General features: G+C 64.1%; 54 protein-coding genes and 1 pseudogene (2 of these 55 only partly in view). 53 read left to right on the plus strand and 2 right to left on the minus strand.

Annotated features, from left to right (window positions below):
* The 14 genes from flgE to M0D43_RS00535 form a co-directional block, all read left to right on the plus strand.
* Positions 1-1,189, plus strand: the 3' portion of a protein-coding gene (flgE, locus tag M0D43_RS00470) for a flagellar hook protein FlgE (protein WP_101364101.1). 35 nt of this gene lie to the left of the window's left edge; only the last 1,189 of its 1,224 coding nucleotides appear in the window; the start codon falls outside the window, past its left edge; the stop codon is at positions 1,187-1,189.
* A 143-nt stretch (positions 1,190-1,332) separates the two neighbouring features.
* Entirely contained in the window at positions 1,333-2,088 is a 756-nt protein-coding gene (gene flgF / locus M0D43_RS00475) for a flagellar basal-body rod protein FlgF (protein WP_005921307.1), read from the plus strand.
* Positions 2,089-2,918: 830 nt separating this feature from the next.
* Positions 2,919-3,704, plus strand: a complete 786-nt coding sequence (gene flgG / locus M0D43_RS00480) for a flagellar basal-body rod protein FlgG (RefSeq protein ID WP_042822359.1) — start codon at positions 2,919-2,921, stop codon at positions 3,702-3,704.
* Positions 3,705-3,742: 38 nt separating this feature from the next.
* Positions 3,743-4,435, plus strand: a complete 693-nt coding sequence (flgH, locus tag M0D43_RS00485; RefSeq protein WP_019300291.1) for a flagellar basal body L-ring protein FlgH — start codon at positions 3,743-3,745, stop codon at positions 4,433-4,435.
* A 10-nt stretch (positions 4,436-4,445) separates the two neighbouring features.
* Positions 4,446-5,564, plus strand: coding sequence for a flagellar basal body P-ring protein FlgI (locus tag M0D43_RS00490; RefSeq protein ID WP_252163118.1), 1,119 nt, complete (start codon positions 4,446-4,448; stop codon positions 5,562-5,564).
* 1 nt (position 5,565) lies between these two features.
* The gene (locus M0D43_RS00495; RefSeq protein ID WP_252163119.1) at positions 5,566-6,744 is read left to right on the plus strand and encodes a flagellar assembly peptidoglycan hydrolase FlgJ; all 1,179 of its coding nucleotides are present in this window, start codon (positions 5,566-5,568) and stop codon (positions 6,742-6,744) included.
* Positions 6,745-6,755: 11 nt separating this feature from the next.
* Complete coding sequence (gene flgK / locus M0D43_RS00500; protein ID WP_252163120.1) at positions 6,756-8,630, plus strand: flagellar hook-associated protein FlgK; 1,875 nt, start codon at positions 6,756-6,758, stop codon at positions 8,628-8,630.
* On the plus strand, positions 8,630-9,835 hold the full coding sequence (gene flgL / locus M0D43_RS00505) for a flagellar hook-associated protein FlgL (RefSeq protein WP_252163121.1): 1,206 nt from the start codon (positions 8,630-8,632) through the stop codon (positions 9,833-9,835). Before flgK ends, flgL begins: the two co-directional genes overlap by 1 nt.
* 162 nt (positions 9,836-9,997) lie before the next feature.
* Entirely contained in the window at positions 9,998-10,204 is a 207-nt protein-coding gene (locus tag M0D43_RS00510; protein WP_162096839.1) for a hypothetical protein, read from the plus strand.
* Positions 10,155-11,354 (plus strand): flagellin, encoded by a 1,200-nt coding sequence (locus M0D43_RS00515; RefSeq protein WP_101364107.1) that lies wholly within the window; start codon positions 10,155-10,157, stop codon positions 11,352-11,354. The genes M0D43_RS00510 and M0D43_RS00515 overlap by 50 nt, the downstream gene beginning before the upstream one ends.
* A 235-nt stretch (positions 11,355-11,589) precedes the next feature.
* A complete protein-coding gene (fliD, locus tag M0D43_RS00520) occupies positions 11,590-12,915 on the plus strand; it encodes a flagellar filament capping protein FliD (protein ID WP_252163122.1) in 1,326 nt (441 codons plus the stop codon).
* A gap of 150 nt (positions 12,916-13,065) precedes the next feature.
* Positions 13,066-13,479, plus strand: a complete 414-nt coding sequence (gene fliS / locus M0D43_RS00525; RefSeq protein WP_010380875.1) for a flagellar export chaperone FliS — start codon at positions 13,066-13,068, stop codon at positions 13,477-13,479.
* An 8-nt stretch (positions 13,480-13,487) separates the two neighbouring features.
* Complete coding sequence (locus M0D43_RS00530; RefSeq protein ID WP_252163123.1) at positions 13,488-13,781, plus strand: hypothetical protein; 294 nt, start codon at positions 13,488-13,490, stop codon at positions 13,779-13,781.
* Positions 13,781-14,347 (plus strand): PilZ domain-containing protein, encoded by a 567-nt coding sequence (locus M0D43_RS00535; protein WP_252163124.1) that lies wholly within the window; start codon positions 13,781-13,783, stop codon positions 14,345-14,347. The genes M0D43_RS00530 and M0D43_RS00535 overlap by 1 nt, the downstream gene beginning before the upstream one ends.
* A gap of 43 nt (positions 14,348-14,390) precedes the next feature.
* On the opposite strand, the gene M0D43_RS00540 is transcribed toward M0D43_RS00535, so the two are convergent.
* Entirely contained in the window at positions 14,391-14,528 is a 138-nt protein-coding gene (locus tag M0D43_RS00540) for a hypothetical protein (protein WP_228329767.1), read from the minus strand.
* Between M0D43_RS00540 and M0D43_RS00545 the strand changes: the two genes are divergently transcribed.
* The 18 genes and pseudogenes from M0D43_RS00545 (at position 14,475) to M0D43_RS00630 (ending at position 30,248) form a co-directional block, all read left to right on the plus strand.
* A complete protein-coding gene (locus M0D43_RS00545) occupies positions 14,475-15,050 on the plus strand; it encodes a response regulator (RefSeq protein WP_224229897.1) in 576 nt (191 codons plus the stop codon). The two genes, M0D43_RS00540 and M0D43_RS00545, sit on opposite strands and share 54 nt — an antisense overlap.
* A 222-nt stretch (positions 15,051-15,272) precedes the next feature.
* Complete coding sequence (gene rpoN / locus M0D43_RS00550; RefSeq protein ID WP_252163125.1) at positions 15,273-16,676, plus strand: RNA polymerase factor sigma-54; 1,404 nt, start codon at positions 15,273-15,275, stop codon at positions 16,674-16,676.
* A gap of 8 nt (positions 16,677-16,684) precedes the next feature.
* Positions 16,685-17,065, plus strand: a complete 381-nt coding sequence (locus M0D43_RS00555) for a response regulator (RefSeq protein ID WP_104582687.1) — start codon at positions 16,685-16,687, stop codon at positions 17,063-17,065.
* The gene (locus M0D43_RS00560) at positions 17,062-18,546 is read left to right on the plus strand and encodes a sigma-54 dependent transcriptional regulator (RefSeq protein ID WP_252163126.1); all 1,485 of its coding nucleotides are present in this window, start codon (positions 17,062-17,064) and stop codon (positions 18,544-18,546) included. The genes M0D43_RS00555 and M0D43_RS00560 overlap by 4 nt, the downstream gene beginning before the upstream one ends.
* A 119-nt stretch (positions 18,547-18,665) precedes the next feature.
* On the plus strand, positions 18,666-19,775 hold the full coding sequence (locus tag M0D43_RS00565; protein ID WP_252163127.1) for a DegT/DnrJ/EryC1/StrS family aminotransferase: 1,110 nt from the start codon (positions 18,666-18,668) through the stop codon (positions 19,773-19,775).
* Positions 19,776-19,839: 64 nt separating this feature from the next.
* Positions 19,840-20,064: an acyl carrier protein gene (locus M0D43_RS00570; protein WP_252163128.1), complete on the plus strand. Its 225-nt coding sequence runs from the start codon at positions 19,840-19,842 to the stop codon at positions 20,062-20,064.
* A 2-nt stretch (positions 20,065-20,066) separates the two neighbouring features.
* Positions 20,067-21,107, plus strand: coding sequence for a ketoacyl-ACP synthase III (locus tag M0D43_RS00575; RefSeq protein WP_252163129.1), 1,041 nt, complete (start codon positions 20,067-20,069; stop codon positions 21,105-21,107).
* The gene (locus M0D43_RS00580; RefSeq protein ID WP_252165161.1) at positions 21,104-21,868 is read left to right on the plus strand and encodes an SDR family NAD(P)-dependent oxidoreductase; all 765 of its coding nucleotides are present in this window, start codon (positions 21,104-21,106) and stop codon (positions 21,866-21,868) included. The genes M0D43_RS00575 and M0D43_RS00580 overlap by 4 nt, the downstream gene beginning before the upstream one ends.
* Positions 21,865-22,602: an SDR family NAD(P)-dependent oxidoreductase gene (locus M0D43_RS00585; protein WP_252163130.1), complete on the plus strand. Its 738-nt coding sequence runs from the start codon at positions 21,865-21,867 to the stop codon at positions 22,600-22,602. Before M0D43_RS00580 ends, M0D43_RS00585 begins: the two co-directional genes overlap by 4 nt.
* A complete protein-coding gene (locus tag M0D43_RS00590) occupies positions 22,599-23,243 on the plus strand; it encodes a NeuD/PglB/VioB family sugar acetyltransferase (protein WP_101364116.1) in 645 nt (214 codons plus the stop codon). Before M0D43_RS00585 ends, M0D43_RS00590 begins: the two co-directional genes overlap by 4 nt.
* Positions 23,244-23,255: 12 nt before the next feature.
* On the plus strand, positions 23,256-24,401 hold the full coding sequence (locus tag M0D43_RS00595; RefSeq protein WP_252163131.1) for an aromatic ring-hydroxylating oxygenase subunit alpha: 1,146 nt from the start codon (positions 23,256-23,258) through the stop codon (positions 24,399-24,401).
* A complete protein-coding gene (locus M0D43_RS00600) occupies positions 24,391-25,014 on the plus strand; it encodes an LbetaH domain-containing protein (protein WP_252163132.1) in 624 nt (207 codons plus the stop codon). The genes M0D43_RS00595 and M0D43_RS00600 overlap by 11 nt, the downstream gene beginning before the upstream one ends.
* Complete coding sequence (locus tag M0D43_RS00605) at positions 25,011-26,534, plus strand: FkbM family methyltransferase (RefSeq protein WP_252163133.1); 1,524 nt, start codon at positions 25,011-25,013, stop codon at positions 26,532-26,534. The genes M0D43_RS00600 and M0D43_RS00605 overlap by 4 nt, the downstream gene beginning before the upstream one ends.
* A gap of 64 nt (positions 26,535-26,598) precedes the next feature.
* A pseudogene (locus tag M0D43_RS22095) lies at positions 26,599-26,802 on the plus strand (IS701 family transposase); the annotation flags it as partial.
* Positions 26,803-27,032: 230 nt separating this feature from the next.
* On the plus strand, positions 27,033-28,307 hold the full coding sequence (locus tag M0D43_RS00615; protein ID WP_252163134.1) for a WavE lipopolysaccharide synthesis family protein: 1,275 nt from the start codon (positions 27,033-27,035) through the stop codon (positions 28,305-28,307).
* 43 nt (positions 28,308-28,350) lie between these two features.
* A complete protein-coding gene (locus tag M0D43_RS00620) occupies positions 28,351-29,100 on the plus strand; it encodes a 3-deoxy-manno-octulosonate cytidylyltransferase (RefSeq protein ID WP_252163135.1) in 750 nt (249 codons plus the stop codon).
* A 20-nt stretch (positions 29,101-29,120) separates the two neighbouring features.
* Positions 29,121-29,852 carry an FkbM family methyltransferase gene (locus M0D43_RS00625; RefSeq protein WP_252163136.1) on the plus strand — a complete coding sequence of 244 codons (732 nt, stop codon included), beginning with the start codon at positions 29,121-29,123 and terminating at the stop codon, positions 29,850-29,852.
* 177 nt (positions 29,853-30,029) lie between these two features.
* Positions 30,030-30,248, plus strand: coding sequence for a hypothetical protein (locus tag M0D43_RS00630; protein ID WP_252163137.1), 219 nt, complete (start codon positions 30,030-30,032; stop codon positions 30,246-30,248).
* Between the two features lie 120 nt (positions 30,249-30,368).
* Here M0D43_RS00630 and M0D43_RS00635 read toward each other — a convergent pair whose 3' ends face one another.
* Positions 30,369-31,286, minus strand: a complete 918-nt coding sequence (locus M0D43_RS00635) for a hypothetical protein (RefSeq protein ID WP_260807673.1) — start codon at positions 31,284-31,286, stop codon at positions 30,369-30,371.
* A 109-nt stretch (positions 31,287-31,395) separates the two neighbouring features.
* Here M0D43_RS00635 and M0D43_RS00640 point away from each other — a divergent pair, with 109 nt between their 5' ends.
* From M0D43_RS00640 to flhA, 21 genes are all read left to right on the plus strand, one after another.
* Positions 31,396-31,545, plus strand: a complete 150-nt coding sequence (locus M0D43_RS00640) for a hypothetical protein (RefSeq protein ID WP_260807674.1) — start codon at positions 31,396-31,398, stop codon at positions 31,543-31,545.
* Positions 31,546-31,723: 178 nt separating this feature from the next.
* Entirely contained in the window at positions 31,724-35,221 is a 3,498-nt protein-coding gene (locus M0D43_RS00645) for a glycosyltransferase (RefSeq protein WP_260808228.1), read from the plus strand.
* Positions 35,222-35,769: 548 nt separating this feature from the next.
* Positions 35,770-36,141, plus strand: a complete 372-nt coding sequence (fliE, locus tag M0D43_RS00650; RefSeq protein ID WP_065467883.1) for a flagellar hook-basal body complex protein FliE — start codon at positions 35,770-35,772, stop codon at positions 36,139-36,141.
* 13 nt (positions 36,142-36,154) lie between these two features.
* Complete coding sequence (gene fliF, locus M0D43_RS00655) at positions 36,155-37,879, plus strand: flagellar basal-body MS-ring/collar protein FliF (RefSeq protein WP_252163140.1); 1,725 nt, start codon at positions 36,155-36,157, stop codon at positions 37,877-37,879.
* A 10-nt stretch (positions 37,880-37,889) separates the two neighbouring features.
* Complete coding sequence (gene fliG / locus M0D43_RS00660; RefSeq protein ID WP_005918162.1) at positions 37,890-38,879, plus strand: flagellar motor switch protein FliG; 990 nt, start codon at positions 37,890-37,892, stop codon at positions 38,877-38,879.
* Positions 38,876-39,496, plus strand: coding sequence for a FliH/SctL family protein (locus M0D43_RS00665; protein ID WP_101364124.1), 621 nt, complete (start codon positions 38,876-38,878; stop codon positions 39,494-39,496). The genes fliG and M0D43_RS00665 overlap by 4 nt, the downstream gene beginning before the upstream one ends.
* Entirely contained in the window at positions 39,493-40,869 is a 1,377-nt protein-coding gene (gene fliI, locus M0D43_RS00670) for a flagellar protein export ATPase FliI (RefSeq protein WP_101364125.1), read from the plus strand. The genes M0D43_RS00665 and fliI overlap by 4 nt, the downstream gene beginning before the upstream one ends.
* Before the next feature lie 3 nt (positions 40,870-40,872).
* Positions 40,873-41,328, plus strand: coding sequence for a flagellar export protein FliJ (fliJ, locus tag M0D43_RS00675; protein ID WP_101364126.1), 456 nt, complete (start codon positions 40,873-40,875; stop codon positions 41,326-41,328).
* On the plus strand, positions 41,325-42,629 hold the full coding sequence (locus M0D43_RS00680) for a flagellar hook-length control protein FliK (RefSeq protein WP_260807678.1): 1,305 nt from the start codon (positions 41,325-41,327) through the stop codon (positions 42,627-42,629). Before fliJ ends, M0D43_RS00680 begins: the two co-directional genes overlap by 4 nt.
* A 166-nt stretch (positions 42,630-42,795) precedes the next feature.
* Positions 42,796-43,344 carry a flagellar basal body-associated FliL family protein gene (locus M0D43_RS00685; protein WP_207759660.1) on the plus strand — a complete coding sequence of 183 codons (549 nt, stop codon included), beginning with the start codon at positions 42,796-42,798 and terminating at the stop codon, positions 43,342-43,344.
* 10 nt (positions 43,345-43,354) lie between these two features.
* Positions 43,355-44,368, plus strand: coding sequence for a flagellar motor switch protein FliM (gene fliM, locus M0D43_RS00690; RefSeq protein WP_101364129.1), 1,014 nt, complete (start codon positions 43,355-43,357; stop codon positions 44,366-44,368).
* The gene (fliN, locus tag M0D43_RS00695; protein ID WP_046965541.1) at positions 44,365-44,703 is read left to right on the plus strand and encodes a flagellar motor switch protein FliN; all 339 of its coding nucleotides are present in this window, start codon (positions 44,365-44,367) and stop codon (positions 44,701-44,703) included. The genes fliM and fliN overlap by 4 nt, the downstream gene beginning before the upstream one ends.
* Positions 44,700-45,107, plus strand: coding sequence for a flagellar biosynthetic protein FliO (gene fliO, locus M0D43_RS00700; RefSeq protein WP_252163143.1), 408 nt, complete (start codon positions 44,700-44,702; stop codon positions 45,105-45,107). The genes fliN and fliO overlap by 4 nt, the downstream gene beginning before the upstream one ends.
* A gap of 1 nt (position 45,108) precedes the next feature.
* Positions 45,109-45,954, plus strand: coding sequence for a flagellar type III secretion system pore protein FliP (fliP, locus tag M0D43_RS00705; protein ID WP_101364131.1), 846 nt, complete (start codon positions 45,109-45,111; stop codon positions 45,952-45,954).
* A gap of 401 nt (positions 45,955-46,355) precedes the next feature.
* Positions 46,356-46,625: a flagellar biosynthetic protein FliQ gene (locus M0D43_RS00710; protein WP_005917968.1), complete on the plus strand. Its 270-nt coding sequence runs from the start codon at positions 46,356-46,358 to the stop codon at positions 46,623-46,625.
* A gap of 13 nt (positions 46,626-46,638) precedes the next feature.
* Positions 46,639-47,430, plus strand: a complete 792-nt coding sequence (gene fliR, locus M0D43_RS00715) for a flagellar biosynthetic protein FliR (RefSeq protein WP_039432418.1) — start codon at positions 46,639-46,641, stop codon at positions 47,428-47,430.
* Positions 47,431-47,524: 94 nt separating this feature from the next.
* Positions 47,525-50,479, plus strand: coding sequence for a ligand-binding sensor domain-containing diguanylate cyclase (locus tag M0D43_RS00720; protein WP_252163144.1), 2,955 nt, complete (start codon positions 47,525-47,527; stop codon positions 50,477-50,479).
* A gap of 273 nt (positions 50,480-50,752) precedes the next feature.
* Complete coding sequence (locus M0D43_RS00725; RefSeq protein WP_260807683.1) at positions 50,753-53,674, plus strand: ligand-binding sensor domain-containing diguanylate cyclase; 2,922 nt, start codon at positions 50,753-50,755, stop codon at positions 53,672-53,674.
* Between the two features lie 246 nt (positions 53,675-53,920).
* Complete coding sequence (locus tag M0D43_RS00730; protein ID WP_260807684.1) at positions 53,921-56,005, plus strand: putative bifunctional diguanylate cyclase/phosphodiesterase; 2,085 nt, start codon at positions 53,921-53,923, stop codon at positions 56,003-56,005.
* 146 nt (positions 56,006-56,151) lie between these two features.
* Positions 56,152-57,282, plus strand: coding sequence for a flagellar biosynthesis protein FlhB (gene flhB, locus M0D43_RS00735; protein WP_252163147.1), 1,131 nt, complete (start codon positions 56,152-56,154; stop codon positions 57,280-57,282).
* Positions 57,283-57,299: 17 nt separating this feature from the next.
* Positions 57,300-57,426 carry the beginning of a flagellar biosynthesis protein FlhA gene (gene flhA, locus M0D43_RS00740; RefSeq protein WP_252165163.1) on the plus strand. 1,946 nt of this gene lie beyond the right edge of the window, so the window shows 127 of its 2,073 coding nt (coding positions 1-127); its start codon is at positions 57,300-57,302; its stop codon lies off the right edge, out of view.

A 57,426-nucleotide genomic window follows, 5' to 3' on the forward strand; every position in this document is an offset into this window, starting at 1 on the left:
AGCCAATGCCGATCTGAACGTTACGTCCAACAACATCGCCAACGTCAACACGACCGGGTTCAAGGAATCGCGCGCCGAGTTCGCCGACATGTTCCAGAGCACCAGCTACGGCCTGTCGCGCAATGCGGTGGGTTCGGGCGTGCGGGTCAGTAACGTGGCGCAGCAGTTCTCGCAGGGCAATATCGACCCGACCGGACGCAGCCTGGACCTGGCGGTCTCCGGCGAGGGCTTCTTCACCGTGACCTCCAACGGCGCCAAGATGTACACCCGCGCAGGCAACTTCCAGACCGATGCCAACGGCTACGTGGTCAATCCGCAGGGTGCGCGCCTGCAGGTGTTCGCTCCCAACCCGAGCGGCAATGGCTTCGACGTGGGCCGCCTGTCGGACCTGCAGTTGCTGACCACCGACAGCCCGCCCAAGTCGACCTCCACGGTCAACCTGGCCTTCACCCTGCCCGGCAATGCCACCGCGCCGACGGTGACCCCGTTCAGCCCGGCCGACGACAAGACCTACAGCCATTCCACCGGCGGCATCAACGTCTATGACTCGCTGGGCGTCAGCCACGTGCAGACCTCGTATTTCGTCAAGACCGCCAATCCGAACGAATGGCAGGTGCACAACTACGTGGACGGTGCGGCGGTCGGTGCGCCGACCACGCTGCAGTTCTCCAACACCGGCTCGCTGACCACCCCGGCCAACGGCATCATCACGATGGACCCGTTCACCCCGAGCACCGGCGCGGGCGTGCTGAACATGCAGCTCAATGTCAGCGGCTCGACCCAGTACGGCGAAGCCTTCGCGCTGCGCGACACCCGCCAGGACGGTTATGCCAGCGGCAAGCTCAACGAGATCAGCATCGACACCGGCGGCGTGGTGTTCGCGCGCTACTCCAACGGTGCCGACAAGCCGCTGGGCCAGGTCGCGCTGAGCAGCTTCGTCAACCCGCAGGGCCTGCAGTCGCAGGGCAACAACATGTGGGCCGAAAGCTACACCTCCGGCGCCGCGCGCACCGGTGCGCCAGACACGTCGGATCTGGGCCAGATCGAATCCGGCTCGCTGGAATCGTCCACGGTCGACCTGACCGAGCAGCTGGTGAACATGATCGTGGCCCAGCGCAACTTCCAGGCCAACTCGCAGATGATCTCGACCCAGGATCAGGTCACCCAGACGATCATCAATATTCGTTAACGGCTGGGAAGCGGGAGTGGGGAATCGGGAGTCGTAGGAGCTGGCATTGCGTGTATCGGATGCCGGCCTTGCCCCCTTCTTCCAGTCTCCAGCAATCCCGCCTTTGCGATTCCCCATTCTCCATTCCCGATTCCCGGTGCCTCATGGACAAAGCTCTCTACGTTGCGATGACCGGCGCCCGCGCCTCCCTGCAGGCGCAGGGCACCGTGTCGCACAATCTCGCCAACGTCGATACGGTGGGGTTCAAGGCTGCGTTGGCCAATACCGAGGCGTTCAAGATCCAGGGCAAGGGCTATCCGTCGCGGATCGACGCGCTGCATGTGGACCAGGGTTTCGACCGCAGCCAGGGCCACCAGAAGGTCACCGGCAACCCGCTGGACGTATCGCTGCAGCAGGACCGCTGGCTGGCGGTGCAGTCGCCCGACGGCAGCGAGGCCTACACCCGCAACGGCGAGCTGGCACTCACCGCCAACGGCCAGCTGGTCACCGCCAATGGGCATGCGGTGCTCGATGAAGGCGGCAACCCGATGACAATCCCGCCGCACCAGGCGATGGAGATCGGCAGCGATGGCAGCATCTCGATCATTCCGCAGGGCGAAGGCCCGCAGACCATGGCCATCGTCGGCAAGATGAAGGTGGTGGACGCGCCCGCCGACCGTTTGACGCGGCGCCCGGACGGACTGATGCGCAACACCAGTACCGACCCGGCGCAGGCATTTGCGGTGGCCACCGGCAAGACCATCAACAGCGGCATGCTGGAAGGCAGCAACGTGGATGCGGCCGGCGCGCTGGTGGAGATGATCCAGCTGCAGCGGCAGTTCGAAATGCAGGTCAAGATCATCAAGAACGGCGACGACAACGCGCAGTCGGCCAATTCGCTGTTGCGGGTCAGCGGTTAAGCGCGACTGACGCCCATCGCCCCACCGCCGGTTGGCCTGCGGCTCTGGCGAGCACCTCGATGGCGACCGCAAGCGGACATGGCTCGCGGGCGCAGTGGCATGTCGTTTGACTCCTGCGGTCTCGCAGCGGGTTCGTACGCGGCTGACGATGACTACCGATGGTTGTCGGCCAGGTTTGTGCGGCTGGCAACGCTGCCGATCTGGGCCCTTGCTGAAGAGCGGCTGGTGTGTGACCTGGCTGCAGCGCCCTTGCCCCGCCCACCCTCGCGGGACACGCCGCAAGCACGTCCTTGTGGGCGCTTGTGCAGCATCCATGACGCATGAGCGCCCGCGACCTCGCACGGACGAGGACCTGTCGATAGAGTCCTTGTCCGCAGGTTTAAATAAAGCAGGCGGCAACCGTCTGGTGCGGTGTCCTCGCCGATGGCGGGACCGTTGGCGGCATGGATACGGCCATCGAGCCCACCAGGCAAGAGTTCACGGCATGTCCCGCGAGCGGTGAGGGCATCACGCCCTCGACCAGCCAGGTGTTTGCCCGCGTGGCAGCGCCAGCGGGCAAAGCGTCGAGCGCGTGCACATGCAGCAGCACGGATTCGCATGTCGCCGAACACCTCGCTCACCGGTAACCGATCGGACAGTGTCTGGTCTGCAGCGCAGGCCTTCACCGCTTCGGCCTGGCTGCCATCAGCCCTGCCCCGCGCGGGCCGCCGCACCCTGCTCCGCGTGATCCCGCGCACAGCTGGCAGAAATCCGACGCGACTTTGGCACGGCACGTGCATCTACCCAGCCGTGCCCGGAACACATCCCCGGGTCTAACGAGGAATCGGGTCATGAATCAGGCTTTGTGGGTCGCCAAAACCGGACTGGATGCGCAGCAGACGCGCATGTCGGTCATTTCCAACAACCTGGCCAATACCAATACCACCGGCTTCAAGCGCGACCGTGCCGCGTTCGAAGACCTGTTGTACCAACAAGTGCGTGCGCCCGGCGGCTCGACCTCCGCGCAGACACAGCTGCCGACCGGCCTGCAACTGGGTACCGGCGTGCGCGTGGTGTCCACGTTCAAGGGCTTCGACCAGGGCAGCCAGCAGCAGACTGGCCGCGCGCTCGACGTGATGGTCAACGGTCGCGGCTTCTTCGAAGTGCAGATGCCCGACGGCACTTCTGCTTATACCCGCGACGGCACCTTCCAGATCAACGCCCAGGGCGAACTGGTTACCAACAGCGGCTACCCGCTGCAACCGGGCATCCAGGTGCCGGAAGGCGCGCAGTCGCTGACCATCGGCAACGACGGCACCATCAGCGTCACCCTCGCCGGCCAGGCTGCCGCACAGGAAATCGGCGCGCTCACGCTCACCGACTTCATCAATCCCTCGGGCCTGCAGGCCAAGGGCGAAAACCTCTTCGTCGAAACCACCGCTTCCGGCCCCGCGCAGAACGGCACCCCCGGCCTCAACGGCCTGGGCAACACCGTGCAGGGCGCGCTGGAGGGCAGCAACGTCAATACGGTGGAAGAGCTGGTGAGCATGATCGAGACGCAGCGCGCTTACGAAATGAACGCCAAGGCCATCTCCACCACCGACTCGATGCTCGGTTACTTGAACAACAACGTCTGATCGGTTCGCCGCTCGTCGCCCTCTCAGGAATCAACGCCATGTCACGCCTGCCTTCCCTCTCCTCCCTGTGCCTCGCCATTGCCTGCAGCGCGCTGCTGGGTGGCTGCGTGGCCGCCGGCGATGTACGCCCGTTCGCCGAACTGGCGCCGATCGTGCCGGTGGTTGCACCGGTGGCGCAGCCGACGGCCGGCGCGATCTACGCCGCAGGCCCGGGTTTGAACCTGTACGGCGACCGCCGTGCGCGCGATGTCGGCGATCTGCTGACGGTGAACCTGGTCGAAAGCACCACCGCCTCGTCCACCGCCAACACCAGCATCAGCAAGAAAGACGCCACCACCATGGGCGCGCCGACGTTGCTGGGTGCGCCGCTCACCGTCGGTGGCTTGAACGTGCTGGAAAACAGCACCAGCGGCGACCGAAGCTTTGCCGGCAAGGGCAACACCGCGCAGAGCAACCGCATGCAGGGCAGCGTGACCGTCACCGTGATGCAGCGCCTGCCCAACGGCAATCTGGTGATCCAGGGGCAGAAGAACCTGCGCCTGACCCAGGGCGACGAACTGGTGCAGGTGCAAGGCATCGTGCGCGCCGCCGACATCGCCCCGGACAACACCGTGCCTTCCAGCAAGGTGGCCGATGCGCGCATCGCCTACGGCGGCCGTGGCGCGATCGCGCAGTCCAACGCAATGGGCTGGCTGAGCCGCTTCTTCAATTCCCGTCTGTCGCCCTACTGAGCCTGCGACCATGAATCTGTCTTCTCTGCCCTTCCGTCTACTGGCTGCCGCCGTCGCGCTGTGCGCGATCGCCGCGCCGGCCAGCGCCGAGCGCATCAAGGATCTTGCCCAGGTCGGCGGCGTGCGCGGCAACGCGCTGGTCGGTTACGGTCTGGTCGTTGGCCTCGACGGTAGCGGCGACCGCACCAGCCAGGCGCCCTTCACCGTGCAGAGCCTGAAGAACCTGCTCGGCGAACTGGGCGTCAATGTTCCAGCGAACGTCAACCCGCAGTTGAAAAACGTCGCGGCCGTGGCCATCCACGCCGAATTGCCGCCGTTCGCCAAGCCCGGCCAGCCGATCGACATCACCGTCTCTTCGATCGCCAACGCGGTGTCGCTGCGTGGCGGCTCGCTGCTGATGGCACCGCTGAAAGGCGCCGATGGCCAGGTCTATGCGATGGCGCAGGGCAACCTGGTGGTCGGTGGCTTCGGCGCGCAGGGCAAGGACGGCTCGCGGGTGTCGGTCAACATTCCCAGCGTCGGTCGCATTCCCAACGGTGCCACCGTCGAACGCGCATTGCCGGACGTGTTTGCCGGCACCGGCGAGATCACGCTCAACCTGCATCAGAACGACTTCACCACCGTCTCGCGCATGGTTGCGGCGATCGACAACAGCTTCGGCGCCGGTACCGCGCGTGCGGTGGACGGCGTGACCGTGGCGGTGCGCTCGCCGACCGACCCGGGCGCGCGGATCGGGCTGTTGTCGCGACTGGAAAACGTCGAACTCTCGCCCGGCGATGCACCGGCCAAGGTCGTGGTCAATGCACGTACCGGCACCGTGGTCATCGGCCAGCTGGTGCGGGTGATGCCAGCGGCGATTGCGCATGGCTCGCTCACCGTGACCATCAGCGAAAACACCAACGTCAGCCAGCCGGGCGCCTTCAGCGGCGGCCGCACCGCAGTGACCCAGCAATCGACGATCACGGCCACCTCCGAAGGCAGCCGCATGTTCAAGTTTGAAGGCGGCACCACGCTCGATCAGATCGTGCGCGCAGTCAACGAAGTGGGCGCCGCTCCCGGCGACCTGGTAGCCATCCTGGAAGCGCTCAAGCAAGCCGGTGCGCTCACCGCGGAGCTGGAGGTGATCTGACATGCGTATCGCAGCCTCGCCCATTGATCTCAACCCGAGCACCAAGGCCGATCCCGCCAAGATCGACAAGGTCTCACGTCAGCTCGAAGGACAGTTCGCGCAGATGCTGGTCAAGAGCATGCGCGATGCGAGCTCCGGCGACCCGATGTTTCCGGGCGAAAACCAGATGTTCCGCGAAATGTACGACCAACAGATGGCCAAGGCGCTGACCGAGGGTAAGGGCCTGGGGTTGTCGGCGATGATTTCCAAGCAGCTCAGTGGCGACACCGGCGGCCCGGCGCTGAACACCTCGTTGAATACCGCTGAAGCGGCCAAGGCGTATTCCTTGGTTGCCGGCAAGCGCGATGCCTCGTTACCGCTGCCTGCGCGCGATGGTGCGGCCAGCGGGATCACGACCAGCAGCGTCGCGAAGGCGGCCCTGGGCGCAGGCAACCTGAGCGGCATCGGCATGAGCCAGGTGCTGGATCTGATTGCCGGACGCACCGGCGCTGGCGAAGCCGGCGGCGACGATGCCGCGGCACTGAGCTGGCCGTCGGCCAACGACCGCTGGGCCGATGTCGCTGCCAGCGACGCAGCCGACGCCAATGCCGCAGTCAACGCAAGCGCCGCCAGCACTGCAGCTGCAAGCCTGGGCGAACGCACGCCGGAAGGCTTCGTCGCCAAGATCTGGACACATGCGCAGAAAGCCGCGCGCGAACTGGGCGTGGACCCGCGCGCGCTGGTGGCACAGGCTGCACTGGAAACCGGTTGGGGCCGTCGCGGCATCGGCAATGGGGGCGATTCCAACAACCTGTTCGGCATCAAGGCCACCGGCTGGAGCGGCGACAAGGTCACCACCGGCACCCACGAATACGTCAACGGTGTCAAAACCACCGAAACCGCCGATTTCCGCGCCTATGGCTCGGCCGAAGAGAGCTTTGCCGACTACGTGCGGCTGCTGAAGAACAACAGCCGTTACCAGCCCGCGCTGCAGGCCGGCACCGATATCAAGGGTTTTGCACGCGGCTTGCAACAGGCTGGGTACGCCACCGATCCGGGCTATGCGGCCAAGATCGCGGCGATCGCTCACGGTCCGACCATCGACCGTGCGGTGGCCGCCATTGGCAATGCGGCGGCCGATTTGTCCAACCGCTATGCCAGTACCGCCGAGCCGGCCGGGCTTGGCACCATCCGTCGCTGAGGTAAACGCCCATGTCCATCATGTCCACCGGGACCAGCGCGCTCATCGCCTTCCAACGGGCGTTGTCGACCGTTAGCCATAACGTCGCCAACATCAATACCGAAGGCTATAGCCGCCAACGTGTGGAATTCGCAACGCGCACGCCCACCGACATGGGCTACGCGTTCGTGGGCAATGGCGCCAAGATCACCGATGTGGGCCGGGTCGCCGACCAGCTGGCCATCTCGCGCCTGCTCGACAGCGGTGGCGAACTCTCGCGCCTACAGCAGCTGTCCTCATTGTCCAACCGCGTCGATGCGCTGTATTCCAACACCGCCACCAACGTGGCCGGGCTGTGGTCGAACTTCTTCGACTCCACCAGCGCGGTGTCGTCCAACGCCTCTTCCACTGCCGAACGGCAGAGCATGCTCGACAGCGGCAACTCGCTGGCGACGCGCTTCAAGCAACTCAACGGGCAGATGGATAGCCTGAGCAATGAGGTCAACAGCGGGTTGACCTCGTCGGTGGACGAAGTCAACCGCTTGACGCAGCAGATCGCCAAGCTCAACGGCACCATCGGCAGCAGTGCGCAGAACGCAGCGCCGGACATGCTCGATCAGCGCGATGCGCTGGTGAGCAAGTTGGTGGGCTATACCGGCGGCACCGCGGTGATGCAGGACGGCGGTTTCATGAATGTCTTCACCGCCGGTGGCCAGGCGCTGGTGGTGGGCACCACCTCCTCCAAGCTCACCACCGTCGCCGACCCGTATCAGCCGACCAAGCTGCAGGTGGCGCTGCAGACCCAGGGTCAGAACGTCAGCCTTAGCGCCAACTCGCTGGGCGGGCAGATCGGCGGCCTGCTGGAATTCCGCAGCAGCGTGCTCGAGCCCACCCAGGCCGAACTCGGCCGCCTGGCCGTGGGCATGGCCAGCACGTTCAACGCCGGCCACAGCCAGGGTATGGATCTGTATGGCGCGATGGGCGGCAACTTCTTCAACATCGGCTCGCCAACCACCGCCGCCAACCCGAGCAATACCGGCAGCGCATCGCTGAGCGCCAGTTTCAGCAATATGAGCGCGGTGGACGGCCAGAACGTCACGCTGAGTTTCGACGGCACCAATTGGAAGGCCACCAACGCCAGTACTGGCTCTGCGGTGCCGATGACCGGCACCGGCACTGCGGCCAACCCGCTGGTGCTCAATGGCGTGAGCATGGTGGTCGGCGGCACGCCGGCCAACGGCGACAAATTCCTGCTGCAGCCCACCGCTGGACTGGCCGGTACCTTGTCGGTGGCCATCACCGACCCATCGCGCATTGCCGCGGCCACCCCGGTCAAGGCCACCGCCACCCTCGCCAACCTGGGCAGTGGCAAGATCAGCGACGTCAAGGTCACCAATGCGCAGAACCCTGCGCTGCTGACCCCGTCGTCGGTCGAGTTCATCGACGCCAACCAGTACACCATCAATGGCGCCGGCCCGTTCGCCTACACCCCCGGCCAGACCATCAGCGCCAACGGCTGGAGCTTCGCGCTGGACGGCGCACCCAAGGCAGGTGACACCTTCGGCGTCGGCCCGATGGGCGCCGGCTCCAGCGACAACGGCAATGCCAAATTGCTGGCCAAGATCGACGACGCCAAGGCACTCAGCGGTGGCACGGTCACGCTCAACGGCGCGCTGTCTGGCCTGACCACATCGGTGGGTTCGGCCGCGCGTGCGGCCAGCTATTCGGCCGATGCGCAAAAGGTCATCAACGACCAGGCGCAGGCCAGCCGCGATTCGATTTCCGGCGTCAACCTCGATGAGGAAGCCGCCAACATGCTGAAACTGCAGCAGGCCTACCAGGCCGCCGCACAGATGATCTCCACCGCCGACACCATCTTCCAAGCCATCCTGGGTGCCGTACGCTGATGACTGACCGTATCTCCACCAGCATGATGTACAGCCAGTCGGTCGCCTCGATGGGCGCCAAGCAGACGCGGCTGAACCAGCTCGAATCGCAGCTGTCCAGCGGCCAGCGCCTGGTCACCGCCAAGGACGACCCGGTCGCCGCGGGCACTGCGGTCGGTCTGGATCGCGCCCTGGCCGCAATCACGCGCTTCGGCGAAAACGCCAACAACGTGCAGAACCGCCTCGGGCTGCAGGAAAATGCGCTCTCGCAGGCCGGCGACAAAATGGCGCGCGTCACCGAATTGGCGGTGCAGGCCAACAATTCCTCGCTCAGCCCCGATGACCGCAAGGCGATCGCCTCGGAACTGACTGCACTGCGCGACAGCATGGTGAGCCTGGCCAACAGCACCGACGGCACCGGGCGCTATCTGTTCGGCGGCACCGCCGATGGCAGCGCGCCGTTCATCAAGAGCAATGGCGGCGTCGTCTACAACGGCGACCAGACCCAGAAGCAGGTCGAAGTGGCGCCGGACACCTTCGTCAGCGACACCCTGCCTGGCAGCGAAATCTTCATGCGCGTCCGCACCGGCGACGGCACCGTGGACGCGCACGCCAACGCTGCCAACACCGGGACCGGCTTGCTGCTGGATTTCAGCCGCGATGCCAGCACCGGCAGCTGGAACGGTGGAAGTTACAGCGTGCAGTTCACTGCCGCCAATACCTATGAGGTGCGCGACAGCAGCAATGCGGTGGTCAGCACCGGCACTTATAAAGATGGCGAAGACATCAACGCGGCCGGCGTGCGTATGCGCATCAGCGGCGCGCCGGCGGCGGGCGACAGTTTCCAGATTGGCGCCTCCGGCACCAAGGACGTGTTCTCCACCATCAACGACCTGGTCGGCGCGCTGAACTCGGACACGCTGACCCCGCCGCAGAAGGCGTCGATGATCAACACCTTGCAGTCGTCGATGCGCAACATCGCGCAGGCGTCTTCGAAGATGATCGATGCGCGCGCCTCCGGTGGCGCGCAGTTGTCGGCCATCGACAACGCCAACTCCTTGCTCGAATCCAACGAAGTCACGCTCAAGACCACCCTGTCGTCGATCCGCGATCTGGACTACGCCTCGGCGATTGGGCAATACCAACTTGAGAAGGCCTCGTTGCAGGCCGCTCAGACCATTTTTCAGCAGATGCAGTCGTCGTCGTTGTTCAACCTGATCCGCTGATTGTGCCGCAGAAAACCTGCGTTTTCTTCGCTCCTGCGCGTGGGCATTTGCGCAGGAGGACGGAGTTTATTTTTCGAAGAGTTATACCAGCGCTAAAGATTGGCGGGGTGCTGCCGAATAAACCAAACCCCTTGATACACAACGCTTACGTATTTCGTCCTGATGCAGAAAAACAGTAAAAAAATACTGGATTTCGCTAAAGGTTCCCGACGCAACGCCGTTATTCATCTCAGCAGCGGCAACGGCCAACTTGATGGCCCCCCTGCGGAGGCTCCAGGCAAGTCCCCCTTGCCGGAAAAATCGCTTAGGAGAAATCAAAATGGCACAGGTAATCAACACCAACGTAATGTCGCTGAACGCTCAGCGTAACCTCAACACCAACAGCTCCAGCTTGGCGCTGAGCATCCAGCAGCTGTCGTCGGGCAAGCGGATCACCAGCTTTGCCGTCGACGCAGCCGGCGGCGCAATCGCCGAGCGCTTCACCACCCAGATCCGCGGCCTGGACGTTGCCTCGCGCAACGCCAACGACGGCATCTCGCTGTCCCAGACTGCCGAAGGCGCGATGCAGGAAATCGGCAACAACCTGCAGCGTATCCGCGAGCTGTCGGTGCAGTCGGCAAATGCAACCAACTCGTCCACCGACCGCGAGGCGCTGAACTCGGAAGTCAAGCAGCTGACCAGTGAAATCGACCGCGTCGCCAATCAGACCAGTTTCAACGGCACCAAGCTGCTTGACGGCTCCTTCAGCGGCGCGCTGTTCCAGGTCGGTGCCGATGCCGGCCAGACCATCGGCATCAACAGCATCGCCGATGCCAACATCGATACGCTGGGCAAGGCCAACTTCGCCGCCGCCGTCTCCGCTGCCGGCGTGACCGGCACCGCCACCGCCTCGGGTTCGGTCAGCGGCATCAGCCTGTCGTTCAAGGACGCCAGCGGTTCGGCCAAGAGCATCACCATCGCCGACGTCAAGGTCGCTTCAGGCGACAGTGCTGCCGACGTGAACAAGAAGGTCGCGGCGGCCATCAACGACAAGCTGGACCAGACCGGCATGTACGCCTCGATCAAGAGCGACGGCTCGGTGCAGATCGAATCGCTGAAGGCTGGCCAGGACTTCACCTCGCTGTCGGCTGGTACTTCCAGCGCCGCCGGCATCACCGTCGGCGCCGGCATCACCACCGCTTCGGCCGCTTCCGGCTCCACCGCTTCGACCTTGGGCAGCCTGGATATCTCCACGTTCTCCGGCGCGCAGAAGGCCCTGGAAATCGTCGACAAGGCATTGACCACGGTCAACTCCTCGCGCGCCGACATGGGTGCGGTGCAGAACCGCTTCACCTCCACCATCGCCAACCTGAGCGCAACCTCGGAAAACCTGTCGGCCTCGCGTAGCCGCATCGCCGATACCGACTACGCCAAGACCACCGCCGAGCTGACCCGCACGCAGATCCTGCAGCAGGCCGGTACCGCGATGCTGGCCCAGGCCAAGTCGGTTCCGCAGAACGTGCTGAGCCTGCTGCAGTAACCTGCCGCAGTCACCAGCAACGCTTTGCAGCAAGTCAAAAGCCCCTCTTCGGAGGGGCTTTTTTGTGGGCGCGGTTTTTTTGACGCCGGTCGATCAGCGCGCTGGGCACGGAAGTTGCATCGACAAAAGGGTGAGCAAGACGCGTCGGCGCCGCTAAAGTCCTCCCGGATGCGGCCGATACCCGTCTCGTAATCCCATGCATCCGTTGTTCGGATGCCCAGACGAGGAATGCAACATGGCATCGTTGATCAGTACTTCTGCTTCAGGATTGGATATCCCCACCGTGGTGTCCACCCTGGTCTCCCGTCAGAGGGATCCGGAGCAGGCGCGCATCAACAAGGCCGGCACCGCCGCGACCACGCAGCTGTCGGCCATCAGCCAGATCAAGAGCAGCATGACCACGCTCAAGTCCGCGCTGGACAAGGTGGTCAGCAGCGCCGACACCAACGCCTACAAGGCCACGGTGCCGACCGATGCCGGCTTCACCGCCACCACCACCAGCTCGGCGGCGCCGGGCAACTATTCGGTGGAAGTGGTCTCGCTGGCGACCTCGCAAAAACTGGCCTCCGGCGCGTTTACGGCCGACGCCACGGTGGGCAGCGGCACGCTGACGATCGGCTATGGCGATCAGAGCGTCACCGTGGACATCAGCGGCACCGACAAGCTCACTGACATCGCTGCGGCCATCAACAAGGCTGCTGGCGGCAAGGGAGTCACTGCCAGCGTGGTCACTGCCAACGATGGCCAGCACCTGGTCTTCAACGCGGTCGATCCCGGCACCAAGGGCGCCCTGACCATCAGTGCCAGCGATCCAAGCCTGAGCAGACTGACCTACGGCCCCGGCGTCACCGGCGGGCTGAACCAGACCGTGGCTGCCGCCGACGCACTCGTGCGCGTGGACGGCTTCGAGCGCACCTCCAGCTCCAACACCATCAGCGACATCGTGCCCGGCGTGGTGCTCAACCTGACCAAGGCCGCCGAAGGCACAAAGTTCAACCTGGGCGTAGCGGCCGATACCAGCGGCCTCAAGGGTAACCTCACTGCGTTTGCTGCGGCCTACAACACCGCCAACACCTTGCTGGCCAAGAGCAGCGCCTACGACGCCACCACCAAGACCGCCGCAGCCCTGACCGGCGACTCGCTGGTGCGCAGCCTGCAGCAACAGTTGCGCGGCCAAGTCAGCGGCAACGTCAACGAGCTCAAGGCGCTGGGCCTGACCATCGACAAGGATGGCGTGATGAGCTTCGACAGCGCCAAGTTCGACACCGCCATCGCCTCCGACGGCGGTGCGGCCGCCGAAGTGTTCGGCAAGGACGGCAAGTTCGGCTCCGGCCTGACCAAGTTGCTGGACAGCAACGTCAACGCCACCAGTGGCACCCTGACCCTGCGTTCGGACAGCTTGAACAAGACCATCAAGGGCTACGAGTCCGACCTGGACGACCTCGACGCACGCATGACAAAGCTCTCCGATAGCTACACCGCGCAGTTCACCGCGATGGAAACCATGATCAGCAAGTTGCAAAGCAGCACCAGCTCGCTCAGCGGCCTGCTGACAAGCTGATTTCTGTGATGACAATCCTCAAGTCCTGTCAGGGTATTGCCGATACAAGAAGGGCCTATCGTGATTTCGGCCTTGCCTTCCGGCAGGAGCGTCGTCGCAGGAGCGTAGCGCTCCGGGACCAGCGAAGGTCAGCCCATTGAGGAGTCATCCATGTACGGTTCCAATCGTCAATATGCCGAGCAATACCGCAAGGTCGGCGTGGCCACCAGCGTGACCGAAGCCGACCCGCACAAGCTGGTCTCGCTGCTGTTTGCCGGTGCCTGCCAGCGCATCCGTCTGGCCCAGGCCTGCCTGGCGCAAGGCGATCAGGCGCGCAAGGGCAAGGCGATTGGTGAGGCTTGCGCGATCGTCGGTCACTTGAACGGCTCGCTCGATCACGAAGCCGGTGGCGAGATCGCTGGTAACCTCTCGGCCCTGTACGACTACGTCATGCAGCGGCTTACTGCAGCCAACCTGCACAACGACGAGACCGCGTTGACCGAAGCGCTGGATTTGCTCAGCGAAATCGACTCGGCGTGGAACTCCATCCCCCTCGAACAACGCGGCCTTTCCGCCGTTTCGTGAGTCCTGCCATGCATAGCGTGCAAAGCCTTCAAGCAGAAATCGCCGACCTCCGCCTGGCCATGGCGCAGGAGGAGTTCGAGGTGATGCCGCAGATGCTGGACGCCCACGACCTGCACCTGCGCGAATATGCGCAACAGGTCGATATCCAACAGGACCGCGACGCGCTGAAGACCTTGCTCACCATGCATCAGGACCTCATGCGGATGATGCGCGAGCGTCAGCGCAAACTGCTGGAACTGATCCGCGCACAGCGTACGTCGTCGTCGGCCAGCCGCGCCTACGCACGGGTCGGTCGGATCTGATGAGCACGCTCGGCACACTCGCGCCATCCGCCGATGCCGAGCTGTTTGCCGACACGCTTAGTTGCGAGTTGCAGCTGCCGGCCGGCTTCCGCGCCGGGGGCGATGCTGGCACGCATAACGCTGCAGAAACCCTGTTGCGCAGCCTTGGCCAGGTCGAAGACTTGCGCAGCGAGGAAACCAGCGAAGACCGCGGCGAACTGCCACTGCTGGTGCAGCGCATGGACGCCAAACTCGATTTGATGCTGGCGCTGATCGGCCGCCTGGTGCGCCACGGCGACAGCGGCCTGAGCCAGGGCTTGGTGCATTGGTCCGTGCGCGGAATCCGCCTGAGTTGCGCAACCAGCCACGCACCAGGCACGACTGGCAGCGTTTGTTTGCAGCCGTCCGACTGGCTTCCTGAACTTGTACAGCTTCCTGCCACCGTGCTGGCGAGCGCGAGCGATGGCCATGATTTCTGGCTGTGGCTGCGGTTTGCCCCGCTTGCGCCGGGACTGCAGGACGCGCTGGAACGCCACCTGTTCCGTTTGCATCGCCGTCAGATCGCCGACGCCCGCCGCCAGCGCTGATTGCCATGGTTGGCGCCGGGCGCCGGGTCAGCTAATGTGCTCTTTACTGAAAAAAGGTCTCTTCTGCGCCGTGCGAGTCATCATCGTCGACGATCACACCCTTGTCCGTGCCGGCCTGTCCAGGCTGCTGCAAACTTTCGCCGGCATCGATGTCGTGGGCGAGGCGAGCAACGCGCAACAAGCCCTGGACATGACGTCCCTGCACCGGCCCGACCTGGTGTTGATGGACCTGTCCCTGCCCGGCCGTAGCGGCCTGGATGCCATGACGGACGTGCTGCGCGCCGCGCCGCGCACGCATGTGGTGATGATGTCGATGCACGACGACCCGGTGCACGTGCGCGATGCGCTCGATCGCGGTGCCGTCGGCTTCGTGGTCAAGGACGCCGCACCGCTGGAATTGGAATTGGCCTTGCGCGCTGCTGCCGCTGGCCAAGTGTTCCTGAGCCCGCAGATCTCGTCCAAGATGATTGCGCCGATGCTAGGCCGGGAAAAACCGGTTGGTATCGCCGCCTTGTCGCCGCGCCAGCGCGAGATCCTGCGCGAGATCGGCCGCGGCCAGAGCAACAAGGAAATCGCCGCCGACCTCGGCATCAGCGTCAAGACGGTGGAGACCCACCGCGCGCGCATGATGGAATCGCTCGGTTGCCGGCGTGCCAACGACCTGGTGTTGCTGGCGGCCAAACATCACAACGAGTTGGTCTGACGCGCAAAACCTCCGCGCACGCTATCGGGCTAGCAACGGTCAAAACAGTGACAGGATTCCGGCGGGCATGCTTGAGCCCGCCTGCGGCGTCAGGAAGTTCCTGACACACTGTCGGGAAAATCATGAGTCACCTCACCTGACTCCCTGATTAGAAACCCGTCGCGTTGTCCTGCAAGATGCATTCCATCGCTGCCGCGTGCAGCGCCCTTCGGAAGCGCTTCCATGAAGACGACCATTTCCGCCCAGCTCGGGCAGCAACTGCACCTCACCCCGCAGTTGCTGCAGTCGATCCGTCTGTTGCAATTGGACGGCATGCAGTTGGAACTGGAAATCCGTCGCGCCCTGGAAACCAATCCGTTGCTGGAGTTGGAAGAGCTGGCCGATAACGGGGAGACGGCCACCACCAACGACGATGGCGCCAGCGATGTCGCCGCGTTCGACGAGTTGCCGGAAAGCACGATGTGGGACGTGCAGAGCAGCAGCTGGAACGATGGCGACGACGATCGCATGCAGCGCGTTGCCGCCGGCGAGTCCACCGACCCGCATGTGCGCATCCTGCGCGAACTGGCGCTGGACCTGGACGAGGCGGCATTGGGGGCTGCTGCGTTCTGGCTGGAGCAGACCGACGACGCCGGGTATCTGACCGAAGCGCTGTCGACGCTGCAGCAGCTGGGCGCCACCCGTCTGGGTACGAGCGTGCAGGCAGTGGAAGCGATCCGCCAGCGCCTGCTGCACGGTGATCCGGCCGGTCTGGCCGCCTGCGACCTGCGCGAGTGCCTGCAGGCCCAGTTGACCGCCCTGCCCGGCCGTGTGCCGGCACGCCACCTGGCGGCGCGTATCCTCAGCGGCGACCTGGAGCTGCTGGCCGCGCACGATTACGCGGTGCTGGCGCGTGCGCACGATGCCGAGGTGGACGATGCGCGCGAAGCGGTGCGGCTGATCCTCTCGCTGCAGCCGCGTCCGGGCGACGATCTGCTGCAGGAAAGCAACGCCAGCGTGATCCCGGATGTGCTCGCTTGGCATGCCGATGGCAGCTGGCGTGTCGCTCTCAATCCGGCCACCACCCATCGCGTCAGCATCAACCCGGTGCACGAACGTGCGCTGGCTGAAGCCGGCGAGGCAGCACAGCCGTTGCGCGACATGCTGCAGGAAGCGCGCTGGCTGACCCGCGGGCTGTCGATGCGCTACGAAACCCTACTGCGCGCAACGCGCGCCATCGTCGAACGCCAGGCCGCCTTCCTGGCGCGCGGCGAAGAGGCAATGGCACCGCTGACGCTGAAGGAAATCGCCGACGAGATCGGCATGCACGAATCGACGATTTCGCGCATCACCACCGGCAAATACATCCAGACACCGCGCGGCACCTTCGAGCTCAAGCACTTCTTTGCCGTGCGGCTGGAAGGCGCCAGCGTCTCCGGCCAGGCCGTCAAGGCGATGGTGCGCCGCTTGATCGAAAGCGAGCCGGCCGGCCGGCCGTTGGCCGACGAGGCCATTGCCGGATTGTTGTCGCGGCAAGGCGTTAACATTGCGCGCCGCACCGTCGCCAAGTACCGCGAACAACTTGATATCGCCCCGGCACGCGAGCGCCGCCGCACCACTAAACCACTGCTTGCCCGGGCAGGATAAGGACTACTATGAGCAAACTCACCGTGCTGCTGGTCGACGACCACGAGGGCTTCATCAACGCTGCGATGCGTCATTTTCGCAAGGTCGAGTGGCTCGATATCGTGGGCAGTGCCGCCAATGGGCTGGAAGCGATCGAGCGCTCTGAGTCGCTGCGCCCCAATGTGGTGCTGATGGACCTGGCCATGCCCGAGATGGGCGGGCTGCAAGCCACGCGTCTGATCAAGACGCAGGACGATCCGCCGTATATTGTCATCGCGAGCCACTTCGATGATGCCGAGCATCGTGAACATGCTCTTCGCGCGGGTGCTGACAATTTTGTCAGCAAGCTGTCCTATATCCAGGAAGTAATGCCAATCCTGGAGGGCCTGACGGTAAGGAGCCAGGAATGAGTGAGTCCCGCATTCTGTTGATCGACAGTGACGCCGTGCGCGCAGAGCGCACCGTGTCGCTGCTCGAATTCATGGACTTCAATCCCCGCTGGGTCACCGACGGCGCCGACATCAATCCTGGCCGTCACCGCCACGATGAGTGGATGGCGGTGATGGTGGGCTCTGCGCAGGATGCTGCACAGGCCGACAAATTCTTCGACTGGCTGGCCGATGCCAAGCTGCCGCCGCCCGTGCTGCTGATGGAAGGCAGCCCGACCGCGTTTGCGCAAGCGCACGGCCTGCACGAAGCCAATGTGTGGGCATTGGACACCCCCCTGCGTCACGCCCAGCTGGAAGCCTTGCTGCGCCGCGCAAGCCTCAAGCGGCTGGATGCCGAGCATCAGGCCGGTGTGCAGCAGGATTCGGGTCCGACCGGCAACAGCGAGGCGGTCACCCGCCTGCGCCGGCTGATCGACCAGGTGGCTGCGTTCGACACCACCGTGCTGGTGCTGGGCGAATCCGGCACCGGCAAGGAAGTCGTGGCGCGCGCCATCCACCAGCACTCGCCGCGGCGCGACGGGCCGTTCGTGGCAATCAATTGCGGCGCGATCCCGCCGGATCTGCTGGAAAGCGAATTGTTCGGCCATGAGAAAGGCGCCTTCACCGGCGCGCTGACCACGCGCAAGGGCCGTTTCGAAATGGCCGAAGGCGGCACGCTGCTGCTGGACGAAATCGGCGACATGAGCTTACCGATGCAGGTCAAGCTGCTGCGCGTGCTGCAGGAGCGCAGCTTCGAGCGCGTCGGCGGTGGACAGACCATCCGCTGCAACGTGCGCGTGATCGCCGCCACCCACCGCAATCTGGAAACCCGTATCAGCGACGGCCAGTTCCGCGAGGACCTGTTCTATCGCCTCAACGTGTTCCCGATCGAAATGCCGGCACTGCGCGAGCGCGTGGACGATCTTGCCATGCTGGTGCAGACGATTGCGGGCCAGCTGGCGCGCACCGGTCGCGGTGAAGTGCGCTTTGCCGACGAGGCCCTGCAGGCGCTGCGCAGCTACGATTGGCCGGGCAATGTGCGCGAGCTGACCAACCTGGTGGAGCGCCTGGCGGTGCTGCACCCCGGTGGGCTGGTGCGGGTGCAGGATCTGCCGGCGCGTTATCGCGGCGATTTTGCCTCGGCCATTCCGGTCGAGCTGCCGCCCGAGCCGGAGTTGGTGGCCGCACCGGTCGAGGTCAGCGCCCTGCCGAGCAATGTAGTGACGCTGCAACCGAAGACTGCCGATGCCGAACCGGCCGCGACGTCCAGCTTGCCGGACGACGGCATCGATTTGCGCGGGCATATGGCCAACATCGAGCTGGCGTTGATCAACGAGGCACTGGAACGCACGCAGGGCGTGGTGGCGCATGCCGCTCAGCTGCTGGGCCTGCGCCGCACCACACTGGTGGAAAAGCTGCGCAAGTACGGCATCGACCGCGAGCAGACCGAGCTGGCCAACTGAGCGGATACACGCGCAGTTTCCGCTCGCTGGCATAGCGCTTGCTTCAGCAGGATTACTCCGTTCGCAGCTGCCGGCTGCGAACGGAATCCCGACCTTCATCAGCACCTGCCGAGGCATTGATGCCCATCCCCGTCACCAGTCCGCTGCTGCCGCCGCTGGAAGAATTCCTGCCCTATCTGGAGCGGATCTGGACCAGCCGCATCGTCAGCAACGGTGGCGAGATGCATCACGCGCTCGAACGCGCGCTGTGCGACTACCTGGGCGTGCCGCATCTGGCATTGCTGACCAACGGCACCACCGCCTTGATCACCGCGTTGCAGGCGTTGCGTATCACTGGCGAAGTGATCACCACGCCCTACTCGTTCGTCGCCACCGCGCATTCGCTGCTGTGGAAAAGCATCACACCGGTGTTCGTGGACATCGACCCGGTGACGCTCAACATGGACCCGTCCAAGATCGAGGCGGCCATCACTCCGCAGACCACCGCGATCATGCCGGTGCATTGCTACGGCACCGCCTGCGATACGACAGCCATCACACGCATCGCCGACATCTATAACCTCAAGGTGATCTACGACGCCGCACATGCCTTCGGCGTGCGCGATGACGGCGGCTCGATCCTGCGCCATGGCGACCTGAGCGTGTTGAGCTTTCATGCGACCAAGGTCTTCAACACCTTCGAAGGCGGCGCGATTGTGTGTCCCGACGAAAAAACCTACCAGCGCATCGGGCATCTGAAGAACTTCGGCTTTGTCGATGAAACCACCGTGGTAGCGCCCGGCATCAACGGTAAAATGAATGAGATCAGCGCAGCGTTCGGCCTGCTGCAGTTGCAGCACATCGACAACGCCATCGCGCAGCGTAGTGCCATCGATGGGCAGTATCGGCAACGCTTGAGCGATGTGCGTGGCATCCGCTGTGTGGCGCGGCCCGCGCATTCCAGCCCCAATTACGCGTATTTTCCGGTGTTGGTGCAGGACGACTATCCACTGTCGCGCGATGCGCTGTACCAATTGATGCGCGAGCACGGCATTCTGGTGCGGCGCTATTTCTATCCGTTGATCAGCGACTTCCCGATGTATCGCGCCCTGCCCTCCTCAGCGCCGGCATGGTTGCCGGTGGCGCGCTCGGTGGCCGCCCAAGTATTGTGCCTGCCGATCTTTCCCGGCTTGAGCAGCGAACAGGTCGATACCATTGCCGACCTGATCGCCGGCGCACAGGCAACATGATCGCACCACGCTGCACCTGCATTTCAGACTCCCATCTCTTCAACCGGCAACCAGGCGAGCGCGCATGACCCAGGCAACATTTATCGAGAACTTCCTCTCCGCCACCGACTTCCAGGAGCCGGTGGAGGTCACGCTGGACACTGTGCTGCTGGAATTGCCGGAGTGGGATTCGCTGGCTGCGCTGGGCGTGATCGTGTTGTTCGACATGGAGTACGGCAAGACCATTACCGGCGAAGATCTCACCGCCGCAACCACCGTGGGCGATCTCTACAAATTGACCGAGGCGTAAACATGCCGACCTCCACGCTGCACAACGTCCGCTTTGCCGGCATGGCGACCTGCGTGCCGAAGCGGGTGGTGTCCAACCTCACCGACTGCCGGCCGCAGATCCGCTCCGAGCGCGAGCGCCTGGTGCGCAACATCGGCATCGAGACGCGCCGCATGGCGTCGGAGTGGCAATGCTTTTCGGACCTGGCCTTCGATGCGACCGAAGCGCTGCTCGAGAAGCTGCAGTGGAAGCGCGAGGAGATCGATGCATTGATCGTGGTGACCCAATCGCCGGATTACCCGATCCCGGCCACCGCCATCATCCTGCAGGACCGGCTGGGCCTGTCGCATGCCACGGTGGCCTTCGACGTCAACCTGGGCTGCTCGGCCTACCCGTTCGGCATCAACCTGCTCGGCTCGATGATCGCCGCCGGCGGCGTCAAGAAGGGCCTGCTGCTGGTCGGCGACCGCAGTGCCAATCTGGAAGATCCGATCTTCTCCGATTCCGGCACCGCCACCGCGCTGGAGTTCAGCGCCGACGCGCCGCCGATGTACTTCGACCTCAACAGCGATGGCAGCGGCTACAGGGCGATCATCCTGCCAGTCGGTGGCCAACGCGAACCGGTTGCCATGCAGCACCTGATTCCGTTCCGCGAAGAACCCGATGGCCAGTGGCGGCGTGCAACTGACCTGATCCTGGACGGCGTGGCGGTATTGAGTTTTTCCACTCAGCGCATTCCGCCGGCGGTACAAAAGCTGCTCGACTACAGCGGTGTGTCCAAGGATGAGATCGATTACTTCGTATTCCACCAAGCCAATCGCATGATCAACGAGACCATCCGCAAGAAGCTCGGCCTACCTGTAGAAAAGGTACCTTCGACGCTACGCGACTTCGGCAACACCAGCGGCGCCTCGCTGCCGGTGACCATGACCGCGCGCATCAACAAGGAGCTGGAAGCCGGGCCCAAGCGTGTGTTGCTGTGCGGGTTCGGCATCGGCTTGTCGTGGGGCACCTGTCTGCTCGACATCGAAGGGGCCGTCTTCCCGGATCTGATCGAGTCGTGAGTATTGCCCCCGACCCTTTCTCGCTTGCCGGCAAACGCATCCTCGTCACCGGCGCCTCCTCGGGTATTGGACGCCAGATCGCCATTTCCTGCGCCGAGCTCGGTGCCCAGGTGGCAATCAGCGGACGCGACCGCACGCGACTGGCCTCCACCTTGGATGCGTTGGCAGGCGAAGGACACGTGGCGATCGCGGCGGACCTTGACCGGCAGGAGGACATCGATCGCCTGGTCGCCGACGTCGGCGTATTGGACGGGATGGCTCATGCGGCCGGCATCTCTCGGCTGGTTCCACTGCGTCTGGTCAATCGGGCGCATTTGGACGACATCTTCTCCAGCAATACATTCGCACCGATGCTGCTGACCCGGGGACTGCTGGCGAAGAAACGCATCGCCGCAAACGGCTCGCTGGTGTTCGTCGCTTCGGTCGCCTCGCACATCGGGCCGATGGCGAGCAGCGCATATGCGGCAAGCAAAAGCGCGCTGCTCGGCATGGTGAGATCGCTGGCGCAGGAAGTTGCCAAGAACGGCATCCGCGCTAACTGTATTGCCCCAGGTTACGTGCGCACGCCGCTGCTAGATGGCCTGCAAGGCAGCGGCGGCAATATGGAAGGGCTGTTCGAACTGACACCGCTCGGCATGGGCGAGCCGGAGGACGTCGCCTACGCCGCTGCTTTCCTGCTTGCCGATGCGAGTCGCTGGATCACGCGCAACTATTTCGTCGTGGATGGCGGCCTCACCGTGCCGATGGACATCTACGCATGAACACACTGGCACACACTGCGTTTTCGCTCAACGGAAAGACGATCCTGGTGACGGGAGCGTCGTCGGGGCTGGGCCAGCAAATCGCGATCGCCTGCGCGCAGCGCGGCGCCCGTATTGTTCTCGCTGGCCGCGACAAAGAGCGTCTCGCGCAGACCCAGGCGCAGCTGCAGGGCACGGGCCACGTTGGCGTGATCGGCGACCTAACCAGCGCCGCCGATCGAGAAGCACTGGCCGCTGCAGCGGGTGCGACGGTTCATGGTCTGGTGCACTGCGCTGGCATGCAGAAGCATTGCCCGATCCGACAGCTGACCGAGGCGGCGATGACCGAGATGTACACGGTCAATTTTCTCGCTCCGGTGATGCTGACGCAGCGCCTGCTGCAGGCCAATGCCATCGCCCCGCAGGGCTCGATCGTGTTCATGCTATCCACTGCCGCGCACCTCGGCACCCGAGGCGTAGGGCCGTATTCGGCGATGAAAGCGGGCCTCATCGGCATCATCAAATGCCTTGCGCTCGAACAGGCCAAGCGCAGGATTCGGGTCAACGGCATTTCTCCGTCCGCTGTCGCCACGCCGATGTGGGGCGAAGACCAACTCGAAGCGCAGAAGGCAAGACATCCTTTGGGCCTGGGCAAGCCGCAGGATGTGGCCAACGCCGCAATCTACCTGCTAGCCGATGCCAGCCGCTGGGTCACTGGGACCAGCCTAGTAATGGACGGCGGCTCGATCCTATGACCCACCCAGTTTTGATTGTTGGCGCCGGCGGATGGGGGCGCGAGGTCCTAGCGCAGATGCAGGGCGATCCCGCATGCGGAACGACGTGGCGTCCGGTGGGATTTCTCGACACGCGCCCGCAGATACTGGACGGTCTTGGCTGCGACCTGACCATCGTCGGCAGCCCGCTCGCGTATCAGCCGCAGGATGAAGAACGCTTCGTCTGCGCGATCGGCGATCCGCATGCGCGCCAGCGTTATGCGCAGCCATTGCTGGAACAAGGCGCGCAGTTCATCCCCATCCTCACCGGCGCGTTTCTGAGCCCGCGCGTGCACATCGGCCAGGGCTGCTTCCTATGCCACCGCGTACAGCTCAGCCCCAATGTGTGGCTGGACGACTTCGTCAACGTGCAGGCAAACACCATGCTCGGGCACGATGTCCATGTCGGCGACTATGCGCAGATCGGGGCTATGACCTTCGTCGGCGGCGGCGCGCGAATCGGTAAGCACGCGATCGTGCACCCACACGCCACCATTCTGCCCGGCATCCACATCGGCGACAGCGCAGTGGTCGGCGCCGGTTCGGTGGTGGTGAAGGACGTGCCGGCCGGAGCCAGCGTATTCGGCAACCCTGCCCGAGTCATTTACCAAAAGGATTCCTGAGGAAGCCCGCCGATGCGATCGCGAATGCACCCCAGCTACTACCTGTCCACGGACATCTTCGCCCGTGAGCAGCGCAAGATCTTCCGAAAGGCGTGGCTGTTTGCCGGCCTGAAGACGCTGTTGCCCGAGAACAACTGCTTCATCACCCGCAGGTTCGCCGGAATTCCGGTGCTGATCCAGAACTTCCAGGGCCGCCTGCGCGCGTTCGAGAACGTCTGCCTGCACCGCAGCGCGCTGCTGCAAACCACTGCGGTGGGAAAACGCCCGCTGGTCTGCCCGTACCACGCATGGAAGTACGACGCCGACGGTCAGGTCGAGAACATTCCCGAATGCAATGCTCTTTATGGCTTCGGCGAGCAGGAAAGACGCGGCCTGAAATTACGGGAGTTCGCCTTGCGTGAGGTGGGAAACCTGCTGTTCGTCAACCTCGATCCCGACCCGATGCCGATCGAGGAGCAGTTTTCGGCAGACTTCATCGCCTTGCTGGAAAGTAGTTCCAATGCCTATGACACTGAGGTCATGGTGACCACCTGGCGTGGCCGCTACAACTGGAAACTCGCTTACGAAAATCTTCGGGATGCCAATCACCCGCGCTTCGTCCACCCCAAGACCCTGGCCAAGAGCGTCAGCTTCGTTCCCCAGGTAAACGAGGAACAAGCCAAGGAGTCGATGGAAGCTTTGCAAGACAGCTCGCCCGCTGCCTTGAGGCGCGAGATGCGCCGTTTTAGTTTCGGTGGCCCGGAAGCGCCCATCCACAACCTCAAGCACTTTGGCTGGCACGATAAAGTGGAGCGCTGGAGCACGCAGGATGCCTACTTCAACTGGTTGGCCTTCCCGAACATGCATATCGCCAGTTCCAACGGCGGCTATTCCTTCACATTGGAACACCACATCCCCGTCGCACCGGACCGGACCGACCTGGAAATCTATTGGTTCAGCGCCCGCAAGAAACAGCCTTACGGCTCTTCCAGCCAAGTGCTACTGGCACAGATGCACGGCAGCAAGGTGGTGGTGGGCGAAGACGTGGACATCATGGAGCGGGTGCAGGCGGCATTGCACACAGACGCGCCTCTGCCCACCCAGGGAGCCTATGAATCCATGAATCGCTTGGTCGAGCGCTGGTACACGATGCTGATGGAGACCGAACATGAAATCTAGGTGGATCATCGGCCGTAGCGACTACCTCGACCTGGCCTTCCACGCCTGGAAGCAGGCGCGTCAGGACGAGACGGTCATCATGATCGACGTGCCACAAGATGCGGAACACGAATTCGATCTTGGCGTGCTGGATGGACTGAATCCGACCGACGGGGCCATGTTCGTGGCTGTCGACGAACGCTTCGGCAACTTCAAGCGCGTAGAACTGATGCAGGCAGCGATGGAACGAGGCTTCAAGCTGGAGCCCTTTATCCACTCCAGCGCGGCCATCGGCTCCGACACGGCCATTGGGCTCAACGCATTCGTGGGTGCCAATGCTGTCGTCGAGCACGGGTGCAGGATCGACTACAACACCGTCATCCATGCCGGCGCACACCTGGGACCAGCATGCCGCGTCAAATCGTCATGCTGGATAGAGAATGGTGTGCAAATCGGCGCGGGCGTCGAGATCGGCGGCAATAGCATCCTGCGGACCGGTGCCATCGTGCGCGGGGGCATCAAGATAGGACGAAGCTGCGAACTTGGTTGGCAGCGTGTCTATAGCGAGGACGTACCTGCCAAAACCTATTTCGACGCCCGCTACGACACCCCCATTCATACCTATGGAACATGACGTTCATGAATTCAAGAAATGAGCAGCTTCGCCAACGAATTCTACGTATTGCGGAGCAGGAGCGCCCTGCACTCGAGGATGTCATTGCGCGCCTACCCGCGATTGCCAACCGCCCTGTATTTCTCGTCGCTCCCGAGTCCCATGTAGGCATGGTGCACGGTCCCCGGGTCGTTGCCGACCTGCACCATGTTGTTGCCGCCATTGATGACCAAAGCGTCCATCTGGACCACATACACGGCGCGCGGCGCTGGAGCAGCCAGGAATTTCTTGCCAAGGCGGGGCAGTATGCCGATGCAATCGCTATCGATTTCTCTTGCAGCCCGCGCGGACGGGCGTTTGCAACTGACCTGTGCGCCAGCGCGGGCATCGAGCAACTGAGCGTTGCGCCTTCCGTGGCCCCGCCGATCCCACGTTTCGAGCAGCGCCCCCTTTTTCTGATTCAACCGCGCTCGGGCCTTGGCAACATTTATGGCCCACAGATCGTCCAGCGCGCCAGCCATGTCATTGCCGCCATTGATGACGAGCCACGGGACCGCGATACCGTTCATGGGGTGCCGCGTTGGAGTTCGCGCCGGTTCATCGAGCAAGCGGCCCAGCATTCTCAAGCATTGGCCATCGATTTTTCTTACAGCCCCGGAGAATCGGGTTTGGCACGCAAGCTCTGCGAGCAAGCAGGCATTGAAAGGGTAGATGCCTGCCTAGCCGTTGCGCACTGCGGGCTGCCCGCCGTATACGAGCCTGCCCAGGTATACCGTCAGCGGACGCTTCTGCGCCTGGACGAGTTTCTGCGTCTTGCGGATCGACTGGACGACGATTTAAGCGTTTTTACGCTCTACAGCAATCTGTTGTTCCGCCTGACCTACGATTCCAGCCTCCTGCTGGACTGCTGGGCGACGCCGATCAACGAGTACTTTTCAGAATACGCCGATAGCAGCACATTCCAGCTGGGCAAGCGTGAACACTTTTGCGATGGCGGTGCCTTCCAGGGCCCCATCGTCCAAAAATTTCTGGAAGCATCCCGCTATCGCTACGAAAGCATCACCGCCTTCGAACCCGACAACATCAACTTCCAGAAATTGGAGGGCATTGCGAGCGCCATTCCCCTTCCCCCGCACAATTTCAGGGCCATCAAAAAAGCCATCTCCAACGAACAGACGACGCTGCGCTTCGAGGAGACCGGCACCGTTTCCAGCCATGTATCGCCAAATGGCGGAATCTCCGTGGCGACTACACGCCTGGACGACGAATTGGAAAAGCTCACGCTACTGAAGTTGGACATCGAAGGATTTGAAGCCAAGGCGCTTGAAGGGGCATCTCAGCTCATCCGGACCCAGCGCCCCCGCATGGCTATTTGTGTCTACCACTACGCCCAGGATTTGCTGGATATCGTGGAACAACTGGACAAATTGGTGGAGGGCTATCACTTCCGTCTACGCCAGCACTCACCCGGCCACTACTACGACCTCGTTTTGTATGCATCGCCGGTCGCTGGTGCCGCACCGCCGCCCTGGGCGGAGTAAGCCCAGGAAACTTCACGACTTGGAGAAATAGAGCGATGAGTGAAGCCCGCAAAATTTTTCTTTCTACTTCCCGTCCAATCTTCCTGCAGACACGCGGCGCCAGGGACTGGTGAACACGGTCAAGGCCCGCCGGTGGATCGAACGCGATGACAAGCAGTTGAAGCAGGAGTTCGGCCTGGACCACGACGACGGGCGTGGTTGGCGGGGCTTCCACCATCACGCCACGCTCTGTATCGCGGCCTATGGGTTCCCGGTGGCCGGACGTTTGCGCGGGACGCATCAAAAAACTTGTCCCGATGCGCACGACCTGCCTTACCCGAAAATGAGCGCATATGCGACGCACCCGTCAGGCGCCCAGCGCCCTTTCGCCGACTCGATCGCGACATGGCGCTGGATGATCGCCATCGCAATCGGCGCAGAACTGCTCGACGAAAAACAACCGCATTTCCGAATTCGATGACACAGCAAGACGAGCAAAGCACACAAGGAAGCCCTGTCATGGCGTTAGCAATCGGCTCGATCGAGCGAGCCACCATCAAATATCCAGGACTGAATCCGCGCAACACTAAGTTGATCGGCTGGGGTGCGGGACAGTTTTTTCGCGACTTCTATCCAGCCATCGCTCAGCAGTTGAACTTGCAGTACACCATCTGCCCACGGCCGGAGAATCAGGGCATGACTGTCCATGGCCTGCCGGTCAGATCACCTTCGGCGCTGGAGGACGAATCAGTCGATGATGTGCTGATCGTTATCTTCTCCAATCACGCAGCAGAGGTGATGAACCAGATTGCAAGGGCACATGGCCGTTTCCGCACGGTGCGTGCCGTCGAATACGACCAGGGCAGCATTGCACTGCTGCAGGAATTGCAGGATTTCTCGCGTTTGTTGCCCGAGCTGCAACTGTCGCGCCAACTGACCAAGGCGGATACCGGCATCTTCGTGCAGGGGCTCGCGTTCGACTTTACGCCCTTGGTGCTGGCCTGGAATCGCCTGCGTTTCCCTTGGGCGTACCAGTGCATGGTGACCTGGGACCACCAACCAAGTGCGCTGCTGGACCGCTGCAGACCCTGGCTGGATAAGCTGATTTTGGTGCCTCAACCGGACAACCTGGGTCTGCATTACCGTAATGCGGTGCTGCGCTCCGCACGCCTGGGCGTTGAGCATCTGGCTGAGCAAGGTATCAAGTTTGCGGTGCGTTGCCGTAGCGACAACGTGCTGAACGGCTCAATCCATGACGCCATCAATACCTATTTCAGAGGCAAACGCAATCAGGGAAAAATCGCAATTTCTTTGGGAGGAGGGTTTCGAAACATCCCGTTTCTTTTCACCGAGAAAGCCATGCTTGGCAGAACGCAAGACATGCTGGCTTTGTGGTCGATGCCAGAGGATCCGCGATCGGCAAATTATGCAGACGACGAATTGTCTCCAATGAACGAACTTGCACCCAATCGGCATTTTCAACAGATAAGCCAATACGCTTTCGAATCGTCGTTGTGGAAGGACTACGCACGCCGGCTTGGCTTCCCGGCCAAGACACTGGTCGATAGCTATCGCTTTGCACAGTCCCGTCTGCTGGCACTGGAGCCGCATATGAGCTGGACATCCTTGAAGCTTGTGTCGTTGTTCAATGTGGCTCGCGACAACAGCTATGGTTTCTCGTTGGACTTGTGGAACCGGCTGTTCACCGACAGCGATGCGGTGCTGGAGGCTGCCGAGGCAGTCAGCCGGCTGGAGCTCAACTCCACCGATTTTTGGCAAGGCAGAGTCGGCTGAGCCGCCCTAGCGACTCAACGCCATCGGTTGCCAGGAGGCTTCTATGACTTACGCCATCATCATCCCCGCGCGACGCGACTCCTCGCGTCTGCCCGGAAAACCGCTGATCCAATTGGGCGGTGTGCCCATGATCGTGCGTACCTATCAGCAATGCGTCAAGGCCGCGCCGGCCGAGCAGATTCTGGTCGCCACCGACTGCGATGTGATTCAACGTACCTGCGAGCAAGCCGGCATCCGCACATTGATGACCTCCAGCGACTGCCTGACCGGCACCGATCGTGTTGCGGAGGTCGCACAGCAACTCGATGTGGACACCTACATCAACGTGCAAGGCGATGACCCGCTATTCAATCCGCAGGACCTGCGCTTGCTGATCGACGCTGCAGTGGCGGCGCCGAATGACCTCATCAATGGTTACTGCCCGGTGGCCAACATCGGCGAGTTCCGTAATCCAAGCGTGCCCAAGGTGGTCGTACGCCCCGACGGACGCCTGCTGTACATGTCGCGCGCATCAATCCCTGTCACCAAGCAAGGCGAGTTCCGGCGTGCATGGCGTCAGGTGTGTGCGTACGCATTTCCCAAGCGGGCATTGCAGGCATTCGCGTCGGTGACGTCCAAGACCGCGCTTGAAGATATCGAAGATATCGAGATCCTGCGGTTTCTGGAATTGGGGTTCGAGGTGCGGATGGTGCAAATGAGCAATCAATCGATCGCGGTGGATACGCCTGCAGATGTAGTGCGTGTTGAGGCAGCATTGCGTGCGAGGCAGTTCGCCGAGTCCACTGCACCATGACGCCGGACAACGCTCCCCCCATGCACTCGCCGATCTGCGGCACCTCCGATCTGAGAAATGAAGAACATGCCCAGGCGTATTCGCCACGCAAATTTTTCGACCAGTTGCTGACCACGCAGATGCCAGTCATTCTGGACGTAGGAGCGCACCGTGGCGAGTCGATCCACTACTTCACTTCCATCTATCCGGATTGCCAACTGTATTCATTCGAGCCGGACCCGCTGAACTTCGCAGAATTGCAAAAGGTGGCTGCGCAATTTGGTAGCACCGCCGTCTGCGTGGCGCTGGGAGAAAAGGAAGAGGTCAGCCACTACTACCGGCAGGACATCTCGCACCTGGGTGGATTGCTGCCAATCGATCCGGCTTCAAACGACTCTCTGGGCTATGCGCGAAAGGCATCCAATGAGGCCATCGCAGTCAACAAGACCACGCTCGACCGCGCTTGCGCTGGGCTGGGAATCACATACGTGAATATCCTGAAGATCGATGTACAGGGATTCGAGCGCCATGTGCTGGAGGGCGCCGCGAAGATCCTGCAAGACACCGACTGTGCGGTGATCGAGATCGGGCTGTACGACTTCTACGGCAAGACCAGCAGTTTCGTGGACGTGGTCAACTTGATGCAGGCATCCGGGTTTTCGCTGTGGGACATCGCGAAGGTCTCGAAGAACCCCAAGAGCCTGCGTACCGATTGGATCGAGGTGGTGTACCGCAAGGATCTTTCTCTACAGCCTTCGCCGGCACAGCTTTGATGGCAGTGCCTGGGTGATGGCTTGGTAGTCACCGGCATTTCAACGGCACGCTTGTTGCTTCTTGGGCTAGGCTGAGTACTGCCCAGTTGCACCCCGCGGGTGCTCGATGGCATGTACTGCTTTCCCTCAACGCCTCGCCGTGGATGCACTTTGACTGTTCAGGACAATCGATCGCCGATGACCTCCACCGCACTCGTCAGCATCGTCATGCCGCCCTATAAGCCGCGCTATTTTGCGCAGGCGCTAGATAGCGTGCTGGCGCAAACCTATGCAGCGTTGCAGCTGGTGATCTGTGACGCAGATGCCCATGGCGCCATTGAGGCGATGCTGGCGTCCAAGTTGCTGGTAGCGCCCTTCCCGTTCGCTACCAGCAACCAGATAAGCATTGAGGAGTAAGGTCATACCGATTTCCGGCAGCGCGTAGACAAGGGCTAGCAGCGCACCAGCTTGGAAAATCGCCCCTCTGAATGAGAAATGCCGATCTTCACAAACGAATGGCCTTCATAAAGTCTAATATCAAGAATAGCTCCCGCCGGTAAGAATGTATCCGGCCACGTTTCCTGGGAAGACATTTGCTCCTTTACTATTGACCCAAATCACCCCGTTTGCATTTATTCCATACCGGGGGCCCGTGGCCTCTCCGGAGAACGTAAAAACATAGTCACCGCCATTTATGCTGCCCGCACGACCCACGTTGGCGAATGAAGCAGCGAAAGCCGGCGTACCTGTAAGGGTGACGGTAATGGTAGAAATAGTAAGTTGACCGCCATCAAATGCCGCATAATGGGCGTAGCCTCCTCCAACGATACTGTAATTACCTGAGACGATGCCAACGCCATTGCGAACGACGTTCATATGAAAGCCTGTCATCGCTGCAAACACATGGCCACCCTGGAAGTTACAGGCCCCCCTACTAATTGCAATAACACCGTTTGCTGTACTGCCACCACCTATAGTGAAACCAGAAACCTGAACTGTACTAGCGCCATCCACAGTAAGAAGCCATCCAGTGGTATTACGCCAAATAGCAGATGTGCTACCTACAAATCTTACGATGCCACCTGCCACGCTGCCCACCACAACATTTTCCACGTAAGTTCCGTCTGCAACATTGATAATGGCTGTATATCCACACAATGAGTAGCGCGTTTGAACCACATTCACAGCACGCTGGATGGTCTGAAATGCCGTCGCAGCACTTAACCCATCGTTTGAATCACTGCCCGTGTTGGAGACATAAAAAGATAAATCCCGAGTCAAGGCAATGGCGTAAGTGGTGTAGCTATTTGCACTGGCACCCATCGCGAACCGACCTTCATCGCTGATGAAATACGGCTCGCTGGCAGCGAGTTCACCAGCTGTCGCAGCAGCATCAAATTGCGCACGCGTTCCGCGTTTCACATAGATATTGGCACCTGAGATTGCATCGGACATGAGGTGAAGCTCCTTGAATTTATATTTCAAATTAAACTACATTTAAAATTTGCACTATTGCCGCCCCATTAAAGTATGGGACTTTTTCACATTAACAAACCATCGTCTGATGGATATTGCATTTAACTTGAAAAGCTTTAGGCGCATTATTAATTTTCAATTTACCATCGGCATCAATCGACTATTGAGAACCAGCGCTCAGTTGAAGATCCGGTTCGGCACAGCCATCCGTGCCTATGCGCATTGCAGGCTTGGCTGAACTCAGCACCTCACGCAGGGTGATCAAAGATAAGAATATTTCAATCAACGGACCGCGCTTGCGCCGCTGCCTGTATACGCATAGTTGCCGAATCCCCGACAATGCGATGAGTCCCAGTCCTCCAATCCTCGAACATGGTCCGCTCTGCATGACTTCTACCACTCTGGTCAGCATCGTCATGCCAACCTACAAGCCGCGCTACTTCGCGCAGGCGCTGGACAGCGTGCTGGCGCAGACCTATCCGGCGTTGGAGCTGGTGATCTGCGACGACAATGCCGATGGCGCCATCGAGGCGGTGCTGGCGTCCAGGTTGGCGGATGCGCCCTTCCCCATTCGCTATCACCGCAACACGGCACGGCTTGGCGAGCTCGGCAGCACGATCAAGGGGATCGGCCTGGCGCAAGGCGAATACGTCAAGTTCCTGCACGACGACGATGTGCTGCAGCCGGACTGTGTTGAGCAACTGGTGGAGGCGATCGAGCGCGACCCGGGTACGGCGATGGCATCGTCGCGTCGGTTGCGCATCGACGACGATGGCGCGCCGTTGCCGGACATCCTGGCTACCTGCTTTCCGTTTGCCGACGACGTGCTGATGGACGGGCCGGAGCTGGTGTCGTTCCTGGCCGATCACACCATCAACTTCATCGGCGAGCCGAGTTGCGTGCTGGCACGCCGCGCCGACCTGCTGGCGCTGGGCAACGAGCTGATGACGTTGAACGGCAAGGCCATCCACTGGGTTGGCGACCTGGCGATCTACGTCAAGCTGCTGCGTCACGGCAACCTGGCCTTGCTGTCCAGTCCACTCACGCATTTCCGGGTGTCCAGCGCGCAGTTCAGTCAGGCCGGGCGCAATCAGCCCGGCATCGGCGACCAGGGGCACGAGGATCTGCGCCAGGGCATCCGCCAGCTGGGTTGGCGGCGCGAGACCGGGGACAACCGCCAGGTGCGGGTTGCCCCGCTCAGCCCGCACAAGGCGCGGGTGTTCAAGTCGGTGGATCTGGTCAATGCGCTGATGCAAAGCGCGGGCATGGCCGAGCGCGTGTCGCCGGCCACCTGGCTGGGTGTGCGCAATCCGACAACGGTGCAGCGTGGGTTGATCGAAGCGCGCCTGCAGGCGCATGCCGGTGGCCCGCGCATTGCCGTGTTGGTAATCGACCGCGATGGCGATGCCGCGGCAGTTGCAGCAACGCGGTCCAGCCTGGACGCGGTGACCTGCTATCAACAGCATCACACCTGGGTCATCAGCAGCTCACCGCAGCAGGTTGCGGCGGATGGCGAGCACGGCGTACTGATCGACGCGCATGGCTTGGCGGCAACGCTCAACCGGGTCATCGCCGCACGGGACGCGATCGATTGGGTGATGCTGGTCGATGCCGGCAGCCTGTTCACTGCCAGCGGCCTGCTGATGCTGGCCCTGGAAATGCTCGCGTTGCCCGAGAGCTGCCAGGCCATCTACGCCGACGAAGTGATGGCGCTGGACAACGGCCAATTGGGGCTGGCGCTACGACCCACGCTGTATCTGGATATGCTATTGAGCGCGCCGGCGACGCTCTCGCGACACTGGATGTTCCGGCAGCGCACGCTGCTTGCCGATGGCGGCTTCCCCACCGGGCCCGGCGCGGCGTTCGAACTGGAGTACCAGCTCGGCCTGGTCGAGCGTTACGGGCTGGCCTGCATTCGACATATCGCCGAACCCTTACTGATTGCATCGACCACGCCGCAGCATGCCGACGACGACGAACGGCAGGCGATTGCGCGTCATCTCGCCGAACGCGGCTACGTGGACGCCATGGTGCACAGCGCCGGCCCTGGCCTGCATGCGGTGGACTACCGTCATGCACAGCAGCCGCTGGTCAGCATCCTGGTGCTGGTCGATGGCCGTTTGCCGCAGGTGCAGCGCTGCCTGGAAAGCATCCTGGCCAACACGGCCTACCCGCATTACGAGGTGTTGCTGCTGGATCGCGACAGCGCCGCTGCGGACCTGCGCGCTTGGCTGGCCGGCATCGATGCGCTGGGCACGCAACAGATCCGCGTGTTGCGCTTTGCTGCCGAGCCTGCGCGCGAAGCGGTCTGCAACGCGGCCGCCGAACATGCACGTGGGGACGTGCTGTTGTGGCTGTCGGCCGGCGCTGCGGTAATGAAGGCCGATTGGCTGGAGCAACTGCTCAACCACGCACTCCGCCCGGAAGTGGGGGCGGTGGCCGGCAAGCTGCTGCGCGGCGATGGCACCGTGCATCACGCCGGTCTGCTGCTGGGCCTGGGGGCACCGGCGGCGCGCGCCTTCGAAGGCAGTGCGTTCGACGAATCCGGCTATCTGCAGCGCCTGCAGCTGGATCAGAACTACAGCGCGCTCAGTGGCGAGTGTCTGATGCTGCCGCGCCAGTTGTTTATCGACGCAGGCGGTTTTGCGCTGGAGCCGGCACTGGCGCAGTGGAGCGATGTCGACCTGTGCCTGCGCCTGCACCAGGCCGGGTACCTGAATGTGTTTGCGGCGCGGGCGCAGCTGTTGATCGATCCAGCCGAGCGCACGCCCGCCACGGCGCTGGACGAAGAGGCGATGTACGCGCGTTGGCTGCCGGTGATGGCCAATGACCCCGCCTACAACCCGGGATTTTCGCTGGATCCGGGCGCCGGCTTCGCGCTGGCCGACCCGCGCGCCAGCTGGCGGCCGTTGCAGTCGTGGCGACCGCTGCCGAGCGTGATCGCACTGCCGGCCGATATCGAGGGCTGCGGGCACTATCGGGTGATCCAGCCGTTGCGCGCCCTGCGCGAGGCCGGGATGGCCGAGGGCGTGCTGTTCAACGGCTATCTGGAGATCAGCGAGCTGGCGCGTCAGGATCCCGATGTGGTGATCCTGCAACGCCAGGTCGGCGAGCCACGGCTGGAAGCGATGCGGCGGATGAAAGCGTTGTCGCGCGCGTTCAAGGTCTACGAGCTGGACGATTACCTGCCCAATCTGCCGCTGAAGAATGCCCACCGCGAGCACATGCCCAAGGACATTCTCAAGACCATGCGGCGCGGGTTGGGACTGGTGGACCGCTTTGTGGTGTCCACGCCTGCGCTGGCCGAGGCGTTTGCCGGGCTGCACAGCGATATCCGCGTGGCCGAAAACCGCTTGCCGCCTCATTGGTGGGACCAGTTGCCGGCGCGAGGCGAGCGCCAGGGTGGCAAGCCACGGATTGGTTGGGCCGGCGGTGCCAGCCATACCGGCGATCTGGAACTGATCGCCGACGTGGTGCGCGAGTTGGCCGACGACGTCGAGTGGGTGTTCATGGGGATGTACCCGTTCGCGCTGCGCCAGCACATCCATCACTTCCAGCCTGGCATGCAGATCGACCACTACCCGGCCGCGCTGGCAGCGCTGGATCTGGATCTGGCGCTGGCGCCGGTGGAGCAGAACCTGTTCAACGAGTGCAAGAGCAATCTGCGGCTGTTGGAGTACGGCGCCTGTGGCTATCCGGTGATCGCCAGCGATGTGCGCTGCTACCAGGGCAACCTGCCGGTGACGCTGGTGAAAAACCGGTACCGCGACTGGATCGGCGCGATCCGTGCGCATCTGGCCGACCCGGCCGCCTCAGCGGCGAAAGGCGCAGCGTTGCGCGAGGCAGTGCACCGCGACTGGATGTTGAGCGGCAGCCATCTGGACACCTGGCGATCCGCCTGGTTGCCGGACTAGCGCGGGACACTGTTTCAGCGTTCTCCCGCTTGCGGGAGAACGGATGCGTGGCTGTGTGTGAATTGACGGTGGGGCCCTCATCCGGCGCTGCGCCCCCCTTCTCCCGCCTGCGGGAGAATGGAAGCCTGGCTGTGCGTGATCTGTCGGTTGCACTGCAATTGGTCGCCTACCGGCTCCCTTCCCCCGCGTGCGGGGGAAGGTGCCCGAAGGGCGGATGGGGGCGTGCGTCCACACTCCGGCGCCGCGCGCCTGCCTGCAGCCACGTGGTAATTGACGGTGGGGCCCTCATCCGGCGCTGCGCGCCGCCTTCTCCCGCCTGCGGAGAAGGGAAAACCTGGCTGCGCGTGATCTGTCGGTTGCACTGCAGTTGGTCGCCCACCGGCTCCCTTCCCCCGCTTGCGGGGGAAGGTGCCCGAAGGGCGGATGGGGGCGATATCGCTGCAACGCCCCGCCGACAGGTGCGACCGGAATGTCCCGTGCCGGAATCCTGGCGCGATTTCGGCACGCCGCTTGCATCGGTGTGGATGCCTCCCTGGCTGACCGCACCCATGAGCGACTCCGTTACCTCCATCCTCTCGCAGATCCGCAGCTACCAGACGCAGATGGGCCAAGGCCCGATGGGCGCGGTGGGCGATGCGGCGCGTGGCAACCAGATCCAGGGACTGGCCGGCGCGCAGGGAACACCGGCAACCCAGGCACCGAGCTTCAGCGAGACCTTGCGCGGCGCCATCGGCGGCGTCAACGAGGCCCAGCAGAAGGCCGGCGCGCTATCCAAAGCATTCGAAATGGGCGACCCCACTGCCGATCTGGCACGGGTCATGGTCGCCTCCCAGCAGTCCCAGGTGGCCTTCCGCGCCACCGTGGAAGTCCGCAACCGTCTCGTCCAGGCTTATCAGGACGTCATGAACATGCCGCTGTAAAGGTTGACGACACATGGCACTCGCGATCAGCAAAGAAAACATGAACCAGAACGCCGAAAAGGCGGGGCAATGGTTCGACCGTGTCCGCAGCCTGCAGATCACCCGCAAGCTGACCATGATGGCGATGATCGCCCTGGCGGTGGCGGCCGGCCTGGCCGTGTTCTTCTGGTCGCAAAAGCCCGGCTATCAGTCGCTGTACACCGGCCTGGATGAGAAGGGCAATGCCGAAGCGGCCGACCTGCTGCGTACCGCGCAGATTCCCTACAAGATCGACCAGGGCACCGGCGCCATTTCGGTGCCGCAGGATCGTCTGTACGACGCCCGCCTCAAGCTGGCCGGCTCCGGCCTCACCGGCAAGGAAACCGGCGGCGGCTTCGAACTGATGGAAAAGGACCCGGGCTTCGGCGTCAGCCAGTTCGTGGAAAACGCCCGTTACCAGCACGCGCTGGAAACCGAACTCTCGCGCACCATCGGCACCCTGCGCCCGGTGCGCGAAGCCCGTGTGCACCTGGCCATTCCCAAGCCCAGCGCCTTCACCCGTCAGCGGGATGTCGCCAGCGCCTCGGTGGTGCTGGAGCTGCGCGGCGGCCAGGGCCTGGAGCGCAATCAGGTCGATGCCATCGTCAATCTGGTGGCGTCCAGCATTCCGGACATGACCCCCGAACGCGTCACCGTGGTCGACCAGAGCGGCCGCATGCTCTCCATCGCTGACCCCAACAGCGACGCAGCCCAGCACGCCGCCCAGTTCGAACAGGTGCGCCGCCAGGAAAGCTCCTACAACCAGCGCATCCGCGAACTGCTGGAGCCGATGACCGGACCGGGCCGGGTCAATCCGGAAACCAGCGTGGACATGGATTTCTCGGTGGTCGAAGAAGCCCGCGAGCTCTACAACGGCGAGCCGGCCAAGCTGCGCAGCGAGCAGATCAACGACACCAGCACCACAGCCACCGGCCCGCAGGGTCCTCCGGGTGCCACCAGCAACAGCCCCGGCCAGCCGCCGGCACCGGCCGCTGCAGGCGCACCGGGCACCCCGGCTGCCGCCAACGGCCAGGCCGCCGCAGCGGCCGCGCCGACCGAAAGTTCCAAGAGCGCCACCCGTAACTACGAATTGGACCGAACCTTGCAACACACCCGCCAGCCGGCCGGTCGCATCAAGCGCGTCTCGGTGGCGGTGCTGCTGGACAACGTCCCGCGCCCCGGCGCCAAGGGCAAGATGGTCGAACAGCCGCTCACCGCTGCCGAGCTCACCCGTATCGAAGGCCTGGTCAAGCAGGCAGTGGGCTTCGACGCGGCACGCGGCGACACGGTGTCGGTGATGAATGCCCCATTCGTGCGCGAAGCGGTGGCGGGCGAAGAAGGCCCGAAGTGGTGGGAAGACCCGCGCGTGCAGAACGGTCTGCGCCTGCTGGTCGGTGCGGTGGTGGTGCTGGCGCTGCTGTTCGGTGTGGTGCGCCCCACCCTGCGTCAGCTCACCGGCGTGACCGCCATCAAGGAAAAGCAGCGCAAGGGCGGCAACGATGGCACTCCACAGAGCGCCGACGTGCGGATGGTCGATGACGAGGACTCGCTGCTGCCGCACATGGGCGAGGACACCGCCAGCATCGGGCAGGAGCGCAAGCCGGCGATCGCCCTGCCGGACGCGTACGAAGAACGCATGCGTGTTGCGCGCGAAGCAGTCAAAGCCGATTCAAAACGTGTCGCACAAGTCGTAAAGGGATGGGTCGCCAGTGAAGCCTGATACACCACCGATGACCGGCGTACAGCGCGCCGCCGTGCTGCTGCTGTCGCTTGGGGAAAGCGACGCCGCCGAAGTGCTCAAGCACATGGACCCCAAGGAGGTGCAGAAGATCGGCATCGCCATGGCCACCATGACCGGCATCTCGCGCGATCAAGTCGAGAAGGTGATGGACGAGTTCAACGGCGAACTGGCCGGCAAGACCTCGCTGGGCGTGGGCGCCGACGACTACATCCGCAACGTACTGATCCAGGCGCTGGGCGCCGACAAGGCCGGTGGCCTGATCGACCGCATCCTGCTGGGCCGCAACACCACCGGTCTGGACACCTTGAAGTGGATGGATCCGCGCGCGGTTGCCGACCTGGTGCGCAACGAACACCCACAGATCATCGCCATCGTCATGGCGCATCTGGACAGCGACCAGGCTGCCGAGGCGCTGAAGCTGCTGCCTGAGCGCACCCGCGCCGACGTGCTGCTGCGCATCGCCACCCTGGACGGCATTCCGCCCAACGCCCTGAGCGAGCTCAACGACATCATGGAGCGTCAGTTTGCCGGCAACCAGAATCTGAAGTCGTCCAACGTGGGCGGCATCAAGGTGGCCGCCAACATCCTCAACTTCCTGGACACCGGCGCCGACCAAGGTGTGCTGGGCGAGATCGGCAAGATCGACGCCGACCTGGCCGGCAAGATCCAGGACCTGATGTTCGTGTTCGACAACCTGGTGGACCTGGACGACCGCGGCCTGCAGACATTGCTGCGCGAAGTCTCCGGCGAGCGCCTGGGCCTGGCCCTGCGCGGCGCCGACGTCAAGGTGCGCGAAAAGATCACCCGCAACATGTCCCAGCGCGCGGCCGAAATCCTGCTCGAAGACATGGAAGCGCGCGGCCCGGTGCGTCTGGCTGACGTGGAAGCGGCGCAGAAGGAAATCCTCACCATCGTCCGCCGTCTGGCTGACGAAGGCGCCATCAGCCTGGGCGGCGCCGGTGCAGAGGCCATGGTATGAACGACGTGGTCACCCGCTGGCTGGCCCCAGACCTGCACCTGGCCCCGGCTGCGCCAGACACCGAATTCGACGCACCGGCCGTGTATGAGCCGGTGCTGCGTCCGCCGACCCTGGAAGAGATCCAGGCGATCGAGGATGCCGCCCAGCAGGAAGGTTTCGCACGCGGGCATGCCGAAGGTTTTGCCCAGGGCCAGTCGGAAGTGCGCCGCCTGACCGCGCAGATCGACGGCATCCTGGACAACTTCACCCGCCCGTTGGCGCGGTTGGAAAATGAAGTGGTCGGTGCGCTCGGCGAGCTGGCCGTGCGCATCGCCGGCCAGTTGGTCGGGCGTGCCTATCAAGCCGACCCGCAGCTGCTGGCAGAGTTGGTCGGCGAGGCGGTCGATGCCGTCGGCGGTGCCGGCCGCGAGGTCGAAGTGCGGCTGCACCCGGACGACATCACCGCGCTGCTGCCGCATCTGGCACCCACCAGCACCACCCGCGTGGCCCCGGACATGAGCCTGAGCCGCGGCGACCTGCGTGTGCACGCCGAAAGCGTGCGCATCGACGGCACCCTGGATGCGCGCCTGCGGGCCGCGCTGGAGACAGTCATGCGCAAATCCGGAGCGGGCCTGTGAGCGCCCTGTTCGGTGCCACCCCGGCCGATTGGCTGGATGCGCGCAACCTGCGCCTGGCCACCCGGCTGGGCACGCTTGGCCTGGAGCCTGCCGCCGGACGCACCCTGATCCGCGAAGGCATCCTGCGCCGCGCCGTGGGCCTGACCCTGGAAGCGACAGGCTGCGAAGCGCCGATGGGCGCCACCTGCAAGGTCGAAGTCGATGGCGGCTGGGTCGATGCCGAAGTGGTCGGCTTTGCCGGCGAACGGACGTATCTGATGCCCAGCGCCGAACTGCACGGCTTGCTGCCGAATGCGCGCGTGGTGCCCTCGCGGCGCCGCGGCGGCGTGGAAGTGGGCGAAGGCCTGCTCGGCCGCGTCATCGACAGCGATGGCACCCCGCTGGACGGCAAGGGCCCGATCCGCGGCGAAGGCAGCGTCAGCATGGCCGGCATGTCGATCAACCCGCTGGCGCGCGAACCCATCACCACCTCACTGGACGTGGGCGTGCGCGCCATCAACGCCATGCTGCCGATCGGCCGCGGCCAGCGCGTGGGCCTGTTCGCCGGCTCCGGTGTCGGTAAGTCGACGCTGCTGGGCATGATGACCCGCTTTACGTCGGCCGACGTCATCGTGGTCGGGCTGATCGGCGAACGTGGCCGCGAAGTGCGCGATTTCGTCGAAACCACCCTGGGCGAGGAAGGCCTGCGCCGCGCCGTCGTGGTCGCCGCCCCCGCCGACCGTCCGCCGCTGGCGCGCCTGCACGGCGCCTACCGTGCCACCGCCATTGCCGAATGGTTCCGCGACCAGGGCTTGAACGTCTTGCTGCTGATGGATTCGCTGACCCGCTTCGCCCAGGCGCAGCGCGAGATCGGCCTGTCGGTCGGCGAGCCGCCGACCACCCGCGGCTACCCGCCGTCGGTGTTCGCCAAATTGCCGGCGCTGGTGGAACGGGCCGGCAACGGCGCCAAGGGCCGCGGCTCGATCACCGCCTTCTACACCGTGCTGACCGAAGGCGACGACCCGCAGGACCCGATTGCCGACGCCGCCCGCGCCATCCTGGACGGCCATATTCTGTTGTCGCGTCGGGTTGCCGACAGCGGCCTGTATCCGGCCATCGACCTGGAATCGTCGGTCAGCCGCGTGGTGCAGGACATCGCCGACGACACCTGGCGCCTGCGCATCCGCAAGCTCAAGCGGCTGCTGTCTGCCTACACCGCCAACCGCGATCTGATCGCCATCGGCGCCTACCAGCGCGGCAGCGACCCGGCCACTGACGAAGCCCTGGCGCGCTGGCCGGAAATCGTCGAATTCCTTGGGCAGGACGTGCACAAGGCGTCGGTCCTGAGCGATAGCCTGTCCGCATTGCAGCAACTGGTCGAACCCGAGAACTAATTCATGATGCAGTCCAAACGGATCGACCCATTACTGCGCCGCGCGCAGGAACAGGAAGACAAGGTCGCTCGCGATCTGGCCGAGCGCCAGCGCGTGTTGGAGACCCACCAGTCGCGCCTGGAAGAACTGCGCCGCTACGCCGAGGAATACGCCAACAGCCAGATGGCCGGCACCAGCGCAGTGGCCCTGACCAACCGCCGCGCATTTCTGGACCGCCTCGACAGCGCCGTGCTGCAACAGGCGCAGACCGTGCAAAGCAACATCGCCAAGGTCGAAGCCGAGCGCACCCGCCTGCTGCTGGCCAGCCGCGAAAAACAGGTGCTGGAGCAATTGGCCGCCAGTTACCGCGCCCAGGAAAACAAAGTGATCGAACGCCGCGACCAGCGTGAGATGGACGACCTCGGCGCGCGTCGTTCGCGTCTGGCCCGCAGCCAAGACACCCACGGAGAATCCGCATGACCCCCCTGTCCGCCTTCGCCGCCGGCCTCGGCGCACTTGCCGGCACCGGCAAAAAATCCAGCTACAGCGACCCGTCGTCCGACCCGGACGCAGGCCAGGACCAGTTTGCGCGCATGCTCAATCCGGCCAACACGCCGAACCAGGCCCCGCCGCAGGCGCCCGAACGCGTGCCCGCCAAGCAAGCCGCACCCAAGTCCAATCAGTCCGACAACACTCGCAACGACGAGGACACCCACGACGACGCGGCCGGCGATGCCACCGCACGGCCGCGGGCGCAGGAGGGCGATGCCAAGCCGGCCAAGTCCGCAACCGCCAAGGACGCGGCAGCTTCCGACAAGAGCACGGCCGGCGCTGCCAGCAAGACCGGCAAGAACACCAAGACCGCCACCGCCACGGCCAGCGAAGACGCACCAGCAGAGGCGGCAACTGCATCGGCGACCGATGCCGGCTGGCCGCCGGCGGGCCTGGGCGGATTCGGCATGGGCCTGCTCGCACAGGCATTGCCGGGTGGCGATGTACTGGCTGCCGCCGCCGCGGCGCTGACCGCCAGCATGGCCGGCGCAGCCAACGCCGCAGCGACGGCCACAGCACTGCCGACCGATGCAACCGCAGCCAACGCCACTGCGGGTGCTGGCACCACCCTTCCCGCGTTGGGGGCTCTGGTGCCGGCCGCCGCTGCAGGCGCCAAGCCCATGTCGACCAGCGCCGTGAGCGGCGACGCACAGACTGCCGCGTTGATGAGCATGGCCACCAAGGCGCTGGATCCGTCCGCCGACGATAGCGCCGCTGCGGCAGCGCCGGACGCCCCGGTGTTCGTGCTGCCGACCACCACCGCGCCGGCGCTCACCCGCCTGCAGGACGCTGCACCGATCTTCAGCGCCTCGCCCACCCCCACCCCGGATCTGGGCAGCGACTCCTTCGACGATGCCATCGGCGCACGCATGAGCTGGCTGGCCGACCAGAAGATCGGCCACGCCCACATCAAGGTGACCCCGAACGAGATGGGCCCGGTCGAGGTGCGTTTGCATCTGGACGGCGACAAGGTCAACGCCAGCTTCACTGCCGCCAATGCCGACACCCGTCAGGCGCTGGAACAGAGCCTGCCGCGGCTGCGCGAAATGCTCGGCCAGAACGGATTCCAGCTGGGCCAGGCCGATGTTGGTCAGCAACAGCAGAACCCGTCCGGCAATCGCAATGGTGGCAACGACAGCGGCAACGGCCTCACCCTGGACGACACCCCGCCCGTCGGAATTCCGTCGGTGGTGTTACGCCAGCGTGGATTGCTGGACGCCTACGCCTGAAATAGCGCGCCGGGCAGGCCCCGCTGCCGCTAAAAATCGCGCCTCGGCCACTTGCTGATGACGCCCTTCCACCCTCGCAGCGCAAGGCTTGCGGGGGTTTTTCGGTTTGCGCGCTGCCGGCGCCAGGAAACCGGCGCGGTTTTGGCATGCCAATTGCATTGACAGGGTGAGCATTCCTCTGGAGCACACTGTGGCAGCGGCCGAAAAACCCAAGAAGACCGAAGACAAAGACGACAAGGGCGAGAAGAAGAAGGGCGGCAAGAAGCCCATCCTGCTGGTCGCCATCGGCGTGGTGGTGTTGGCCGCTGCTGGCGGCGGCGCCTGGTTCTTCCTGGGCCATAAGGCCGATGACAAAGGCGGCAAGCACGCGCCCAAGGTGGCCGAGGTGCCCAAGCCGGCGCAGTACTTTCCGATGGACCCGGCGATCGTGGTCAACCTGGCCGACCCCGGTGATGGCCCGCAGTACCTGCAGGTCGAAGTGCAGCTGGTCACCCGCGACCCGGAAGAGCTCAAGCTCATCACCGAGAACGCCCCGGCCATCCGTGCGCACCTGTTGATGCTGCTGTCGCAGACCAAGGCCACCGACGTGGCCGACCTGGCCGGCAAGCAGAAGCTGCAGAAGGCCGCCCTGGCCGAAGCGCAGAAGGTCATGACCAGCGAGACCGGCAAGAAGTGCGTCGAAGAATTGCTGTTCACCAGTTTCGTTACTCAGTAAGGCCTGCTCCATGAGCGTCAGTGATCTGCTTTCCCAAGACGAGATCGATGCCCTGCTGCATGGCGTGGATTCGGGCGCGGTCAACACCGAGCCGGAGCCGCTGCCGGGCGAGGCCCGTCAATACGATCTGTCCAGCCAGGACCGCATCATCCGTGGGCGCATGCCGACGCTGGAGATGGTCAACGAGCGCTTCGCGCGACTGTGGCGCATCGGCCTGTTCAATCTGATCCGGCGCTCGGCCGACCTGTCGGTGCGCGGCATCGACCTGGTCAAGTTCAACGAGTACATGCACTCGCTGTATGTGCCGACCAACCTCAATCTGATCCGCTTCAAGCCGCTGCGTGGCACCGGCTTGATCGTGTTCGAACCCACGCTGGTGTTCACCGTGGTGGACAACTTCTTCGGCGGCGACGGCCGCTATCACACCCGCATCGAAGGCCGCGAATTCACCGCCACCGAGATGCGCGTGGTGCAGCTGATGCTCAAGCAGACCTTCGCCGACCTGAAGGAAGCCTGGGCGCCGGTGATGGACGTGGACTTCGAGTACATCAACTCGGAGATCAACCCGCACTTCGCCAACATCGTCACCCCGCGCGAGTACGTGGTGGTGTGCCGCTTCCATGTGGAGCTGGAAGGCGGTGGCGGCGAAATCCACATCACCCTGCCGTATTCGATGCTGGAGCCGATCCGCGAACTGCTCGATGCCGGCATCCAGAGCGACCGCAACGACCGCGACGACTCCTGGAACGTGATGCTGCGCGAGCAGCTGGACACCGCCGAGGTGACACTCTCCAGCGTGTTGGCCAGCAAGCGTATGAGCCTGCGCCAGCTCACCGGTTTGAAGGTCGGCGACATCCTGCCGATCGACCTGCCCGCCCAGGTGCCGCTGTGCGTGGAGGAGATCCCGCTATTCACCGGCGAATTCGGCGTTTCCAATGGCAACAACGCCGTCAAGATCACCGCCGTACGCCCGCCCGGCGTGCAAGCCCCACGCGCCGTTCCCTCCCAGGACTCCAGCAAATGATCAACTCCGACATCCTCGACGCCGCGCCTGCCACCTTCGACAACCTGCAGGCCGAGCACGACCAGAATGCCACCGACCTCAACCTGGACGTCATCCTGGACGTGCCGGTGACGCTGTCGCTGGAAGTGGGCCGCGCGCGCATTCCGATCCGCAACCTGCTGCAGCTCAATCAGGGCTCGGTGGTGGAACTGGAACGCGGCGCCGGCGAACCGCTGGACGTGTACGTCAACGGCACCTTGATCGCGCATGGCGAAGTCGTCGTCATCAACGATCGCTTCGGTATTCGCCTGACCGATGTGGTCAGCCCCAGCGAACGGATCCGGAGGCTGCGGTGATCGGCCTGCTGACCACCGTCGCGCCGGTGGCGGCCAAGGCCACCCAGGTCGGTGCGCAGGCGCCGTCCTCGCCCAGCCTGTTTGGCGCAGTCTTTGCATTGCTGTTGGTGCTCGCGCTGATCGTCGGTCTGGGCTGGTTGCTCAAGCGCATGCCCGGCAGCGGATTCCGCAGCACCGAGGGCTTGCGTGTGGTGACCAGCCTGGCAGTCGGTGCCAAGGAACGTGTGGTGGTGGTGGAGGTGAACGGCCAGCAGTTGTTGCTCGGCGTGACCGCCGGCGGCATCAGCACCCTGCATACCTTGCCCGAACCGCTGCCGACCACGCCGGCCCCCACCCTGCCCACTTTCAAGCAACTCCCCAATTTCGCCCAGCTGCTCGCACAGAAGCTGCGCAAGGATCCGTGACATGCTGAGCCGTTGGAATCGTTGGGGGCGCAGCGTGCGCCTGGTGCTGATCCTGCTGGTGATGAGTTGCCCGATGCTGGCTGCGGCCACGCCGGCTGCCCTGCCGGCGATGGCGCAGGCCGCTGCACCGGCTGCAACGCCCGCCGCGGTGCCGGCCGGTTCCAACCAGTTGCCGTCGCTGCCGAACGTGAGCGTGGGCCGCATCGGCGACCAGCCGGTGAGCCTGCCGCTGCAGACCTTGCTGCTGATGACGGCGATCACCCTGCTGCCGTCGATGCTGCTGGTGCTGACCGCCTTCACCCGCATCACCATCGTCCTGGGCCTGCTGCGCCAGGCACTGGGCACCGGCCAGACGCCGTCCAATCAGGTGCTGCTGGGCCTGTCGATGTTCCTGACCGCGCTGGTAATGATGCCGGTGTGGCAAAAGATGTGGGGCGCCGGCTTGCAGCCGTACCTCAATAACCAGATCGATTTTTCCACCGCCTGGACACTGACCACTCAGCCGCTGCGCGCCTTCATGCTGGCGCAAATCCGCGAAACCGATCTGATGACCTTTGCCGGCATGGCCGGCGACGGCAAGTACGCCGGCCCGGACGCGGTGCCGTTCCCGGTGCTGGTGGCCTCGTTCGTGACCAGCGAACTGAAGACCGCCTTCGAAATCGGCTTTCTGATCTTCATCCCGTTCGTGATCATCGACCTGGTGGTCGCCAGCGTGCTGATGTCGATGGGCATGATGATGCTCTCGCCGATGCTGATCTCGGCACCGTTCAAGATCCTGTTGTTCATCCTGGTGGATGGGTGGGTGCTGGTGGTGGGGACGCTGGCAGCGAGCTTCAACGCGTCGTAGGTGTGGGGCAGAGCGTTTGCTGCCGCTTCGCTATTGTTTTAGCTCCTGCTTTGCTCTGGACTTTGCTTCCGGGGCCCCATACCGCAGCGGCCAAGGCCGGCAGATACAACCCGAAGGGGCGGCGCGCATGGATGCGCGCCGCCCCTTCGGGGTTTGACCCACGTGGCCTGCCGCTGCGGTATGGGGGATTGGGAAGCCAATGGCCAACGCAAAGACAAAGACAAAGCATCAAGCCCTCCGCCCAAAACTCGAGCCCAGCGACAGCGACACGCTAACGGCAAGGCCAATCGCAAGGATGCAACCGGCCTCACCCACTACCAAAGCGCCAGTCAGGCCCAAATCCCGAACCACCCATCCCCGATCCCCGTTCCTTTGGCACCGCACTTGCATCAGCACCTCCCATGAGCCCTGAAATCGCCCTGACCGAATTACGTGGTGGCCTGGTCACCGTCCTGTGGATTGCCGGGCCGATGCTGCTGGCCGTGCTGGTGGTTGGCGTGGTGATCGGTGTCGTGCAAGCCGCGACCCAATTGAACGAGCCGACCATCGCCTTCGTGGCCAAGGCGGTGGCGTTGACGGCCACGCTGTTTGCCACCGGCAGCATGCTGCTGGGGCATCTGGTGGAGTTCACCATCGCGCTGTTCCAGCGCATACCGCATCTGATCGGCTAGCGGGCCATCCAGGATGGATTCTGCAACCCAAATGGTGATCGACGGCCAGCGCGCGTTCGCGATGGTTGGGGCGATCATGTGGACGATGCTGCGCACCGGTGCGTTGCTCACCGCAATGCCGTTGATCGGTACGCGGGCAGTGCCCGGGCGGGTGCGGGTGATGCTGGCCGGTACGTTGGCCATGGTACTGGCGCCGATCCTGCCGCCGGTGCCGGAGTGGGACGGTTTCACCGCGCAGGCCGTGCTGAGCATTGCACGCGAGCTTGCGGTCGGGGCCAGCATGGGCTTTATGCTGAAGCTGATTTTCGAAGCCGGCGCATTAGCCGGCGAACTGGTGTCGCAGTCCACCGGCCTGTCGTTCGCGCAGATGTCCGACCCCATGCGCGGGGTGACCTCCGGCGTGATCGCGCAGTGGTTCTATATCGGTTTCGGGCTGCTGTTCTTCGCGGCCAACGGTCATCTGGCGGTGATTGCACTGCTGGTGGACAGCTACAAGGCCTTGCCGATCGGCACCGCATTGCCCGATGCCGGGGCATTCGCCGAAGTGGCGCCCACCCTGTTCCTGCAGATCCTGCGCGGCGGGCTGACTCTGGCCTTGCCGATGATGGTGGCGATGCTGGCGGTCAATCTGGCCTTTGGTGCGTTGGCCAAGGCAGCGCCGGCATTGAATCCGGTGCAGTTGGGCTTGCCGCTGACGGTGTTGCTGGGGCTATTCCTGCTCTCAAGCTTCGCCAGCGAATTCGCCCCGCCCGTGCAGCGCATGTTCGATACCGCCTTCGATGCCGCCAGAGAATTGACCGCGTAGTCCACCTTTCAAGTTTGTGATCGACAGGCCGTCAATCCCACTGACTTATTGATGCTCACACGTCATCAACCACCTACCCATCCAACGGGGACCGATGTTCAAGCTGCATATGCTGTTCGCCCTTTCTGCGCCGCAGCGCATCGCGTTCTGGGTATGGCGCGGGCTGTTCGTGGTCGCATTCGCAACGGCGGGCATCGGAAGTACGCGCGCGCAGAGCTACAGCTTCCGCGATTACGCGCAGAGCGATGGTCTGCAAGGCATGAGCATCACCGGCTTGGTCGAAGACCGCCGCGGTGTGGTCTGGGTGGCGACCGAGCTGGCCTTGCACCGTTTCGAGCGTGATCGTTTCATTCCGGTCGGCCAGGGTCAGGGGCTGGATGCGCGCTATACGCGCGCGCTGACGCTGGATCATGCCGGGCGCCTGTGGGTGGCCACCGCCAACGGCGTCTTCGTGCGCAACGGCGAGCAGTTCGTGCAAGTGCTGGACCACGGCAAACGCATCCGTGCCGACGCCGGCAATGTCATCGCGGCCTACCGCACCGGGGTTGCGGTGGTCAGCAACGGCGCGCTGCTGGCACTGACGCCAGCGGCCGACGGCCATTGGCAGGTCCAACCGCTGCCGGTGCGCACCGCCGACGGCAACCTGCGTGCGCCGGGTACGACGCTGTTGGCAGATGGGCAGTTCCTTTGGGTCGCGTGCGATGCCGGAGTCTGTCGCCTGGATGCGCGCGGCACTGTGGTCGAAGCGCTGTCCGAAGCCGATGGTGTGCCGGCGCGACGCTGGCGGGTGATCTTCCGCGAACGGGGCGGACGGTTGTGGTTGCGCGGCGGCGGCAAGATCGTCTCGCGCGAACCCGGCGCCACCCGTTTCAACGACCACCCGGCCAATCCGGAAAACAGTTTCAATACGCTGTCCGGCTCGACCACGATGGTGGAAGACTCGCGTGGACGCATGATGACCCGGTCCGATCATGGCCTGGTGCGTTGGGAAGGCACGCACTGGACCGATATCGGCGCCGACCAGGGCCTCCAGCTGGACGCCCTGGTCGGCCCGTTGCTGCTGCAAAGCAACGGCACGCTATGGCTCGGCACCCGCGGAATGGGCGTGCAGCGGATGCTGGGCTACGGCAGCATCGAGCACCTGACCGAAGCGCAAGGCATGCCGCCAGCGCCGACCTGGACCATGCAGCGCCTACCCGACGGCATGCTCGCCGTCGGTGCCGACGGTGGCGCCAGCCTGTTGAAGCGGCATGCCACGCATGCGCAGCCATGGCTGCTGGAAGACGGTGCGGTGTTGTCGCAGGCACTGAACATCACCGTGGCGCCCGATGGTGCGGCCTGGGTGTCGTATTACTCCGGCGCCATTGCCCGGCGCGATCCGCTCACCGGGGTGACCCGCCGCGTGATGGATTTGCCCATCCCCGGTTATAAATTGCTGTTCGACAAGGTCGGGACGGTGTGGATCGCGACACCGCGCGGCCTGGTCCGCGGCCAGGCCGCGCCGCCCTATGCCCAGGCCCCCGAACCGGCAATGGAAGGCAAGTTCATCGGCGATATCGATTTCGATCGCCGGGGCCGGCTGTGGGCCGCCACCCGCGATGGCCTGTATCGCCGCGACGGCCATACCTGGGTGAAGATCGCCGTGCGGGGCAGCTTGCCCAGCCAGGACATGCTCCAAATCGACTTCGCGCCCGACGGCGAAATCTGGTTGTCGCTGCGCGACACCGGCCTGTGGCATGGCCGCCTGCAAGGCGACGGCAGCCTGCTGTTGCAGGCGGTGGACGACCCGCTGATTTCCAGAATCATGCCCTTCATCCTGCGCCACGACCGCAAGGGGCGATTGTGGGTGGGCAGTAGCCAGGGGCTGGATCTGTACCAGAACGGTCGTTGGTCGCGGATCACCCGTGCCGAGGGGCTGCTATGGGACGACATGTCGTCCAACGCCTTTCTGGAAGACGACGACGGCAGCATCTGGATCGGCAGCAGCCGGGGGCTCAGCCATCTGCGCGACCCGCAACGGCTGTTCGCCGCGCAACCGCTGCGGGTCGAGATCGCCGAGGTACGGCGTGGTGCCCGGATCGTGCATGCCGACGCGTCGCTCGCCTGGTCGGAAACGCCGCTGGAGATCGAGCTGAGCACGCCCGGCGTAGAGGGCGGCGCCGACCGCATCAGCTTCCGCTACCGGGTCAAGGCCCGTCAGGCGCGCTGGACCACGTCCTCGCTCAGCCACCTCACCTATCCGCTGCTGCCACCGGGCAACTACACGCTGGAGGTGCAGGCGCTGGATGCCTATCAGCGCAGTGCCAGCCCGATCGCGCGCTTTCAGTTCGTCATACGTCCGCCATGGTGGCGCAGCATCGCTGCCATCGCCGGCTACCTGCTGTTGGCCGTCGTGGCAGTGATCGCGCTGCTGCGCTGGCGCACCGCCAAACTGCTGCGGCGCAAGCGTGAACTGGAGCAACTGGTGGCCGAGCGCACCGCCGAGCTGGAACAGGACAAGCGCGATCTGGAAGCAGCGCGCAGCGAACTCTCGCTCAAGGCCACCCACGACGAACTCACCGGCCTACTCAACCGCGCCGGCATCCTGGCCGCATTGCGCGAGATGCTGCTGCATGCCGCGCGCAGCGGGCGTCCGTTGGCGGTGGTGTTGATCGATCTGGACCACTTCAAACTGGTCAACGACCAACATGGCCATCTGGCCGGCGACGCCGTGCTGGCCGGGGTCGGCCGCCGCATGGATACGCTCATCCGCGGCGACGACCGCATCGGCCGTTATGGCGGCGAAGAATTGCTGGCGCTGCTGCCAGGGCTGAACCTGGATGCCACGCATCGGCTGGACGCCCTGCACCGCGGCATCTGCGGCGACTACCCCATCGATGGCGGCTGGCTGCACGTCACCTGCTCAATCGGCGTGGCCTGGTTCCAATCTGGCGAGACGCTCGAGCAATTGCTGGCGCGCGCCGATGCCGCGCTGTACAGGGCCAAGCGCAGCGGCCGCAATCGGATCGATTACGACCACGTGCCCCTGGATGGTCTTGGCCAGGTGTAATGGCAGGTCTTGACGATGGACCGGCAGCAGCGCGCGTGACGCCGCTGCACGTATGCGCACGCACGCGACCAGTGCCGTCCACCGAGTCCAGCAAACAGGCGCGTTCGCCAGCCCCTCACGCCGTCATGCTCGTTGAAGCATTAAAGAAATACGCGTTAGCAGCCGCTAGTTGTTCCAATGCGGCCTGCTATGGGGGGCTGCCAATGGCAAGCGTGAGACACCGCGCGAGGGGCGCGGACGGCATGCGCCGATGCGTGGGAGACTGCAACGTCCGTGGGGTTTCAGTACTGCCAATGGAGGTCGTCGCACCGGCGTGCACCGTTTGCCGTGGTGTTGCTGGTGGCGTTGCTGTCGTTGGCGGATCTGGCCGGCGCGCAGAGCATCAGCGTCCGGCGGTACGCCCACGACCAAGGCCTGATCGGCCTTGCAGGCACCTGCCTGCTGCAGACCCGCGCCACCTTGCTGTGGGTGTGCACCGAGAGCGGGCTGTATCGCTATAACGGGCGCACGTTTCAACAGGTGCCGCTGGATGGTCTGCGCAACGAGCACATCAGCTCGATGACCGAATCCGCCGATGGGCGATTGTGGGTCACAGGCTTCCAGAGCGTGTTCGTCGGCGACGAACACGGGTTCCGCAAACTGGCGCCGGATGAAGCCCAGCACCTGCAGGACGAGATGCAGCTCGCCAGCCTGCCCTGGGGCACGGTGCTGGCCAGTGGCGGCAGCCTGGAAATTCTGCAGGCCCGCGCCAACGGCCACTGGCAGAGCCAACCGTTGCTGGATACCGCAACGCGCGTGCGCGTTCCCGAGTTGTCCAAGGTGTTCAGTTTGTCGGTGGATGGAAACACGCTGTGGGTGGGTTGCGCACGCAAGCTGTGCGCCATCGACGCGCAGCACAAGGTGCAGGTATTCGGACCCGAACACGGTGTGCCGGACGACCGTTGGTCCAGCGTGTTGCGCGACCACGACGGTGGGGTGTGGGCCCGCGGTGCCGGCACCCTGCTCTATCGCGCGCGCGGCGCGGACACCTTCAGCGTTCGTCCGCTGCCGCTGCTGGATGGCAGTACGATCGGGCGGCAGGCGCCACTGGTGATGGACCGCGAGGGACGCGTGCTGGTGCGTCGTAACGACGGCCTGGCGCGCTGGGAAAACGGCCACTGGCGCACTTTCGGTACCGACAATGGGCTACCACCCGGCAGCAGCGATGCGATCTTGGTAGACCGCGAAGGCGATGTCTGGATGACCGTCGACGGCGAAGGTCTGGTGCGCTGGGCCGGCTACGAATGGATCGAAAACTGGGACGCCTCGCAAGGCATGCCGGCCGCACCGACCTGGTCGATCGCCCGCGATGGGCAAGGCGCGCTGCTGGTCGGCAACGAACACGGCATCGGCCGCCAGGCCGATCCGGATGGGCGCTTCGTCCCGGCAGTGCAAAACGCCGGCATCCAGATCGTGGGCATGCAGCGCAGCCAAGACGGAAGCCTGTGGACACTCAGTTCGGCCGGTTTCCTGCGCCGCACCTGGCCGGACGGGCACAGCGCGCAAATTGCCAAGCTGCCGCGCACTGGGCGTCGCCTGCTGATCGACCGGCAGGGCCGGCTGTGGATGCTCAGTGCCGGTGGCCTGTTCGTGATCGAGCACCCGCTCGACGGCGGCAGCATGCAGACCGTGGCCGACATGCCCGCCATTGCCTACACCGATGTCCAGCAAACCGCCGACGGAACGCTGTGGGTCTCCACCGCCAACGGCTTGTTCCGGCTGCAGGATGGGCAATGGTCCAAGGTCAACGTCAAGGTCAACGGCGGCGTGCCCGAGCCATGGATCAGCAAGTTCCACATCAGCGACAGCGGTGAGGTGTGGCTGGCGTTCTATCGCCCCGGCCTGTGGCACGGCATGTTGCTGCGCGACGGTCTGGACCTGCAGGAAATCAGTGACGAAGCGCTGCGCGATGTCGGCGTGTACCTGCTGCGTGGCGACAGCGCCGGCCGGGTCTGGGTGGGCCATGCACGCGGCGTGGAGGTCTACGACGGTGAGCGGTGGGCGCATCTGTCCCAGTCGCAGGGGTTGATCTGGGATGACGTCTCCGAGGCGGCGTTTGCCGAAGATCCGGATGGTTCAATATGGATCGGAACCGCACGCGGGGTGAGCCACCTGAGCGACCCGGCGCGCCTGTTCGACGAACGCCAGCCAAGCGTGCGCATCGACAGTGTCAGCCGCGGCGGCATGCCGGTGCAGCGCGGGCAACTGTTGGGCTGGAGCGATAGACCGCTCCATATCGAATTGTCGACGATGGAGGTCTACGACGATCCCAGCCGCCTGACGGTGCGTTATCGCCTGCTTGGCCTGCACGACCAATGGATCCAGAGCGACAACCTGTCCATCGATCAGCCGCCACTCCCCTCCGGGCATTTCCGCCTGCAGGTACAGGTGCTGGATCGCTATCGTCGCACCGTATCGCCCATCGCGGACCTGCCCTTCGCGGTCGCGCCGCTATGGTGGCGCAGCCCGCCGGCGATCGCGTTGTATGTGTTGATCGGCAGCGGCCTGCTGATCGGCCTGTGGCGCTGGCGGCATCGCCACCTGGTGGCGCGCGAACGCATGCTGGCCGAATTGGTGGCCGAGCGCACCTACCAGTTGGAGCGCGAAAAACGCGAACTGGAAAGCGCGCGTGCGGCATTGGCCTTGAAGGCCAGCCACGATGCCTTGACCGGCCTGCTCAATCGCTCCGGCATCCTGGAAGCGATGGCCGACGAACTACAGGGCTGCGCGCACGGCGAGCATCCGCTGGCGGTGGTGTTGATCGACCTGGATCATTTCAAACAGGTCAACGACGAACACGGACACCTGGTCGGCGATGCGGTGCTGGCCAGGGTGGGCGCACGGCTGACGGCATGCCTGCGCGAATCGGACAAGGTGGGCCGCTACGGCGGTGAAGAATTGCTGCTGTTGCTGCCGGGCATGACCCAGCAGAGCCAACACCGGCTGCGTGCCATCCACGAAGCGCTCAGCCTGGCCCCGTACGAGGTGGGTGCCGCACGCCCACTGCAGGTGACCTGTTCGGTGGGCGTGTCCTGGTTCCGCGTCGGCGACACCGCCGCTTCGTTGCTGGCGCGTGCCGACGAGGCGCTTTACCGCGCCAAGCGCTCCGGCCGTAATCGCATCGAACCAGAGGAACCGGAAAGTTCGGTGGCGTAAGTTGCGCAAGCGACCATGCCCTGCCAGCTGACGCAGCGCGCATGCAGTACCGATGCATGGCGCGCCCGCGGTTGAAGCGCGTGCTGTGATTGGGCAGGTCGCCCGGGCGGCCGCAGCAGGTTGGAGCGTGCCGTCTCTGGCGGCAACGCACGGTTGATGACATTCGTCGCTCCCCTGCGCTCAAGAAGTCGCGCAGGGGGTCGCTAGGTCTTGGGCAACGCGTCTTTCGACGTGGGAACTGGATAGGTGGTCGGGACCTACAACCTTGGCATGGTGATGCTGTCGCTGGTGGTGGCCGTGCTGGCCTCCTACACCGCGCTGCAGCTGGCCGCACGGATGACTGCCAGTCGTGGCGGCTTCGCAGCCGCGTGGCTGGCGGGCGGCGCCATTGCCATGGGTATCGGCATCTGGTCGATGCACTTCATCGGCATGCTGGCGTTCCGGCTGCCGATTCCGGTGGGCTACGACCTGGCGTTGACGGTCTATTCGATGCTCGTGGCGATTCTGACCTCGGCGCTAGCGCTCTGGCTGACCTCGCGCGCGGATTTGCCCTTGCCACGGCTGGGCCTGGGTGCGCTGCTGATGGGGCTGGGCATTGCGCTGATGCATTACATGGGAATGGGCGCGCTGTGCATGGTCAAGGCCATCAGCTATGACCCACTGCTGTTCGGGCTGTCGATCGCCATTGCCATCGTCGCCGCTGCCGCTGCGTTATGGATCGCCTTCCGGCTGCGCCATGACGGGCAACGCTACAGCCTGCGCCTGATCGCCGCCGTGATCATGGGCGTGGCGATCGTGGGCATGCATTACACCGGCATGGCCGCCGCGCGGTTCGCGCCCGGCAGTTTGTGTGGAGGCGACGCCGATACGCAGCTGCCATTGTCGTGGCTGGCGGCAGTGGTGCTGGTGACCTTGGTCTTGCTGATGCTGGCACTGGTGATCTCGTTGCTGTCGCGCCGTTTTCAGCAGCGCACCGACGTGCTGACGCAATCGCTGGCCAAGGCCAATGCCGACCTCGCACTGGCGGCGCTGCACGACCCACTCACCCGCCTGCCCAACCGCGTGCTGCTGCACGAGCATCTCCTGAAGAACATCGAGCGCGCCCAGCGCGAGGGGCAGCGCTTTGCGGTGATGCTGATCAACCTGGACGGCTTCAAGGTGATCAACGACGGCTACGGCCATCAGCTGGGCGACCGCCTGCTGATGGTGGTGGCCGAGCGTTTGAACGCACACCGGCGCGCGCATGGCAGCCTGGCGCGGCTGGGCGCCGATGAGTTCGTGCTGGTGGCCGACATCGCCGACCCGGAAGATGGCGCCGCACTCGCCGCGCACCTGGTGCAGGCCTTGGCGGTGCCGTTTCTGGTCTCCAACCACGAACTGCGTCTGAGCAGCAGCATTGGCATTGCGCTATACCCGGAAGACGCCGACAGCGGTCCCCAGCTACTGACGCATGCCGACGCGGCGATGCACCATGCCAAGCACGCCAGCCGCAACCGCTACAGCTTTTTCGAACGCTCGATGACGGCCACCACCCGCGAGCGCCTGCAGTTGCTGCAGGAATTGCCGCGTGCGCTGGAGCTGGGCCAGTTCGTACTGCATTACCAGCCCAAATACTGTGCCGAGGACGGCCGCCCGATCGGCGCCGAAGCGCTGATCCGCTGGCAGAACCCCGAACGCGGCCTGGTGCCGCCGGACAGCTTCATTCCGCTGGCCGAACGCAGCGGCATGATCGGCCTGCTCGGCAGTTGGGTACTGCGGCAAGCCTGCCGCCAGATGCGTGACTGGCGCGAAGCCGGGCACGGCGACTGGCGGGTGGCGGTCAACCTGTCGGCGATCCAGCTGGCCTCGCCCAGCTTGCTGGACGAAGTGGCCACCACGCTCAGCGAGTTCACGCTGGCACCAGGCCAGCTCACCCTGGAAATCACCGAAACCATGGCCATGCGCGATGCCGACGCCTGCCTGCGCACCCTGGGTCAGCTCAACACGCTGGGTGTGCGCATCGCCATCGACGACTTCGGCACCGGCTATTCCAACCTGCTTTACCTGCGCAAGCTGCCGGCGCACGAGCTCAAGATCGACCGCAGCTTCGTGCAGGCCATGGACAGCAGTGCCGAAGACATCGCCATCGTGGCCGCCGTGGTGGCGCTGGCCCACACCATGCGTCTGCAGGTGGTGGCCGAAGGGGTGGAAACCACCGCCCAGCGCAATACCCTGGAACGGCTGGGTTGCGACCAGCTGCAAGGCTATCTGCTGGGCCGCCCGATGGATGCCGAACGCTTTATCGCCACCGTGGTTGCCCAGCGCGACGGCCCGCAACGCCTGGCAAGCTGAGCCGCCCACTGCAGCCACAACGTCCCGCCAGCGGTTCAAGCCGCAGCCACGGCGTGTCCGACTCCCCAATCCCGATTTCCGATTCCCGTCTCGACCACGTGGAACGCCGCTTGCATCAGCTAGGGTAATCCCCCACCGGCACCTCCATGTCTGAGTCCGAAGACGGCGGCGAGCGTACAGAGCTTCCCACCGAAAAACGCCTGCGCGAGGCCCGTGAGCAGGGCAACATCCCGCAATCGCGCGAGCTCTCGACGGCGGCCGTGTTCGGTGCCGGCGTGTTCGCACTGATGGCGCTGGCCCGCGGCATCGGCGATCGCGCCACCGTCTGGATGAAGACCGCGCTCAGCCCGGACCCGACGATGCGCGAAAACCCGATGGCGCTGTTCGGCCATTTCGGCGATCTGCTCCTGCAGTTGCTGTGGGTGATGCTGCCGCTGATCGGCATCTGCCTGGCCGCCGGCCTGGCCGGTCCGCTGCTGATGAGCGGCCTGCACTTTTCCAGTAAGGCGATCATGCCCGACCTCACCAAGCTCAACCCGGCCAACGGGATCAAGCGCATGTGGGGCAGCAATAGCCTGGCCGAGCTGGTCAAGTCGGTGCTGCGCCTGGTGTTCGTCGGTCTGGCTGCCAGTTTCTGCATCTCCAAGAGCCTGCCTGGTTTGCGCTCGCTGGTGAGCCAGCCGCTGGAACAGGCGGTCGGCAACGGGCTGGACTTCACCAAGAGCCTGCTGTTCTACACCGCCGGTGCGCTGGTGCTGCTGGCCGCCATCGACGCGCCGTACCAGAAATGGAACTGGATGCGGAAGCTGAAGATGACGCGCGAAGAGATCAAGCGCGAGATGAAGGAAAGCGAGGGCAGCCCAGAGGTGAAGGGCCGCATTCGCCAGATGCAGATGCAGATGTCGCAGCGCCAGATGATGGAAGCGGTGCCCAAGGCCGACGTGGTGCTGATGAACCCGACCCACTACGCGGTGGCGCTCAAGTACGAAGGCGGCAAGATGCGCGCCCCGATCGTGGTGGCCAAGGGCGTGGACGAAATGGCCTTCCGCATCCGCGAATCCGGCGAGCAGCACCGGGTGGCGATCGTCACCGCACCGCCTTTGGCACGCGCCTTGTATAGGGAAGCACAAATCGGCAAGGAAATTCCCGTGAGACTCTATTCGGTCGTGGCCCAGGTGCTCTCCTACGTCTACCAGCTGCGTGGCTGGAACGGCGGCCCGATGCCGGAATTGCCCTCGCTGGACGTGGATGAGTTCGGCAAGGGAGCCAGCGCATGAGCGCCCAGCCCGCCCCGATGAATGCCCGCCGCGTGATGGAGTTGCTGCGCAATGGCCTGGGCGCGCCGATGGCGCTGATGGCCATGCTGGCCATGCTGATGGTGCCGCTGGCCGCGCCGGTGCTGGATGCGTTGTTCACCTTCA

Source organism: Xanthomonas prunicola (assembly GCF_025266575.1).
GTDB lineage: Bacteria > Pseudomonadota > Gammaproteobacteria > Xanthomonadales > Xanthomonadaceae > Xanthomonas > Xanthomonas prunicola.

What these genes read in the sequence shown, in the direction of transcription:
- M0D43_RS00605 (WP_252163133.1), top strand. Translation starts at nt 25,011, where the DNA reads ATGACGTTCATGAATTCAAGAAATGAGCAGCTTCGCCAACGAATTCTA.
- M0D43_RS00645 (WP_260808228.1), top strand. Translation starts at nt 31,724, where the DNA reads ATGCCAACCTACAAGCCGCGCTACTTCGCGCAGGCGCTGGACAGCGTG.
- M0D43_RS00665 (WP_101364124.1), top strand. Translation starts at nt 38,876, where the DNA reads ATGAACGACGTGGTCACCCGCTGGCTGGCCCCAGACCTGCACCTGGCC.
- M0D43_RS00535 (WP_252163124.1), top strand. Translation starts at nt 13,781, where the DNA reads ATGAGCACGCTCGGCACACTCGCGCCATCCGCCGATGCCGAGCTGTTT.
- fliS (WP_010380875.1), top strand. Translation starts at nt 13,066, where the DNA reads ATGTACGGTTCCAATCGTCAATATGCCGAGCAATACCGCAAGGTCGGC.
- flgL (WP_252163121.1), top strand. Translation starts at nt 8,630, where the DNA reads ATGACTGACCGTATCTCCACCAGCATGATGTACAGCCAGTCGGTCGCC.
- fliN (WP_046965541.1), top strand. Translation starts at nt 44,365, where the DNA reads ATGATCAACTCCGACATCCTCGACGCCGCGCCTGCCACCTTCGACAAC.
- M0D43_RS00565 (WP_252163127.1), top strand. Translation starts at nt 18,666, where the DNA reads ATGCCCATCCCCGTCACCAGTCCGCTGCTGCCGCCGCTGGAAGAATTC.
- M0D43_RS00515 (WP_101364107.1), top strand. Translation starts at nt 10,155, where the DNA reads ATGGCACAGGTAATCAACACCAACGTAATGTCGCTGAACGCTCAGCGT.
- fliF (WP_252163140.1), top strand. Translation starts at nt 36,155, where the DNA reads ATGGCACTCGCGATCAGCAAAGAAAACATGAACCAGAACGCCGAAAAG.
- fliP (WP_101364131.1), top strand. Translation starts at nt 45,109, where the DNA reads ATGCTGAGCCGTTGGAATCGTTGGGGGCGCAGCGTGCGCCTGGTGCTG.
- fliM (WP_101364129.1), top strand. Translation starts at nt 43,355, where the DNA reads ATGAGCGTCAGTGATCTGCTTTCCCAAGACGAGATCGATGCCCTGCTG.
- M0D43_RS00575 (WP_252163129.1), top strand. Translation starts at nt 20,067, where the DNA reads ATGCCGACCTCCACGCTGCACAACGTCCGCTTTGCCGGCATGGCGACC.
- flgG (WP_042822359.1), top strand. Translation starts at nt 2,919, where the DNA reads ATGAATCAGGCTTTGTGGGTCGCCAAAACCGGACTGGATGCGCAGCAG.
- M0D43_RS00680 (WP_260807678.1), top strand. Translation starts at nt 41,325, where the DNA reads ATGACCCCCCTGTCCGCCTTCGCCGCCGGCCTCGGCGCACTTGCCGGC.
- M0D43_RS00600 (WP_252163132.1), top strand. Translation starts at nt 24,391, where the DNA reads ATGAAATCTAGGTGGATCATCGGCCGTAGCGACTACCTCGACCTGGCC.
- M0D43_RS00560 (WP_252163126.1), top strand. Translation starts at nt 17,062, where the DNA reads ATGAGTGAGTCCCGCATTCTGTTGATCGACAGTGACGCCGTGCGCGCA.
- fliJ (WP_101364126.1), top strand. Translation starts at nt 40,873, where the DNA reads ATGATGCAGTCCAAACGGATCGACCCATTACTGCGCCGCGCGCAGGAA.
- M0D43_RS00595 (WP_252163131.1), top strand. Translation starts at nt 23,256, where the DNA reads ATGCGATCGCGAATGCACCCCAGCTACTACCTGTCCACGGACATCTTC.
- rpoN (WP_252163125.1), top strand. Translation starts at nt 15,273, where the DNA reads ATGAAGACGACCATTTCCGCCCAGCTCGGGCAGCAACTGCACCTCACC.
- M0D43_RS00710 (WP_005917968.1), top strand. Translation starts at nt 46,356, where the DNA reads ATGAGCCCTGAAATCGCCCTGACCGAATTACGTGGTGGCCTGGTCACC.
- M0D43_RS00585 (WP_252163130.1), top strand. Translation starts at nt 21,865, where the DNA reads ATGAACACACTGGCACACACTGCGTTTTCGCTCAACGGAAAGACGATC.
- M0D43_RS00640 (WP_260807674.1), top strand. Translation starts at nt 31,396, where the DNA reads ATGGATATTGCATTTAACTTGAAAAGCTTTAGGCGCATTATTAATTTT.
- fliG (WP_005918162.1), top strand. Translation starts at nt 37,890, where the DNA reads ATGACCGGCGTACAGCGCGCCGCCGTGCTGCTGCTGTCGCTTGGGGAA.
- M0D43_RS00720 (WP_252163144.1), top strand. Translation starts at nt 47,525, where the DNA reads ATGTTCAAGCTGCATATGCTGTTCGCCCTTTCTGCGCCGCAGCGCATC.
- M0D43_RS00555 (WP_104582687.1), top strand. Translation starts at nt 16,685, where the DNA reads ATGAGCAAACTCACCGTGCTGCTGGTCGACGACCACGAGGGCTTCATC.
- fliE (WP_065467883.1), top strand. Translation starts at nt 35,770, where the DNA reads ATGAGCGACTCCGTTACCTCCATCCTCTCGCAGATCCGCAGCTACCAG.
- M0D43_RS00510 (WP_162096839.1), top strand. Translation starts at nt 9,998, where the DNA reads ATGCAGAAAAACAGTAAAAAAATACTGGATTTCGCTAAAGGTTCCCGA.
- M0D43_RS00495 (WP_252163119.1), top strand. Translation starts at nt 5,566, where the DNA reads ATGCGTATCGCAGCCTCGCCCATTGATCTCAACCCGAGCACCAAGGCC.
- flgK (WP_252163120.1), top strand. Translation starts at nt 6,756, where the DNA reads ATGTCCATCATGTCCACCGGGACCAGCGCGCTCATCGCCTTCCAACGG.
- M0D43_RS00625 (WP_252163136.1), top strand. Translation starts at nt 29,121, where the DNA reads ATGCACTCGCCGATCTGCGGCACCTCCGATCTGAGAAATGAAGAACAT.
- M0D43_RS00490 (WP_252163118.1), top strand. Translation starts at nt 4,446, where the DNA reads ATGAATCTGTCTTCTCTGCCCTTCCGTCTACTGGCTGCCGCCGTCGCG.
- M0D43_RS00635 (WP_260807673.1), bottom strand. Translation starts at nt 31,286, where the DNA reads ATGTCCGATGCAATCTCAGGTGCCAATATCTATGTGAAACGCGGAACG.
- M0D43_RS00620 (WP_252163135.1), top strand. Translation starts at nt 28,351, where the DNA reads ATGACTTACGCCATCATCATCCCCGCGCGACGCGACTCCTCGCGTCTG.
- flgF (WP_005921307.1), top strand. Translation starts at nt 1,333, where the DNA reads ATGGACAAAGCTCTCTACGTTGCGATGACCGGCGCCCGCGCCTCCCTG.
- M0D43_RS00615 (WP_252163134.1), top strand. Translation starts at nt 27,033, where the DNA reads ATGGCGTTAGCAATCGGCTCGATCGAGCGAGCCACCATCAAATATCCA.
- fliR (WP_039432418.1), top strand. Translation starts at nt 46,639, where the DNA reads ATGGATTCTGCAACCCAAATGGTGATCGACGGCCAGCGCGCGTTCGCG.
- flgH (WP_019300291.1), top strand. Translation starts at nt 3,743, where the DNA reads ATGTCACGCCTGCCTTCCCTCTCCTCCCTGTGCCTCGCCATTGCCTGC.
- M0D43_RS00590 (WP_101364116.1), top strand. Translation starts at nt 22,599, where the DNA reads ATGACCCACCCAGTTTTGATTGTTGGCGCCGGCGGATGGGGGCGCGAG.
- M0D43_RS00570 (WP_252163128.1), top strand. Translation starts at nt 19,840, where the DNA reads ATGACCCAGGCAACATTTATCGAGAACTTCCTCTCCGCCACCGACTTC.
- flhB (WP_252163147.1), top strand. Translation starts at nt 56,152, where the DNA reads ATGTCTGAGTCCGAAGACGGCGGCGAGCGTACAGAGCTTCCCACCGAA.
- M0D43_RS00630 (WP_252163137.1), top strand. Translation starts at nt 30,030, where the DNA reads ATGACCTCCACCGCACTCGTCAGCATCGTCATGCCGCCCTATAAGCCG.
- fliD (WP_252163122.1), top strand. Translation starts at nt 11,590, where the DNA reads ATGGCATCGTTGATCAGTACTTCTGCTTCAGGATTGGATATCCCCACC.
- M0D43_RS00530 (WP_252163123.1), top strand. Translation starts at nt 13,488, where the DNA reads ATGCATAGCGTGCAAAGCCTTCAAGCAGAAATCGCCGACCTCCGCCTG.